This window comes from Blautia sp. MSK.20.85, from assembly GCF_013317245.1.
Taxonomy (GTDB): Bacteria; Bacillota; Clostridia; order Lachnospirales; family Lachnospiraceae; genus Blautia_A.
Genome location: NZ_JAAIUN010000009.1, coordinates 57,672 through 115,342 on the forward strand (window position 1 = coordinate 57,672; position 57,671 = coordinate 115,342).

Genomic DNA, 57,671 nt, shown 5'->3' on the forward strand with positions numbered 1-57,671 from the left:
CTTCCTGCGGAAATCCCCATGTGGAAAGCGTATTCGTAATCCTGTTTTTCCATCCAGCCTGCCATAAAGCCTGCTACCATGGAATCTCCGGCTCCTACGCCGTTTACCAGTGTTCCCTTCGGTGCCGGTTTCTCAAATACCTGTCCGTCTTCTGCTACCAGGACAGCTCCTTCACCGGCCATGGAAATCAGTACATTTCTGGCACCTTTTTCCTGGAGTTTCTTTCCGTAAGGGATCACATCCTGACGGGTCTTAAGCTCGACTCCGAAGATTTCTCCCAGTTCATGGTTGTTGGGTTTCACAAGGAACGGATGATATTTCAAAACGTTTACAAGAAGATCTCTTGTTGCATCCACAACGATCATCACGCCTCTTACGTCCAGTCTCGCCATGATCTTCTCGTACATGTCATCCGGCATGGATGATGGAATGCTTCCTGCCAGGAAAAGCACATCTCCTTCTTTCAGTGTGTCAAGTTTCTCCATCAGCTCCTGAACTTTTTCTGCGCTGATTTTAGGTCCCATTCCGTTGATCTCGGTTCCGTCAATGGATTTCAGCTTCAGGTTGATTCTGGAAACGCCTTCCGGGATCTTGATAAAATCGGATTTCACTCCCATCTCCTCAAGCTTTCTTACAATCTCATCTCCTACGAATCCTGCCATGAAACCAAGTGCTGTATTCTCAATTCCAAGGTTCATCAGCACGGTGGAAACGTTGATTCCTTTTCCGCCCGGAAGCATCAGCTCAGAACTGGTACGGTTGGTAAGTCCAAGCTTGAAGTCCTCTACGGAAACGATATAGTCCAGAGATGGATTAAAAGTAACTGTGCAGATCATTTCTTTCTCCTCCCCATATCTTTTATTCTGCGGGTTTCTGACCGCTTTTTGTTGTTTCTCATTTGTTGAACTTAGTATACTTCCAAATTCATTCAAAGTCAATCAAACTACTTCACAAAATTTATGACTGTTTTTGGTTGAGTTTGCACAAAAAAAGTGCATCAATCCTAGTTTTTCCAGGTTGATACACTTTTATCCCTGATTATCTCAGTCATTTTCATTCATTTCAGTCATGGTCATTCACAGAATCTGGCACTCCATATCGTTTCATCTGTCTTTCTTCTTATTTATCGTCTCCTGTACCATGTCCTGATATTTTCTCATCAGCTCCTTTGTCACTCGGTCTTCCTCAAACCGAATTCCCCCGATCTGACGCACTGGCATGATTCCCATCAGGGAATTGGTAACAAAACATTCCTGATACCGCTTCAGGTCCTGAACATAGATGTCTGTCTCTTCCACATCTTCTGTTTCACAGAGATACTCCCGAAGGATCCCCGGAAGAAGGCCGCAACTGACTTGTGGCGTACAGATCACGCCGTTTCTCACAAAAAATACATTACTTACCGTACCTTCAGAAACCTGTTCTTTTGTATTGAGAAACAGCCGCTCATCCATTCCTGCTGCCGTGGCGTTTCTTTTTTCCAGGATACAGTCTCCGTAATTCATGGTTTTGTGATATACCAGCGGTGAGGTTTCATTTCGTTTTACCGCACTGATATCTATGAAAAAACCTTTCTCATATTTTTCCGGTGTATAGTGATTGGCACGAAGAGAATAAACCATGTTTTCCTTGGTAAGCATGATCTTTAATGCACAGTGCTCCAGGTTTCCAAATTCCTTTTGTACTTCTGTGCGCATTTTCTGTTCTTCCAGATATTTTTCAATCTTCCGTGCAGTGATCCCCCGTTCTGACAAGCTTCCCAGTTTCAGGAAATCTGCGGCACGTTCCAGTCTTTTCAGGTGTTTATCCAGCAGTATGGGAATTCCCTGTTCGATCCCTATGGTTTCAAATGCTCCCAGGCCAAACTGAAAACATTCATCTAATGTTACGTTCATCTCCATCCTCCCTTTTGCATCAGGTCTCCCGGCCCGTCTGCAGAATCTTTCTTAGTCTTCCGTTATTCCGTATGTCCCCTATTGCAGTGCATCCAGGATTGCTTTCGCTTTCTGCAGTGTTTCCTCATACTCAAATTCCAGATCTGACTCTGCCGTGATCCCGCCACCGACACCAAGATGATATTTCCCGTTTTTATGAAGGGCTGTACGGATCACGATGTTAAAATCGCAGCTGCCATCCAGTGTCAGATAGCCGATGGAACCGGTATAGAGATTTCTTTTTCCATGCTCCAGTTCATCAATGATCTCCATAGCGCGGTATTTCGGTGCACCGGTAATAGAACCACCGGGGAACGTAGCTTCCAGAAGGTCCATCACATTTTTTCCATCTTCCAGTGTTCCCTCAATATCCGACACCAGATGAAATACTGTGGCATATGCTTCCACTGTAAAAAGTTCAGTTACTTTCACGCTTCCCGGTGTACATACCCGGTTCAGATCATTTCGTTCCAGATCTACGATCATCAGAAGCTCACTTTTATCTTTTCCGGAATCTGCAAGTTCCTGGCGGAGCATTTCATCTTCCTCAGGCGTTTCGCCACGTTTTCGTGTCCCTTTTATGGGACGGGTGTTCACATGACGGTCTTTCATTTTCAGGAACCGCTCCGGAGAGGCACAGATAATCTGATACTCTCCGAAATCCAGATATCCGCCAAAAGGAGAGGGATTGTTTTTCCGGAGATCATAAAAAACATCCAGCGGCTGTTTTTCGCTTTCAATGGTCAGCTGCTGTGTCATATTGGCAATGTAGATATCACCTTCTATAATATACCGGATCATCCGGTCCACTGCCTGCTTGTATTCCTCTTTCTCAAAATTTGGATGGACCTGAATCTTAAATTTCTCACGGTGAGAATTTTCCGTGATCATCCCATTTTCGAATTTCTTTTTTTCTCCGATTTCCGGTTCTTCCGGTTTGCCAGCCTCTGCAGATTCCAGGATTGCTTTTTCCATTGCGCCGATCTGCGCCGCGGCATTTCCGCTGATTCCATTTGACACAAGATACGTCCTTTTTTCCTGACAGTCTTCCACAACAAAACAGTCATAAAACGTCAGAACTGCTTCCGGAATCGTCACAAGATCTTTTTCCCCGGAGGGTACTCCCATCTGTTTCCTTCCGTAATCATAGGAAAAATATCCTACAGCTCCGGACACAAGGGGAAGTCTGCTGTCATTTTTGTCCTCATGGGTATTCAAATATTCCCGCATGTAGTCTTCAAAGGTTGTTTCTGTTTCCGGTTTTCCATTGATGGTAAAGGTCTTCCCGTCTTTTACCAGTTTCAGATAGGGGCACCTTCCGATCACGGAATAATGTCCCAGTTCATTCACAAGGGAGGAATCCAGAAATGCAGCTCCCGGCTCTCTCTCGTAGATCCAGAAAATCTCCACTGCCGGGATATATGGGGTCAGTTCTTTTATGATTCGCTGATTATTGTACATGTTTTTACTCCTGTGTGTTCCCGGTTTTATCTGTGCAGTGAGCGGATCAGGTATCCTCACTGCACCCTGTAATATTCTTATGAGTGCAGGCGAGCTGCATTCATCTCCGGGTTATTTTTTGATCTAAGCAGTTTTCTCTTCTGCCAGTTCTTCTTCCCTCTCCTGATGAAATTCCTCTGCGATCTTACAGAAATTCTCAAGAAGCTCATGGCCATATTCCGTAAGAACAGCTTCCGGATGGAACTGTACGCCATACAGAGGCAGTGTTTTATGGGAAATTCCCATAACTGCTCCGTCATCGGAAACAGCATCTACCTGATATTCTTCCGGGATGCTGTCTTCCCGTACGATCAGGGAATGATATCTTGTAACCTTATATTTCTCCGGCAGGCCTGCAAACACACCGGTTCCGTAATTGTGGATCTCTGTTACTTTTCCGTGCATGGGACGTGCTCCCTTTTCCACTACTGCTCCCGCGCAGTGGCCGATAACCTGATGGCCCAGACAGACACCCAGGATCGGAATCCTTCCCTGAAATTTTTTTACCGTATCTACACAGAGCTTCGCATCCCAGGGGCGCTTCGGTCCCGGCGAGAGAATAATCCCTTCCGGGTTCATCTCTTCCAGCTCCTTAAGAGTGATCTCATCACAGCGTTTAACCAGTATCTCTCTTCCCAGTTCCTGAAAATATGCCTTCAGATTATATACAAATGAATCAAAATTATCGATCATTATATACATGTTTTTTCCTCCATATAAAAGTGGATATTTATAGTCGTTTTTTTCTTCTTATTACTGCTTACACATAAAAAGAAAGGGATAACGATGGCATGCCAAAAAGACATGCACAGTCGTTATCCCTTACGGTCCGTAATCTGTACGTTATAACGTTATAAGATCAGTGATAGTACTGATTATTTCTGTTTCTTGGTTTCCTCATAATGATGGATGTCTGCCAGTACTACGTTTACGTCAAGTCCGTGTACCATACATGCCTCCTCAAGAGACTCACCGATAGAAGACGGACAGCCGATGCAGTGCATTCCTTCCTGCATAAGGATGTATGCGATCTTCTCATCGTATGCAAGCATCTCGCCCATTGTTGTTTCCTTTGTGATTTCCATGATCTATATTCTCCCTTCTGGATCTGTAATCTTACCCGGAATCCCGGTTTCCTGGTTTCCTGGTTTTTTCCGCAGTTATAATATCATTATAACTGTATCTTCCATAATTGCAAGCCTAAATTTATTCTTTTCATTTTCTGTATTATACCCACTCAGGCAGCAGTTTCCTTTTTTCCCCTGCTCCACTTTTTCATCACATAAATATAATACGGGATCAGAGGGATCAGCGCTGCGATCCATGCGGCAGGATCTGCCAGACATACACCTGCAAAACTTGTTTTTCCTGCAACAAACATAACGATCGCACTTCTTGCCGCCAGTTCAAACACACCGCCCAGCATGGGAACCAAGCCATATCCCAGTCCCTGAAGTCCGTTTCGGTAGAGGAAGATACTTCCAAGGAACGGATATGCCCAGAATACCGTATGAAAATAAGTAACAGAAACATTAATAACATCCGTCTGGGATTTGTCAATAAATAGCCAGGTCATGTACTTTCCGAAAAAGAACATAATGATCATAGTGATCACACTCCAGATCAAGACCATGATCTGGGTATATTTCATTCCTGCTTTTACACGGTCCATCTTTCCGGCGCCCCGGTTCTGTCCTACATAGGTTGCCATCGTCGCACCAAAAGCTACAAATACAGTTGCAATGATATTCTGTATTTTTCCCGCAGCGGAAAATCCTGCCATATATACAGAACCGTAAATATTTACCGCACCCTGCACAATAATGGTTCCGATCGCTGTGATGGAAAACTGAAGTCCCATGGGAATACCAAGGGCCAGCAGATAACGGAAGCTGGTAAAAGAAACTTCAAAGTTTTCTTTCTTCAGATGCAGGATCGGGAACTTTTTGATAATATAGATCAGGCAGCAGACTGCGGAAATTGCCTGCGCGATAACCGTAGCATAGGCACAGCCTTCCACTCCCATCCCGATTTTTACAATAAACAGAATATCCAGGAACACATTGATCACTGCCGAAATGATCAGAAAATACAGCGGAGATTTTGAATCTCCAAGTGCACGGAGAAACGCTGCCAGTGAATTATATGCCGCTGTTACGATCAGGCCTGCATAAATAATTCCCATATATCCCTTCACAGATCCCATCAGATCCTCCGGTGAATTCATCAGCCGCAGAATCGGTTCATTCAAAGCCTCAAAGCCAATGGTCATCACAATGGCAAAGGCTGCTGCCAGATAAATGGACATAGCTACGTAATGACGCATCTTATCATATTGCTTCGCCCCGAACCACTGGGATACCAGAATGGCAAAGCCACTGCTCAGTCCGTTAAGCCATCCGGTAACAAAAAACATCAGTGAACCGGTGCTTCCGATTGCAGCCAGCGCATCTACTCCCAGGAACTGACCCGCAACAATGGAATCCGCAATGTTATAAAACTGCTGAAAAATATTTCCAAGACACATGGGAATCATAAACCGGATGATCAGGCTCACCGGATTTCCCACAGTCATATCATTGGTCTTATCTTTTGCCATTTTTTAACTCAACTCCTTTCTCGTAAATATAAACATTTTTTATTTTTTAAAAACAATTAATTTACTGATTATATAATTCAATACGATCACAACCACCTGAGCGATCAGCTTCACTGCCATGCTGTTAAATCCAAGCCAGGTAATGAATACTGCAAGGATCGCTTCTTCCACAACCAGAGTAAAGAGTCTTCCTCCGAAAAACGAAGCCATCTGCTTTAAAAATCCGGCTGCCGAATCTACCTGACCGTCGAATACCCAGGTCCTGTTTGTAAAATACTGAAACAGTACACAGACTACCCAGCAGATCACATTGGCGATCAGCGCATTTATTCCGAGCATGCCATCCAGCCATGCATACAGTGCTATGTTCAGAAAAAATGTGATCCCGCCAAAGAACAGATACATCAGAACTTCCTTATGTTTTTTATAAAAAGGTTCAAATATGTTCAATACAGGAAGATGCATCAGTCTGTCAAAAATGTCTTTCTTTTCCTCCATATCCATATCCTTTCTTCTTTGTCATATGTAAACTTGTATACTATAGCAAAAAATATCCTGGATGTCAACGCATTCCAGGATATTTCTATAGTTTGTTTCTTTAATGTTTTTATCTATATTCTGTCATCAGTTTGTAAAGACCTTTTACAAAAATTTCGGTCATTTTCTGCAGACTCTCAATGCTTAAAAATTCATTTGCTTCATGAGCCAGTTCTTCCTCATACGGAAACAGCGGCCCAAATGCCACAGCATTAGGAAGTGCCCTTGCATAGGTAGCTCCGCCAATAGCCATTGGCTCTGTATCCATATCCCCTGTCACTTCCTGATAGGCCTCCATCAGACACCGGATCAGTGCTGAGTCCTTTTTATGGTACACCGGAGCCAGATAATCTACTTCATTATAAAAGAAGCCATATTTTTTCAGCTGTCTCTCCAGCAGCTCCCGAATATCATTATACTCCACAGATGCAGGATAACGAATATTACACTGCAGAAAAATCCTTCCATTTTCATCCATATTCACAGTTCCCACATTAAACGTCAGTGCCCCTGCGGAATCCTCCATGGCACAGCCCAGACGCTCTCCGTCATAATCCATTCCTATGGCCTGATGAAAACATTTCATATAAGAAGCATGAGAAAGTTTTTCGCCAAATTGTCCCAGCGTTTCCAGAAGACAGGAAACTGCATTAAACCCTTTTTCCGGACTCATACAATGTGTACTGATCCCTCTGACTGACAATTTCAAAAATCCATCTGTGATCTTTGCTGTAACCTGTTCCGGAAGCGCAATGCTTTTTACTGCCGCCTTCGGATCTTCACATTTCAGAAGACAGGACGCCTCGTCCGGAACAATATTTCTGCTACGTCCACCTTTTAATTCCACAATTTGTATCTCTGCTCTTTCATCCACAGATTCCACAGAAGAAAGATCAAAGTCAAGAAGTCCTTTTTCGCAGTATAAAAGTGGAAAATTAGCATCTGGTACGATAGATACCTGTGGAAGTATTTCTGCATGATCCAGATAATAACGAATACATTGCCAGCTCTCTTCCTCATCGGTTCCCACAATCATGCGAAGACAGGTATCTTTTGGAATCAACTGATTATCTGCAAGATATTTCATAGCAAAAAGTGAAGACACCAGAGGGCCTTTATCATCTGAAGTTCCTCTTCCATAAAGCTTTCCATCTTTTTCCACAGGATCAAACGGATCTGTGTTCCATCCCTCTCCTGCACTGACCACATCTGTATGGCAGAGGATTCCGATCATCCTGTTTCCCTCTCCGGCAGTGATCTCTCCGGCATAACCATCATAATTTTTTACCTGAAATCCCATTTGCTGTCCCATTCTAAGGACGTACTCCAGAGATTTTTGGATATTTTTTCCAAAAGGTGCTCCTTTAGATGGTGCATCCTCAAAAATCCCGGGAATAGCTACCAGTTCTTTTAGACATCTGACCATTTCCGCTGTATTTTTTTCTACATATTCTCTAGCCATTTATTTATCACCTTTTTTTACCAGTCTCCACACCAGATACAGGATTCCGGAAACCAGCATTCCATTGATAAAAGAAATTCCCACAGTCAAAAACGTAGCTGCAAAACCAAGAGCCCAGGTCACGATTCCAGCCACTGACCATCCTTCACGTAATGTAAAGTTCTCTGCTTTTCCTTTTCCAAGGCTCCAGTATTCCACAATAAACAGAGCAATGATCGGCATAAACGCATTTCCAAGAAGTGTAAGAAATCCCTCAAAATTTCCGGCTACACCAACAGCTGCCAGAACTGTTCCCACAGCTCCAAGTATAACCGTTGCCATAGAACGGCCGCTTTCTTTCAGATTGAATACCATAACTGCATTTAAGCCTGCACTGTAGGCATTGGTAGTATTCGTTGTCCAGGTTGCCAGGATCAGTACGACCATTCCAAGGAACGGAAGGCCAATATTAGAAAATACAAGTGAAATGTCATACTGCTGGGCAATTCTCGTCATTACCGCTCCGAGAATAAGCATAGCCATTCCTGCCGGCATCACACCGATAGCAGAAGAAAGGACTGTATCTTTTCTTGTTCTCTGATATCTGGTAAAATCAGGTGCATTCAAGGCGCCGGTGGCCATAAAACTGATAGTAAGTACAACTCCATCTGCAAAGCTCATGGCCGGATCTTCGATAGTCATACTTAAATTTCCGGTTCCGAAACGCTGGATTGCTACCACACACCCGATCACAGTTACGATCACAAGTGCAGGAATGGCAATCTTATTCAGTTTATCCAGAGCATTGATTCCATATACAGCTGTAACCAGCATGATTATTCCCCACACAACCGTTGATACCGGAATCGGGATTTTTACTCCTGTGCTTGCTTCGATCAGATTGGAAAATGCAGAGCCACAGACACCGTTCTGCACTGCAAACCAACCGATCATGGAGATCATAAATAATGCAGAGATCAGCTTTGATGATCCCTGTTTTCCAAAAACGCCAGATGCAACAACACATGTCGGTACACCAAGATCACTTCCCATGATTCCACAAAATATCATCAACGCCACGATCACTGCATATCCGATTACCCCTGACCAGATGGCCTGAGACATCGGCATAGACTCTGCCAGGATTCCTCCCAGCATCAGACTGGGCACACAGATCATAATTCCCGCCTGGATCATGGCAACATCTGCCCAGCTTTTTCTCTCTTCCATCGGAACCTGTTCCAATGTGACAGATTCCACATTTCCTGTTTTCTTTTCCTGTTCCACTCTCATACCTCTTTATTCTTTTTTATCTCCAGCATAGATTCGATCCGCACAGCCAGAGAAATGATCTCATGAAAAAGCAACGGCTGTTCTTCCACATCAAGATAATTTCTCAGACGGTTAATACGATAACGGATCGTATTCTCGTGCTGTTTCAGTTTTTTGGCAGTTTTTTTAAAATCTCCATTGCACTGTACATACGCCCTTGTTGTAAGAAGCATGTCCTCCATGCCTTCTTCCGTTGTTTTCGCCGCAATCTCTCGACAAAATTCGTCATAAAATTCCTGCATTTCCCGACTTCCCCTGATAGGCAAAAGAAGCTGCTGCGGAGACAATGGATCATAGACCTGCTGCCTCCGGTCCGATGCCTGTGCCATGTCCAGGGCGTCTCCTGCTTCAAGAAGTGTTCGTTCTACTCTGTATCTGGCATAAGGTCTGCCAATTCCAAGTCTGCGGTTATGATAGCTTCTCAAAAGCTGTTCACACACTACATTTTTATGCTGTTCCAGTTCCTTCCTGGAATCTGCACTCAAAATACAGATATCATAGTTATCCGCCGGAATAAATATATCAAAAGATGAACAGACTTCTCCTGTTTTTTTTCTTTGTGTGATCTTCCGCCGTTCATCCCGGATATAAACAGCCTGTACGTACTCCCTGATCCCCGGATTAATGCTAAAAAGGATCTTCATTCGCTCCTGGGGCAGAGTCCTCGATGCTAGGATCTTATCCAGTTTCAGCTGATTAAGCACATTTGTCTGTTCTTCCAGGATACATTGATTAATAACTCCAAGGACCTCTGCATAAGAAATATCTTCCCTCATACAGATCACAGGAAACTGCTTCTCTTCACAGAAAGCAAGCATTTCTTTCGAAAAAAGCTCTGCTCTCTCCTCCATCATCACACAGAGCCCACTGCAGTTTCCTTTTACAAGAAGCGCCAGAACCTGCATCAGTTCTTCTGATTTCGGCTGAAACTGCAAAAGAGATGTGATAAAAAAATCTCCAGGTGCCAGAATATCTTTCTCCAGCACATCCTCTTTAAATGGCGCATCAAAAACAGATGCCCGCTTTACGATCCGGCCAAGTCCGGCCCGTCCTGACAAAATTTTTACATTCTCAAACAAAGGTGCATTTAAAACCTGCAATAAAGATATGTTCATATTATTTATTCTCTGAATGCAGCCAGCTCTTTCAGATATGGATCTGTTATTCTCCCTTCATCCATGATCTGTACACCATCAAGCCATACAGAAGAATTCAGGCAAATGCCATCACAGTGGGATTTTGCATCCTGTCCGTGCGGCGGAGCGTCAAATGGGCTGACATAACCAATTCCCCACTCTGTGGATCCCCATACACGCTCATCCTCCACAATATTGCCGGTAAGAACCGCTCCTGGATTAAACCCATACGCAATATGTGCAAGCTTGAACATTCCCTCATCTTCAAAGCTTTTCAAATGCTCTTCAAAAATGGCTGCATCACGGCCTCCTTCAATTTTTACGATTTTACTGTTTTCAATTGTAAGACGGATCGGCGCATCCGGTGTGGTTCCAAAAGGTGGGGTTACAGATCCGTCAAAAACGATCACGCCATTGATACTTCCAAATCGCGGCACAACATTGATCTGTCCTGTAAGCATATGGATTCCTGGTACTGTTGCGTTTCCGCAGTCACATGCTGTATAATGGCCAGGATCGATTTCAAATGATATATCACATCCAGCCGGAGTTGTGACACGCATGTTCTTTGCATTTTTTGTTTTTTCAGTGATCGCAAGCATAAATTTTTTGAGCTGCTCTGTCTCCACATTGCCGATGGTACGGATCATGAGGTCAGGGTTAAAATCTACCAGACACATGTAACGCATTTTTTTGTTCTCTGCTTCTGCACGCTCAAATGGTGTGGAATAAAGAAGCCACTGATGATTAAATTCGATCCATACATCTGCACAGAGAAGTGCTGCACTTAACGCATCGACCGGAAGATCCGGATCTGCTGCTTTTCCTACTCCCCCTGGTGTGGGAACTGAAATTACCATTGCATGTGCTCCTGCATTTTTTGCACTGTTTTTTACTGCTTCTACAACCGATGCATCCGAATCATCATCTGCTGTGATGATCACAGTTTCTTCAGGCTTCACGCCAAAAATTTCTTTTACCAGCTTATCTGCTGCTGTTTCAAGTGTGATATCCATGTTTTTTCCTTTCCAATTCGTGGTGTCCCGAAAAATATTTATCTGATCTTTAACTTTTCCAGGTCACTGTAATTGTTTAACATGATAACACAGTGATTTTTTAATTTGTATGGAATTATTCCAAAATACAGAACAGAAATTTGTAATTTTTTCAAAAAATAAGCCATGGCTTATTTTTTGCCATGGCTTATGGAGATCATCATTTATGCTTTTATCGCCCAGCGCATCTTCGTTGATCTGGCACGTCCATTCTGAGCGCATTCCTGAGCAGACGGTCGGATCACATCTTTGGAATAATCAGAATAAATTCCTTCTTTGTATCCCTGTTTCAGTGCTTTCTTTACCAGTTTGTCTTCTCCGGAATGGAAGGTAAGGATTGCCACACGTCCGCCTGGTTTCAAAGCTCCGGGGAGTTTTTCCATAAAATCATAGAGAACCTCGAATTCCCGGTTTACATCGATACGCAACGCCTGGAAAACCCTCTGGCATGTTTTTTTGACCGTGTCTTTTTTCTCTTTTTCCGGAAGAAAATCCAGAGTCTTCTCGATCACTTCCCGAAGTTTCGTGGTGGTATCTATGCGGTTGCCCTTACGGATCTCATCGGTAATGGCTCTGGCGATTTCCTCACAGTACGGCTCATCGGAATTCTCATCCAGCATTCCGGCAAGTTCTTCTCTGGAAATGGTATCCAGACGCTCCGCCGCACTGATCCCGGACTCCTGGTTCAGTCTTAGATCCAGAGGTCCGTCCACTTTAAAAGAAAAACCTCTCTTTGGATTGTCGATCTGCATGGAAGATACCCCAAGATCCGCCAGGATAAAATCAAAGCCCCCGACTTCTTTCGCGATCTCATCAATGGTGCAGAAATTCTGGAGCTTAATTGTCAGGATATCTTCCCCGAACCCCTGCTCTGCCAGACGTTTCCGGGTCTTGGCGGATTCTTCCGGGTCCACATCCGTGGCATACATATGGCCCTGGCCTTTCAGACATTCCAGCATGGCCTTCGTATGTCCGCCATAACCTAGTGTCGCATCAAATCCGATCTGCCCCGGTTTGATCTCCAGAAAATCAATGATCTCCTTCACCATAATGGAAATGTGCATTCCCGCCGGTGTATTCCCCTTGCTAATCACATGTTCAATAGTATCTTTATATTTCTCAGGCTGAAGCTCTTTATATTTCTCTTCGAATTTCTTCGGATATTTTCCTTTATATCGTACCCGCCTCTTATGCGGTGTCTGTGATTCCTGGTTCATAAAATTCTCCTTATCCTCTGGCATGATCTGCCCTGTTTCTTTCATGATACCATGAATCCTTTTTTTCGTAAACTGCCGGAATCACCCCAGCAGAAAACTTTCAGTTATGCAGCAGAAAATTTCTCTGTATAATACTTCTCCAGATACTCATAAAAATGGTCTCTGTCTATATGATATTCCTCCGGAACGTCAAAGAGGAGTTTTTCCAGCATCTCATCCATAATCCCTCTGGCTTCTTCCTGGCTCATCCCTGCTTTCAGATGTTTTCCCAGATACATGTTGGAAATATAATCATAGATCGGATAATATTTTTCCGGGTTCTCTGCCGTCTTTTCATCGTAGTAATCATGATATTGCTCATCCATCAGCGTCAGGATCGTCGTTGCATAGTTGTCATCCTGATTATATTCATCCAGCTGTTTTGCGTAATATCCAAGACTGTGATTCACATAATCATCCAGAGAATAATTGTCCATACATTCGATCATTATTTTATGGGCATTGCTCTGCATCTGATAGGCAATATCGTTTTCCTCATAATCAAAAAGGCTGACCGCAAACAGGGAATTGATTGCCTCCGCATTGGGAACATCATAATAATTCAGTCCGGCAAATTGAATGTATACTTTGTTTCCGTCTTCATCTGTATAATGGCTGTCCCGCAGACAATGGCTCAGTTCATGGAAGATCACCTGATAATCCCAGGTTCCTTCTTCGTATTCTTTATCTTTCAGCACATAAATCTTATTCTCTGATTTCACGTAACATCCGCAGGAATAAACATCCCAGCTGACTTTTAACAGTTCATCCTCTGTACATTCCACAACTTCCAGGCTCTGAAGATTCTGATAAAAAGGACGAAGTTCCACATCCGGATATTTTTCAAACACACATTTGCAGTATTCTTCCATAAGTGGTTTGAATTTATCCGGGATTTTCGGATTCTGCCTGATCACCTCCTCAAAATCCTGAAGGCTTTTTTTCTCAAAGGAAATGGCCTTTTCAATATAATCCATGTCGTAAATATACAACCGGTGAGTCATATCTCTGTGATCCAAATACGTATCCAGCTCAAACGCTTTCTTCTCTTCTTCCTCTGAAACTTCTTCGTTCTCCGCAGCTGGCTCATCTTCAGAATCTATCCCCGCAGAATCTGCCCCGGAATTGGCGGATGCATGAAAATCTTTTTCAAATTCTTTTACTGCCTGTCTGGTTCTGATCACGGAAGGCACGATAACTATTCCTGCCAGGATACACAGAATCATTCCTGTGATAATAAAAATTTTCTTTTTCATGGTTCTTTCCCCTGTATAAAAAAAGCTCCTGACAATCTGTATTTCTACAGACTGCCAGAAGCTTTCTATGCTTGATCAGGCTGAAGTTTCAGCCTTGAAGCAATATGAAGTTCTGCTTAGGCGTTCTTCTTAGCGATTGCTGCCTGTGCTGCTGCAAGACGAGCGATCGGTACACGGAACGGTGAGCAGGATACATAGTCAAGTCCGATCTCGTTGCAGAACTCTACGGAAGACGGATCTCCGCCGTGCTCACCGCAGATACCTACGTGAAGTTTCGGGTTAACCGGTTTTCCAAGCTGGATTGCCATCTTCATAAGTTTACCAACGCCAACCTGATCAAGTTTAGCGAATGGATCGTTCTCGAAGATCTTAGCATCATAGTATGCGTTAAGGAACTTACCAGCATCATCACGGGAGAATCCGTATGTCATCTGTGTAAGGTCGTTTGTACCGAAGCAGAAGAAGTCAGCCTCTTTAGCGATATCATCAGCTGTAAGAGCTGCTCTCGGGATCTCGATCATAGTACCAACCTCGTACTCAAGGTCAGAACCAGCTGCTTTGATCTCTGCATCTGCTGTCTCTACAACGAATTTCTTAACATATTTAAGCTCTTTGATGTCACCAACAAGCGGAATCATGATCTCCGGTTTGATGTTCCAATCCGGATGATTCTTCTTAACGTTGATAGCTGCACGGATAACAGCGCTTGTCTGCATCTTAGCGATCTCTGGGTAAGTAACAGCAAGACGGCATCCACGATGTCCCATCATCGGGTTGAACTCGTGAAGGGAAGCGATGATTGTCTTGATCTGCTCAACAGTCTTGCCCTGAGCGTCAGCCAGTTTCTTGATGTCCTCTTCCTCTGTAGGAACGAACTCATGAAGTGGCGGATCAAGGAAACGGATTGTTACAGGATTTCCTTCAAGTGCCTCATAGAGTTTCTCGAAGTCTCCCTGCTGCTCCGGAAGGATCTTAGCAAGTGCTGCTTCTCTCTCCTCTACTGTCTCAGAGCAGATCATCTCACGGAATGCATCGATTCTGTTGCCCTCGAAGAACATATGCTCTGTACGGCAAAGACCGATTCCCTCTGCACCAAGCTCACGAGCTTTCTTAGCATCAGCAGGAGTATCAGCGTTTGTACGAACTTTCATTGTTCTGTACTTGTCAGCCCATCCCATGATACGTCCGAACTCACCAGCGATCTTAGCATCTACAGTCGGGATAAGTCCGTCATAGATGTTACCTGTTGTACCATCGATGGAGATTGCATCTCCCTCATGGAACTCTTTACCAGCAAGTGTAAATTTCTTGTTCTCCTCATCCATAGCGATGTCGCCACATCCGGATACACAGCAGGATCCCATACCACGAGCAACTACGGCTGCGTGAGATGTCATACCACCACGAACTGTCAGGATACCCTGAGCAGCTTTCATACCTGTGATATCCTCTGGGGATGTCTCAAGACGAACAAGAACAACTTTCTCTCCTCTTGCAGCCCACTCAACAGCGTCCTCTGCAGAGAATACGATCTTACCGCAAGCAGCTCCTGGAGAAGCACCAAGACCTTTGCCCATCGGTGTAGCAGCTTTAAGAGCAGCTGCATCGAACTGCGGATGAAGAAGTGTATCAAGGTTACGAGGATCGATCATTGCAACGGCCTCTTCCTCAGTTCTCATTCCCTCATCAACGAGGTCACAAGCGATCTTAAGGGCAGCCTGTGCAGTTCTCTTACCATTACGTGTCTGAAGCATATACAGTTTACCATGCTCTACAGTAAACTCCATATCCTGCATGTCTCTGTAATGTTTCTCAAGAGTCTCGCAAACCTGTTTGAACTGTACGAATGCTTCCGGGAACTTCTGCTCCATCTCGGAGATGTGCATAGGTGTACGAACACCTGCAACTACGTCCTCACCCTGTGCATTGGTAAGGAACTCACCGAACAGACCGTTAGCACCTGTAGCAGGGTCACGTGTGAAGGCAACACCTGTACCACAGTCGTCACCCATGTTACCGAATGCCATCATCTGTACGTTAACAGCTGTACCCCAGGAATATGGGATATCGTTGTCACGACGATATACGTTCGCACGTGGGTTGTCCCAGGAACGGAATACGGCTTTGATCGCACCTACCAGCTGCTCCTTCGGATCAGTTGGGAAATCAGAACCGATTTTGGATTTATACTCAGCTTTGAACTGGTCAGCAAGCTCATGCAGGTCAGCAGCTGTAAGCTCAACGTCCTGCTTAACACCTCTCTTAGCTTTCATCTCATCGATGAGCTCCTCGAAGTATTTCTTACCAACTTCCATAACTACGTCAGAATACATCTGGATGAATCTTCTGTAGCAGTCCCAAGCCCAACGCTCATTGCCGGATTTCTCAGCAAGAGTGTTAACAACTTCTTCATTTAAACCAAGGTTGAGGATTGTATCCATCATACCAGGCATAGATGCTCTCGCACCAGAACGAACGGATACAAGCAGAGGATTTTCTTTGTCACCGAATTTCTTACCGGTAACTCCTTCCATCTTGGTAATTGCTTCCATGATCTGAGCCATGATCTCATCGTTGATGGATCTGCCATCCTCGTAGTACTGTGTGCAGGCCTCTGTTGTGATTGTGAAGCCCTGCGGTACAGGAAGACCGAGGTTTGTCATCTCAGCAAGGTTGGCACCTTTGCCGCCCAGAAGATTTCTCATAGTAGCATTACCTTCTGTAAACATGTAAACCCATTTTGCCATTTTACATTTTCCTCCTAATTATTGTTCTTTAAAACATAAAAAATGTATGTTTTCTACGCACATAATTATTTTATAGATTTATCCTTCATTAGTCAAGGTTATTCTTCCAAAAAACAGCAATTTCTCTTGTGAAATATGACAGATTTTCCAGTTATATTTTTCACAGATTGTATTTTTCTCGTTATCATCTGAAAAATGTGCTAAAATAGAAAAAAACATGCAGCAATTCCGAGGTAATATTACCCGAATGCTGTCATACAGGAGGTTTATCATGACACGAACGATTGAAAATAGCTTTCTTAAGATTTCCGTTTCCGATCACGGTGCTGAACTCACCGGCATCTATGACAAGACTAATGACAGGGAGATCCTCTGGCAGGCAGATCCGGCTTACTGGAAACGCCATGCGCCTGTACTTTTTCCCAACGTGGGACGTAACTACAAAGATATCTGGCGTCTGAACGGAAAGGAATATCCTTCCAGCCAGCACGGCTTTGCAAGAGACAGCGATTTTATCTGCACGGATATCACCGATACTTCCCTTTCCTTTGTCCTTAAGTCCTCTGAAGAAACCCTGAATGTTTATCCGTTTGCTTTCGCTCTGAAGATCACCTACACTCTGAAGAAGCACGACCTGGAAGTATGCTGGGAAGTAGTTAATAATGATTCTGAAACTATGTATTTTACCATCGGCGGCCATCCGGCATTCCGTGTTCCGGTACGTGAAGGCGAATCCCAGAGTGATTACCGTCTTGCTTTTGAAGGCCTGGACACTCTTACCTATCTCCTTATCGATACGTCTGTAGGAACAGTCCTTGCTGACGAGCCACATACACTTTCCCTTGAAAACGGAACCTGTTCCATTGCTCCTCACATGTTTGATAAAGACGCTCTTGTTTTTGATAACGGCCAGATCCAAAAGGCCGGTATCCTCTTCCCGGACGGAACTCCATATCTGACACTTACCAGTGAGGGCTTCCCGAATTTCGGTATCTGGTCCGTACCCGGTGCTCCCTTCGTATGCCTGGAGCCGTGGATGGGACGCTGTGATGACTGTGGTTTTGAAAAGCCTCTTTCCGAAAAAGCAAATATCAATGTGCTGAAACCGGATGAGGAATTTATCAAGAGCTATCAGATCACCGTACACTGAGCTATGATAAAAAAGATCCGCCATACATCGGCTTTTTCAGCTGTCTGTATGACGGATCCTTTTATTTATCTTACTGTCTCATACGCTCTTATTCTCTCACAAAATGATACTGATAAGCTCTGTACTCCCCAAACTCTGCAGGAAGCGGCATTCCACCATGCATCAGAGCAGCTCCGGAATAGATCCTGCCGGTAGTCTGTTCCTTATAAAGTGCACTCTCATCAAGGCCGCGAAGCTGCACATAATTCACAGTCATATTTCCATGGATCTCCTCCATGACAACATTGAGCAGAACTTCTTCCTGAGAATTTCCAACGATCTCCCATGCACAGACCTCACTCTTAAACGGATCTGTCAGGCGATAGTACCGTCCGTTCTGGATCAGTGGCGCATATTTACGGAATTCCCCGATCTGGCTGCGGACCTCGTCTTTTTCTTCCTCAGTCAGCTTCAGAAGATCCAGCTCGTAGCCGAAGGTTCCGGACATGGCAACCACACCTCTGGTATGTAACGGGGTGATCCTTCCTGTCTGATGGTTCGGCACTGCAGACACATGTGCTCCCATGGCCGATACCGGATATCCGAAGGAAGTGCCATACTGGATCCGAAGCCTGTCAATAGCATCAGAGTTGTCGCTGCACCAGATCTGCGGTGTGTAATACAGCATGCCTGCGTCAAATCTTCCACCACCGCCGCTGCAGCCCTCGATCAGAAGATCCGGATAACGGTTCACCATACGGTCCAGAAAATCGTACAATCCCAGGACATAATCATACATTACACGTCCCTGATCCTTTGTCATTACGGAAAATACATCCATCAGGCTTCGATTCATGTCCCATTTAACGTACTCAATATTGGCATTATCCAATACCGCACTGATCTGTCCAAAAATTCCGTCTACAACTTCTTTTCTGGAAAAATCAAGTACCAGCTGATTTCTGGATCTCACTGGATTTCTTCCCGGAATCATAAGTGCCCAGTCCGGATGCTCACGGTAAAGATCACTGTCCTCAGAGATCATCTCAGGCTCGATCCAGATACCGAATTTCACTCCGAGGTCATTGACTCTTTTTACCAGTCCGCCGAGAGTCTCTCCAAGCTTCTTCTCATTGACATACCAGTCCCCAAGACCACTGTTGTCATCGTCACGTTTTCCAAACCAGCCGTCATCCAGAACCAGCATATCGATACCAAGGCTCCTTGCCTCTTTTGCCAGATTATATAAAGTCTCCCCTGTAAAATCAAAATATGCTGCCTCCCAGCTGTTTACCAGCACCGGACGAACCTCTGTCTTATATTTACCACGGCAGATATGATGACGGATGCAGCTATGCAGATTCTGGGAAAGACGGTTCATTCCCTGATCTGTGTAGCTTAAGATCACCTCAGGTGCATAGAAGGTCTCCCCAGCTTCCAGCGGATACCGGAAGCACTCCTCCTGTACACCAAGGAGCATTCTTGTCTGATTGTACTGATCTTTAAGAACCTCACCCTGGAAATTCCCACTGTATACAAAGGACATAGCATAGCAGCCTCCATGATCCTCTGTTGTGTCCTTCTCTGCCAGGATCATCATCGGATTATACTGATGGCTGGATGTGCCACGGACACTGCCGATCATCTGACTTCCATGAGCCACCGGTACTCTCTGCAGATTCCGCTCCATGGCATGTCTTCCGTAAAAAGTAAGCAGGTCATAATCTCCGTAAAGAAAATCCAGTTCTGCGGACATCACCTTGTTCACATAGATCTTCTCACTGCTCTGATTGCGGACATAGACGCTTCTTGTAATGATATCCAGTTCCGGAAGTACACCGTAAAGAAGCATGGCCTCCACGCCGGTAGCCGGATCCTCCAGAACGATCTCCAGTGTCTGTGCCTCCTCATTATCCGCATAAACCGCCGGAAGCCCCGGAAGGCTGTATTTACCGTCACGGATAGTATAGTTCTTGTAACGCATATCACAGCTCATGCTTCCGTCACCGTTTTCCAGCATCAGTGATGCACTGCGGAAATCTCCGTTTCCGTAGCAGGAAAGCTCCTGTGGAAGAGAGTCCATGGAATAGGTTCTGTCTGTTCCCGCATCATAGGGATTTCCGGAAAATCCTCTGTCATAGTAAGTCAGAAGATAATCCATGCAGCCTTCTGCCTTTTTACCATAATAGAGATGAAGAAGAAATCCGTACTGATCCACCTGCATCTGATATGTAGTTTCTTTTGTCTGCAGGGTAAACGTTCTGTCTTTCTCGCAGTAGATGATTCCCATATGTGAATCCTCCTTTTTCTTGTGTTTTTATTTTACGGCACCGTTTACAACACCATTTAAAATGTGCTTCTGGCAGATCAGATAAAACAGAAGGATCGGAAGCAGTGCCAGCAGATAAGAGGCAAACGCAAGGTTATAGTTTGTTCCGAACTGAGTCTGGAAATTCAGCTGTGCCAGAGGCAATGTGGTTCCACCCGTAGATCCGGACATGATAACCAATGGAGTCATAACATCATTCCAGGTTCCAAGTGCTGTCAGAACTGCCACTGTGGCATGCATCGGCTTCATGATCGGAAAGATGATCTTCCAATATGTTTTCCAGGTGCTGGCTCCATCCACACAGGCAGCCTCCTCAAGGGCCATTGGAATGTTTGTCAGATATCCGGAATAAAGAAGCACGTTCATAGGCATATAAAATACCGTATAAAGAATGATCACACCGACTTTGTTATCAAGGCCCATCTCAGCAGTCTGCTTTACAAGCGGCATCATCAGGATAGCAAACGGAACAAACATACCGCTCACTACATAGAGATAGATAAATTTATAAAATTTACTTCTCTTGTTTCTGGCTATAGCATAACCTAAAAGTGAATGAATTACAATAGCAAGAACCACTGTGATCACAGTGATCAATACACTGTTTCCAAGAGAATGCCAGAAGTCTGTTACCTCCATAGCTTCCCTGAAATTGGCAAGACTGAATTTCTCTGGCAGAGACAGGATCCCGGCTACACTGTTGGTCATCTCTGTCGGCTGCTTGAATGCGATCACAATTGTCATATAAAGCGGAAATACCACTGTGATAAGGCCAAGGATCAGAAGGATCGTTACCGGCCAGTTCGCTTTTTCTCTTATTTTCGTTTTCATTACAGCTGCTCCTCCTTTTTCCCTGTGATAGTCAACTGCACTGCAGAAATGATCACGATCACAATAAAGAATATCACTGCATTGGCACTCTGGAATCCAAACTGTCCTCCACTCATACCATTGTTATAGATCAGATAGGAAATGGATTCTGTACTCTGTGCAGGACCACCCTTTGTCAAAGCCATGATCTGATCAAATACCATCAGGAAGTTTTTCACACAGAGAACCATGTTGATGCTGAAAAACGGAACGATCAGCGGGAATGTCAGGTAACGGAACTTACTGAATCCGGTAGCACCATCAATAGCGCCTGCCTCGTATACATCCTCCGGCACTGTCTGGAGGCCCGAAATATAGATAATGGTATTCATTGCGATGGACTGCCATGCACAAACGATCACGATGGCTACCCATGCAAGGCTCGTACTGGAAAGCATGCTGGAAGACAATGTTTTATTTCCGATCATCTTTCCGAATGCAGGCAGGATATATGTAAAGAAATAATTGAAAATATATCCTACGACCAGTGCGCCAAGTACATTAGGAATAAAATAAGCTCCACGCATTGCACTCTTGAAACGGATCTTGCTGTTCAGTCCAAGTGCCAGGATCAGGCTGAGTACATTCGTTACGATAGTTGCCACGATGGCCAGCTTAAAGGTAAACAGATAGGAACCGCCAACACGGCTGTCTGTAAAAAGATCCTTATAGTTTCGAAGTCCTACCCAGTCATAGCTTCCATAGCCTTTAAAGTTCGTAAAGCTGTAGATCACACCCTTGATCAGAGGCAGTGTGTTAAAGCAGAAAAATAATGCCACGATCGGAATGGTGATCAGAAGAAAGGTCAGCTTTCTTCCACTCATAGATTTTTTTCCCATGATCAGTTCTCTCCTTCCCCGTTCTTCTCCTCATAGTCCTGTACTTTACGGATAATGTCACGGTTATATCTTGTCCAGTCTGTATCAAATTTTTTCAGGAATGCATCTTTATCCTTTTTCATCAGGAAGGTCTGGATCTGTGCATCCACAGCCATCTCTGTAGGATAATAATGATCCTGGTAGTCGGCCATCCTTCCCTCTTCTATATATTCCTTCATACCATCCAGAGTAGAGGGAAGTGTGAAATCACCCTCTTTACAGGGAACTGCCTTCTGGTCATCCAGATATGTCTGTATATTCTCATCCTCAAGAAGGAAATCCAGCACTTCATATGCAGCTTCCTTATTCTCACAGTCATCCATCACACAGAACTGAAGGTCAACTCCGGAATTCAGTTTGTTTTCTGACGGATCATTGCTTGCAGGTGTCACAAAGGAATCAATATCCATATCCGGATTTACACTCTGGATCTGCGGGATCGCATAGCTTCCGATGGGATACATGGCAGCTTCCCCTTTTGCAAAAGCGGTGCAGGCACCATTGTAATCATAGGCAAAGGGATCATCCGGTCCATACTGGATAAGCTCCAGCATACGGTCTGCTACTTCCTGATACTCTTTTTCAAAAGTAGTGTTTCCCTGGTTTACCTGACGGCATACATCAGATGGTGCAAGGTCTACCGCAATGGAATTCCACGGTGCAAGACAGGTCCAGGTATCTTTAAATCCGAAATAAAGCGGCTGGATACCTGCATCCTGAATTTCCTGGCAAAGGCTCATAAATTCATCCCATGTAGTCGGGATCTGCCAGCCATGCTCCTTGAAAAGCTCACGATTGTAAAGGATTCCGGCGGCATTGGCCACGTAAGGAACCGCATAGACTCCGTCTTCCGGAACGAATTCCAGCGCTTTATCAATTTCTTTATATGCATCTTTGATCGAATCCAGTCCCTGATAATCGGAAATATCCATCAGCATATCAGAATCAATAAAATTGGAAAAGTTAACATCGCCTCCGATTCCAATGATATCCGGATTATCCTCACGGATAAATCTTGTCTTCAATACAGTCATAGCATCGTTTGGTGATTCGATGGTAAGATGGATATCATCATGAGTGGCATTGAATTTTTCTTCCAGTTTTTCAAATGCCTTAACCGCTTCCGGTTTATACTGCACAAGTTCGATCTCTGTCTTTCCGCTGTCCTTTTTACCTGTGCCGCATCCGCTCAATGTAACGGAAGCTGCCGTGGTAAAGGCAAGTCCCATACAGAGGATCCATTTACTTCTGTTGCGCATCTTGTTATTCTCCTTCCTTTTCCCTTTATTTGATAAGTCGGATATCACCCGTTTTAGCTAAAATGGTTATTTCGGGTTCTCCAATACTTATTCTCTGGTTTCTTTTTTCTGAAAGCTATTTTAACATAGCTTTATGCTTGCATAAATAGCAGCGTTTTTCTTGTTTTATATCAAAATGCAATTTTTCTCTGTCTTCATTAAAGTCATCTAGCATTTTGATATATTCTATACCTATATCACTACTTTTATCTAAAATTAGTATATTCCTGATTCATCGAAAATCAATAGGTTTCTCGCGAAACTTAATTTTCTCACAAAGTTTTCTCGATTATTTTTCTCTTTTTTGTATATTTTACAGGCTGTTTTTGTAATTGCATTTTTATACATATATTGATGTTCCCTGATGTTTTAATATATAATGTTACTGAAACCAGACAAAATCATACGCCTAAAGGATAAAAATATGAATGACCTTCTCTTCTCCGTTTTTCCAAATGAAAACTTTGTTGATATCGGACTATACCAATATGGCTGGGAGCACTGCGCTCCGGCACATTCATTCGGCCCGGCAGCACGAAACCATTATATTTTTCATTATGTGATCTCCGGTACAGGAACTCTGATGGCAGACAATTCCGCAGGAGAGACCATCACCTATCAGGTAAAAAGCGGCCAGGGTTTCATGCTTTTTCCCGGTCAGATCAACACCTACATTGCAGATACCTACTTTCCATGGGAGTACACCTGGGTGGAATTTGACGGGCTCCGGGCAAAAGAGATCGTGGAAACTGCAGGTTTAAGTCCGGACCATCCGGTCTATCACAGCCACTCTGCAGATCTCCGCCAGAAAATGATGGAGGAAATGCTTTATATCAGCCATAATTCCCAGGAATCACCCTTTCATCTTATCGGACATACCTGGCTTTTTCTGGATTACTTTATGCGCTCTACTGAAACTGTCCGCATGAAACAGGATGGAAGTATCCGTGATTTTTATATCAAGGAGGCGCTCTCTTTTATTGAACAGAATTTCCAGAATGATATTTCCATTGAGGATATCGCAGCCTGCTGCGGCCTGAACCGAAGCTACTTCGGTAAGATCTTCCACGACACCATCGGACGTTCTCCCCAGGAATTCCTGATCAGCTATCGCATGACCAAAGCTGCAGAACTTCTTAAGATCACAGCCCTGTCTATCGCAGATATCGGAAATGCAGTCGGATATCCCAATCAGCTGCATTTTTCCCGGGCTTTCAAAAATGTATACGGAATGTCGCCAAGAAACTGGCGAATGAAAAACAGACTTATTGAAAAAAAGCCTCCGGCCAGAAAATAGCCGGAGGTTTTTTATTAAAAAATGTATTTACTTAAAATGTAAATTTATCAGCAAAGTATGCATCAAGCTCATCGATCTTCACACGTACCTGCTCCATAGTGTCACGGTCACGGACTGTAACTGCACCGTCATTCTCAGATTCGAAGTCATAAGTGATACAGAACGGAGTACCGATCTCATCCTGTCTGCGGTAACGTTTACCGATATTTCCACGGTCATCGTACTCACAGTTGTACTTCTTGGAAAGCTGCTGGTAGATCTTCTCAGCACCCTCGTTAAGCTTCTTGGAAAGCGGAAGCACACCGATCTTAACCGGTGCAAGCACCGGATGGAAATGAAGGACTGTACGGACATCGTTCTTCTCTTCATCCAGAACTTCCTCATCGTAAGCGCTGCAGAGGAAAGCAAGTACCATACGGTCTGCTCCAAGTGATGGCTCGATAACGTATGGGATATATTTCTGTTTCTTCTCATCATCAAAGTATGTGAGATCCTGGCCGGATACATTCTGATGCTGTGTCAGGTCATAATCTGTTCTGTCAGCGATTCCCCAGAGCTCACCCCATCCGAATGGGAAAAGGAATTCCACATCTGTGGTAGCCTTGCTGTAGAAGCTCAGCTCTTCCTTATCATGGTCACGGTAACGAACCTCATCATCCTTAAGTCCGAGAGCACTCAGCCAGTCAAGGCAGAACTTCTTCCAGTATGCAAACCACTCAAGATCTGTATCCGGCTCGCAGAAGAACTCAAGCTCCATCTGCTCGAACTCACGGGTACGGAATGTGAAGTTACCCGGTGTGATCTCGTTACGGAAGGATTTACCGATCTGGCCGATACCAAACGGGATCTTTTTACGGGATGTTCTCTGTACGTTCTTGAAGTTTACGAAAATACCCTGTGCAGTCTCCGGTCTTAAATATACAGTATTCTTGGCATCTTCGGTAACACCCTGGAATGTCTTGAACATCAGGTTGAACTGACGGATATCTGTGAAGTTGTGTTTACCACAGCTCGGACATCCTACCTCGTGTTCTTTGATGAAGTCCATCATCTTCTCCTGGGACCATGCATCTACGCTTCCCTCAATGGCAATGTCATGCTCTGCACAAAAGTCCTCAATGAGCTTATCTGCACGGAAACGCTCGTGGCACTCTTTACAGTCCATAAGAGGATCAGAAAATCCGCCAAGATGTCCGGAAGCGATCCATGTCTGCGGGTTCATAAGGATTGCACAGTCAACACCTACATTGTACGGAGACTCCTGAATGAATTTCTGCCACCATGCACGTTTTACGTTATTTTTAAGCTCTACACCGAGATTTCCATAATCCCATGTGTTTGCCAGGCCGCCGTAGATCTCGGAACCCGGGTAAACAAATCCTCTGGCTTTTGCAAGAGCTACGATCTTTTCCATTGTCTTTTCCATGATTTCTCTCCTCTTGACTTGCAGCTGTTCCGCCAAATGCGTCCGGAAAGCTCCGGAAAAAGCTGCTTTTTTACATTTTTGGTCTTATTATACTAGTATCCTCATGATTTTTCAAGGATATTTCCATTTGCATTGCTTCCTGTCCTGCTTTTGAAAAATAAATCGTTACGGTTATTCCGCAGCCGGCAGTGATCTATCTCATTAATTCCAGGATCTCCAGACTTTTAAACCGCTTGTCTGTATTCAGCTCCGTATACCGGTAAATGTGGCGTTCCAGTTCCCGCAGCACATCATCCCGCACTGTAAACGTATACAGCTTTGCCAGGGGGGACACGGCTATGTAGCGCATGGCATACAGGGCTGCCTCTGAGATCCGTTTCCGGTCCATGGCCATCCTGCTGCAGTCCGCACACAGGATCCCGTGCTCATCCTGGGAGAAAAAAAGCTCTCCATTTTCTTCTTCCGTAAGCTCTCTCCCGCAGCCTGCACACTGAAACAGCTGCGGCATCACGCCCTGGATCACCATGGTCCGCAGTTCATAGATACAGCGCACCAGCCGGTCTTCAATATGGGGATTCAAAATGGCTTTGATGGTCACATAGAGAAGATTCATCATCTCCTTCTCGTCTGTTCCCTCTTTACCAAAATAATCCGCCAGTTCTAGAAAATAATATCCGTAGTAAACTCCCGGCTGCTGGGTGGCCAGTTCCACAAAATGATGCTGTACGCTGACCTGGTTGAGATTATAACTTGTCCTTCCCTCATAAAGGGTAAAACTTCCGAATACAAACGGATTGGCTGCTGCCATAAACGGACTGTTCTGCCGCCTTGCTCCCTTGGCAAAGGCGGAAATCTTTCCCCTCTCTCTTGTGAGAAGGACGATCCGCTTGTCATAGTCGCCTACCGGCATGGCAGAAAGCACCACTCCCTGTACGGTAATCAGATCACTCATTTTCAGATTTCTTTCTTATCATATCCAAAGTTCTTGATCAGGAAATCACTGTCTCTCCAGTTCTTAGTCACCTTGACCCAGAGCTTTAGGTTTACCTTTGCTTCCAGCATACGCTCCAGCTCATAGCGGGCATTGCTTCCGATCTTTTTCAGCATGGCACCCTGTTTTCCGATGATGATGCCTTTGTGGGAATTACGCTCGCAGATGATGGTCGCATCAATATCTATGATGTTGCTTCTTCCCGGACGTTTCTTCATCCGGTCGATGGCAACGGCGATTCCGTGAGGGATCTCCTCATCCAGTGCATGCAGAGCCTTCTCACGGATGATCTCTGCGGCGATCTGGCGCTGAGGCTGGTCGGTAACTGTATCCTCATCATAGAACATCGGTCCGTACGGAAGATATTTGAAAATACTTGGAATGATATCCTGTGTGTTTTTTCCGCGGAGGGCAGAGCAGGGAATGATCTCTGCAAAATCACAGATCTTACGGTAGGTATCGATTGCAGGAAGAAGCTCTTCTTTTTTTACCGTATCGATCTTGTTGATGATGAGAATCACAGGAACTCCAACCTTCTGTAGCTGCTCGGCAATGTGGCGCTCTCCCGCACCTACGAATGTGGACGGCTCCACCAGCCACATAATGGCATCTACTTCCTTCAGGGTTCTCTCCGCAACCTGTACCATGTATTCTCCAAGCTTGTTTTTTGCCTTGTGGATACCTGGTGTGTCCAAAAATACGATCTGTCCCTCATCACAGGTATATACGGTCTGTATCTTGTTTCTGGTTGTCTGTGGCTTGTTTGATGTGATGGCGATCTTCTGTCCGATAAGATGGTTCATCAGCGTGGATTTTCCAACATTCGGTCTTCCGATGATCGCAACAAAGCCTGATCTAAAATTATTATCCATTCTTTATCCTCTCATAATCCTTTCACAGCCTGCTATCCCATTTAACGGACAGCAGGCTTTGTTTCTCATCAGCCGATCAGTGGCTTCACTTCCATGAATACATCTTCCGCCTTCTCTATTGCAGTCTCACTTCCTACTACGCAGATCTGATCATCGGAAAGTACTGCTTCTACAAGAGCTGCCAATTTCTGGATATCCTCCTTCTGCGCTCCGAGGATCTGATTTCTTTCCTTCTGGAGCATATCCTCTGTAACATTGGAGAAATATGCGGTTTTTGAGATACTTCCCTGCATCTGCGGAGTTCTCGGCACATCCTTGTTGCTGATCGTTCCGATGATATATTTTGTCATCTCACGCTCGTCTGCCTCAAAGGCACGGATATAATCCGGCACTCCCTGGTATACTTCCAGGGTTCTCTTTAGATGGGGATCACGGTAGGATACCAGGAAGCTCTCTCCGTTTCTCTTAAAGCCGCTCATGCAACCATACGCTCCACCCTTTACACGAAGGTTGATCCAGAGATAATCGTAGCTTAAGATCACTTTCAGGATCTCCAGTGCACCGGTATACTCCAGGCCTTTTTTGCGGAAGTTTCCGTTCTGTGCCACATACTGTACCTGACCAGATGTCTTGAAGGCTTCGTTTTTCTTTACGCACGGGGCCTGTTTCACGGGCTCCGGTTTCTGTCCATTAAACAGGACTTTCTTAATTTCGGCAGCCTGTGTTTTCACTGTATCCAGGGACTCTCTCTCTCCGGTGTAGCTTACACAGAAATTCTCCGGACGAAGAACCTCCTCCATCACTTTGCGGAGATTTTTTACGATCTCGTCCTTGCAGCTATCAAAATCTTTTTCCAGTTTTTCGATAAACTGATAATATCCGATCCCTGCCATCTCATCCTGGAAGGCAGCCATCGGGGATGCATAGGAAGCACCGCGGAGAACGGCGGTGGAATGGCCTGCACTTGCAAGGCTGGCCTGGGCTCTGGATTTCACTCTGGCAATGATCTCATAGAGACGTTTGGTGTCTGTAAGTTTGGAAGTTGTAAGAACTTCACGGATCATGGAGAACATGAAATCCATCTCCGGATACAAAGCTTTGCCTCTTACAGCAAACATGGCACGGAACGCATCGGTATCCTGCGCATCATCAAAAACTTCGATTCCATAGGAAATGCCGCCGGTTCTTGCATTCACCTCATTGAACAGTTCACCATAACTGTAGTTTTCTGTATCCACTGCTCCAAGCACAGATTTTAAAAGTCCCAGATAATGGACAGTATTTACATCAAAGTCATGGATCTCAAAAAGAAGATCTGCATAACCGATTCCATTGGTGCATACATCATGATACAGAAACAGGCTGTCATCTACGTAATGTTCCTCATTTGTCAGTCCTGTGATCTCTTTTTTGATATCTTCTCTGGAAAGCATCGGGATACAGGTCAGTGCTTCCGGATCTTCCTCGGATTCCTGATAAGCTTCCAGGGCTTTTGTATTCTCTACCATCCGGGTAAGCTCTTCATCAGAAAGGCTCTTTCTGTAATTCTCCAGTTTTTCTTCCAGTTCTTTGTCTCTCTTAGCAGCAAGGCCTTTCTCCGGTACCAGGGAAAGGATCGCGCCATGGGTATTATCCAGAAGATATTTACGGATCAGATCCTCAAAATATCCCTCTTCCAGAGCTTTTTTGAGGAACTCAAATCCCTCAAGAAGCTGTACTTCACAGAACGGCTTTGTATCGTCATAAAGCCAGCTGCTTAAAATATCCAGGCCATACATCAGTCCCTTCGGATAGGAAGAGAAATCTGCCTCACGGAAACGGAATTCGTAGTAGTTGATTCCGGCTGTTACTGCCTTCTTGTCGATACCTTCCTCCATGATCTTTGTGAGGGTGTCACGGATCACTTTGACAAATTCCTCTTTCTGGCTTAAGTTGGCTCCCTTTGCCACGATGGAGAAATAGGTCTGTTTGATTCCATCCTCAAAGGAGCCATAGATATCCTTGCCGATCTTTGCATCCAGAAGTGCCTGTTTCAGCGGTGCACCCGGTGCGCTTAAAAGTGCGTAATCCAGGACTTCGAAAGCAAGACTTAAGTTGATATCTGCTGCTTCACCCACAACCATATTGTAGGAAAGATAAGTGTTATCCTCTTCTCCTTCGTCCTCTGACACCGGATAATTTTTCTGGATATCTTTTACCTGGGCAAAAGCTTCCTGATCCCGGATCTGGGAATCAATGGCAAGGGAATCAAAGGCAGACAGATAATGGCTGTCAATAAACTCCAGTTTCTCCTCCATATCCATGTTTCCATAGAGATAGATAAAGCTGTTGGACGGATGATAGTACTGTCTGTGGAAATCCAGGAATTCCTCGTAACTGAGATCCGGGATATTTACAGGATCTCCGCCGGACTCACAGCCATAGGTGGTATCCGGGAACAGGGAATTCATGATCTCACGCTCCAGAACATCGTCCGGTGAGGAAAAAGCACCTTTCATTTCGTTGTAAACAACACCATTGTACTTCAGCGGTCCTTCTTTCTGTTCCAGATGATAGTTCCAGCCCTCCTGGCGGAAAATCTCCTCTTTTTTGTAAATGTTCGGGTAGAACACCGCATCCAGATACACATGCATCAGATTCTGGAAATCCCGGTCATTACAGCTTGCTACCGGGTAGCAGGTCTTATCCGGATAGGTCATGGCATTAAGGAAGGTATTAAGAGAACCTTTTACCAGCTCCACAAAAGGATCCTTAAGCGGAAATTCCCTGGAGCCGCACAGTACGCTGTGTTCCAGGATGTGGGCAACACCGGTGCTGTTCTTTGGCGGTGTACGGAATGCAATGTTAAAAACTTTATTCTCATCGCTGTTCTCGATGAGCATGACTCTGGCTCCTGTTTTTTTGTGTTTGAGAAGCCATCCTTTGGAATGAATATCCTGAAGATCTTCTTCCTTCAGGACTTCATATGCGTTCAGATGATTGGGATTCATAAATTAGTAACCTCCTGAATGTTTCTCTTCACACCCGACATGGATCTTCGTTCAAAAAAATCTCAGAATATTTTATCGGATGCATGGCAACAAAAGGCTGCCTGAGTAGTCAGACAGCCTGAAACGGAAGCGCTCCGGCCTCCTAAATGTTTCCTTCGTTGGGATAATACTGCCTGTAGATCTCTCTGGCAGCTCTTGTGATGATTCCAAGCTCAGCTTCCATTCCAAGATTAGCCGGAAGCTCCACAGCTGTTTCCCTGATGTCTCTCTGGACCTTGGCCTTCGCACTGTCCTCCTTGATGTGGATCAGGCCGAAAATCATTGTGTTATAGGATTTATCTGTCTGACAGAGATCCATGTAGACCAGAACCAGATGACAGCATTCCCGGTAAAGAAGCTCCTCATAAAGACCGCCCTTTTCCTGGAACTCCTGAAATTTCAGCTTCTTAAGATACTTGCCTATCTCTTTCTTCGCACTTCTTGTGCCAAAGAATCTGGAAGCGGAATTCCGGTTAAACTCCATGGTCATCCAGAGACCGAGATAACCGTCTGCCCTGGTATCACCAGTCTCAGCTTTATCGCTGTAACGGATCTCCCAGAGTTCCTTGCGGATCCTGTTTTCTTCCGGTTCTTCTCCTGCTGCAATGGACTGCTCCAGAAGCTTCAGGCGCTCCATGGGATCTTTCTCTCTATAGTATTTCGCAATTGTTGGTGTATCCATTCATTCTTCCTCCTGATATCTGAATATTATATCAGACAACCTGCCAAAAATACACCCCTATCTGTGATTTCGAAGCTTTTTCCCAGGGCTTTTCACTTTTTTTCCGCGGTTATCACATAGATATACATTGCGGATATACCACAGGGTCTTATCCTCTCCGTATTTATCCAGGATCCGGAGAAGTCCCTCCAGCTCTTTCTTTGTCTGTGGATGGATAAACCACAGCTTCTCCTTGCTTTTCAGAAAATACTGCAATGGTTCATGATAGGTATATTCCTCTCCCAGATAGTTTCTGGATGCACTGATCCGATCCATGACCATTTCCGCCACATATTTTCTGGGCATTCTGGCTCCCATGATCACATGCTCACCGTCAAGGGAATAGTCTACCCAATGTTCAAAATGGTGTCTGTTTCTTCCCTTATGGTGCAGCCAGGACATGGATACGCCGGTTGCCTCACGTTCTGCGTTGTTGGGGCTTCTTGTCCCCTGATAATATTTACAGCCTACCAGAAATTCCGTCGGGGAATATTTGGACAGGTCATGAAGCAACCCCTGCTTATATAACCCGATACGAAAACAATATTTCATCACCAGAAGCTTATGCCTCGTGATGGTCCTGAAGTGCAGCCACGGGTGCCATGATCGCATCTTTCTCCGCCTCCTGTCTGCCCAGCAATACCACAATGGCGCGGGGTCCTATTTCGATTGATTTTTTATATTCTTCTTCCTCCTCCAGACAGAATCCTGTTCCGTAAAGAGAGGTATCTGCGATTTTTTTCCAGCACATGCCTTCCGGGAGATTGGGCAGAGCAAGGCTCCGGTTTTCCCAGTGGAAATTATAGCCGATGTAAATAAAATCATCCTCTGCAGCCTCCAGATCCTCTTTTTCCCTTGCATAGGCTCCGTAGTACATCATACCAAGAAGCCTGCTGGTATTCTCATAGCTCAGATACCAGGCACGTTCCCCGTGAAGAGACACATCCGGGAACCCCTTGGTCAGATAATCTACCCCTTTCAGTTCCACCGGCATATGAAGAACGGGATGGGCCTTACGAAAAGCAATGGCATCCTTTACAAATTCCCTCAGTCCCTGGTTTCTGGAAAGGCCCTTCCAGTCTGTCCAGCCGGTAGCATTATCCTGACAGTAGGCATTATTGTTTCCGCTCTGGGAATTGCCGAATTCATCACCGTGATAGATCATGGGAACACCCTGACTCAGCAGCATCATCAGAAAGGCATTTTTGATCTGGCGTTCCCTCATCTGACGGACGGAAACCTTACGGGTAGGGCCTTCCACACCACAGTTCCAGGAATAATTATAGCTGCTTCCGTCCTGATTGCCCTCGCCATTGGCCTCGTTATGTTTATAATTGTAGCTCACCAGGTCATTCATGGTAAATCCGTCCTGGCAGACCATGTAATTGATCACTCCATGATTCTCGCTGTTATGACGGATATGCCATGCTGCAGCCTCCACCATACCTTCATCGCTTTTCAGGAAACGGCGCATATCCTGGAGAAAATTCATATTGCTCTCCGCTCCGCAGCGTCTGACCGGAAGCTTTCCTCTGTAAAAATGATCAAAATCAAAGCCCTGGAAGATCAGTTTTGCTCCGGAAAGGATTCCGTCCCGAAGAAGCATCTCCCGGTTAAAGCCCTCTCCCAGCACATGAAATCCATCTACATGGTAAAAATCTCTCCAGAACTGCAGGGCTCGAAGAGCCATCAGGCTGTCTGTTTCCTCCGGAAAATAGAATTCCATGATACAGGCAATACCGTTCTTGTGCAGCTCCCGGATCAGATACCGGAATTCCTGCTCCGGTTCTCTGGTACTGCAGTAAGCACTCTTCGGGCTGAAATAAAAGCCGGAAGCATAGCCCCAGTAATTCACTATATTTTCCTTTCGGCGGGTCTTGATGTGTTCACTGCCTTCCTTCGGTTTACTGATCGGAACCTCACAGAATTCATAGGCAGGCATCAGTTCAATGGCATTGATCCCAAGTTCTTTCCAGTAAGGGATCATCTCTGTCAGGCCAAGAAAAGTCCCCTTATGGGAAACCATCTTTCTGGCAAGCTTCGTATAACCACGGACATGAAGCTTGTACAGGATCATATTTTCATATTCTACTGCCGGTGCAGTTTCATTTTCCCAGCCGGAAACATTCTCATTAAGGAAGCGACAGCGGACCTCCTTTTCCGGATCGTAAGGTACTCCGAAATGCTCTCTCCCGTGAAGTCCGTATGCATACGGATCCTGCACGATCTCACCGTCTATTTTATAATTATATTCAAACTCCTTCAGAGAAGCACTGCACAGCTTCAGCGCCCACACACGTCCTGTATGGAAATCCTTTGGAAAAACGATCTCCACCGGTGCGGCAGCTCCTCTTTTTTTATATAAAAGCAGGGATACTTCAGAATCCTCCGATGCCTCCACTGCAAAATTATAACCGCCCTCCATTTTGTTGGCTCCAAGTATCAGCGGCTGACCTTTCTCCACTCGACCTAATCTGCGGCTTGCCAAGGCAACTCCTCCTTTTCTCTTTTTATTATTCAAATCCATAGAAATCCTTTTCGCCGGATCCGTCACAGATCAATATCCAGCTCAACCGGGCAATGATCGGATCCCATGATCTCTCCGTGGATCTTCGCATCCTGAAGCTTTTCTTTCAGGGAAGGGGAAACAAGGAAATAGTCGATACGCCAGCCGGCGTTCTTCTCTCGTGCACGGAAACGGTAGGACCACCAGGAGTAAACGCCCTCTTTATCCGGATAAAAATAGCGGAATGTATCAATAAAGCCACTCTCAAGGGCTCTGGTAAAGCAGGCTCTCTCTTCATCCGTAAAGCCTGCATTTTTGCGGTTGGTCTTCGGGTTCTTGAGATCGATCTCCTGATGTGCCACATTAAGGTCGCCACAGCAGATCACCGGTTTCTTCTCCTGCAGTTTCAGGAGATAAGCCAGGAAATCCTCTTCCCATTTCATACGATATTCCAGACGGCGGAGCTCACTCTGGGAGTTGGGAGTATATACAGTCACAAAATAATACTCATCGAATTCCAGCGTGATGACACGTCCTTCTTTATCATGCTCCTCTATCCCGATCCCGTAAGCCGCAGATAATGGCTCCCTCTTCGTAAAAATGGCTGTACCTGAATAGCCTCTGCGGTTTGCGTAGTTCCAGTACTGATGATATCCGGGAAGTTCCAGTTTCACCTGTCCCTGCTGGCATTTCGTCTCCTGCAGACAGAAAATATCTGCATCCAGCTCATGAAAGCGTTCCTCAAAGCCCTTGGTGATACAGGCCCGGATCCCATTTACATTCCAGGAAATAAATTTCATATTTTTATATTTTCTCCTCATTTTTTCGTCATATTTTTATTATATCTCACATTGTCGGATTAAGCAAAAAATATTTTGAAAGTTTTCTCAGGCTCTCAAATATTTTGTTGCTGTTCTACGTCATATCTGTTAAAATGTTCTCTATATCATGCAGAGCTGCCCTCTTATTTACAGGCAGCAGCAGAACGGAGGATTTTTTTATGAATGATGAATTTAACAAAAGCGGATGTGCACCAAGCGACTGCGCTTCCTGCACAGCTAACTGCGAAAGCAAGGTAGATGAAGCACATCATACCATCACCCTGACTATGGATGATGATACTGAGGTAGAATGTGCCATCCTTACTATTTTCCCTGTAGAGAACAAAGAATATATCGCACTTCTCCCACTGGATGAGAACGGCCAGAATGAGACCGGTGAGGTTTATCTCTACAGCTTCTCCCGCACAGCAGACGGCGATCCGATGCTGGCAAACATTGAAGATGATGAAGAGTACGACGCTGCCGCAAATGCCTTTAACGCAGTCGTGGAAAAAGCACGTGCAGACGAGGAGGCAGACGCACCTCTCAGCTAAACAGTACATTTATCGGAAAGCAGTAACTACACAAAACAAGCCCGGAAAATCGGATGTATGTGGTCTTCACACCTCCGCCTTCCGGGCTTTTGTTTTATTTTGTGGTACTTCCGAAGCCGCCGTTTCTTACTGCATCTGCATCGTCATCCACGGTGATTCCGTATTCCACAAAGATCCCCTGCATAAAACCGGTTCCTGCCGGGATCTGGATCGTTTTATCTTCTCTTGTATCGTTAGTCAGCTTGGCAAAGATATGACCTTCGTTGTCGGAAAAGAAATAATCGCTGTCAATGATTCCCACTGTGTTATTGAGCTGCAGCCGGAATTTAAATCCCAATCCGCTTCTCGGATAACATTTCAGGACCCAGCCCTCTTCCATCTCTACACGGATACCGGTCGGGATCTTTACGATCTCACCTGGCTTCATGGTCACATCCACAGGTGCATAAAAATCATATCCTGCACTTCCGGTCGTAGCTCTCTTCGGAAGCTTCAGACTGTCATAGATATTCCGGATCTCCTCTTCTGAATACTGTTCAAAGGTATCCTTCCAGTCCTTTGCAAACTGTTCAAAACTTACCTTGTGAAATTTCGCAATTCTTTTCATTTTTCGTTCCACTCCCAATAGGTAATTTCAAAAAAACCTCTGATCACTCCGTGTACAGAACCACACGGTTCTCACGAAGTGACGCCTGTACATCGATCACCCTCTGATTTGAGGAGCCTTTCCATTTCAGACGAACCTCTTTCTTGTCCACCTGAAATTCCCCGTCCACGCATACATCCAGATAATGGATGATCTCGTACTGCTGGATTTCTTCCCAGAGAGAACCCGTATACAGCCAGATGGTCTTATCCGGATACTTCTCTCTGATCTCTCTTGCAAGAGCTGTTACCTCAGCGATATTGGAAGGATGCAGGGGATCTCCTCCTGAGAATGTGATCCCGCTGATATAATCCTTGTCCAGCTCTGCAAATATCTCAGCTCGCTCGCTGTCCGTAAATGGGAGACCTCCGTTTGGATCCCAGGTAATTGGATTCTGGCACTCCCGGCAGCCGTGTGAACAGCCGGCCACCCAGAGTACTACACGAAGTCCGTCTCCGTTTAACATATCGTCCTTGGTAATATTGTGATATCTCATCATTTATGCTTCTTCCGGTACATCCTTCATGCTGAAGCTGATTCTTCCCATCTTGTCCTTGCCAAGGCAGATAACCTTAACTTTGTCGCCAAGTGTGAGAACATCCTCAACACGGTTGATCCTCTGTTTGGAGATCTTGGAAATGTGTACCATTCCCTCCTTGCCTGGTGCAAACTCAAGGAATGCGCCAAACTCTTTGATGCTGACTACGCGTCCTGTAAAGATCTGTCCTGCCTCAAACTCGGTAGTGATGATCTCGATCATACGTTTTGCTTCATCCATACCCTTCTGGTCTGTTCCGCAAATGGAAACTGCGCCGTCATCTGTGATGTCGATCTTCACACCTGTACGCTCGATGATCGTGTTGATGGTCTTTCCTCTCTGTCCGACTACATCACCGATCTTCTGCGGGTCGATCTGGATCTGAATGATCTTCGGAGCAAACTCACCAACGCTTGTACGAGGCTTGTCGATACATTTCTCCATAACTTCTGTCAGGATATATTCTCTTGCCTCTTTTGTCCTGCGGATCGCCTCCTCAACGATCGGTCTTGTAAGACCATGGATCTTGATATCCATCTGGATCGCTGTGATTCCGTCATGTGTTCCGGCTACCTTGAAATCCATATCTCCGAAGAAGTCCTCAAGGCCCTGGATATCTGTAAGAACGATGTAATCATCGTCTGTTTCACCTGTAACAAGTCCACAGGAAATACCTGCAACCGGTTTCTTGATCGGTACACCGGCAGCCATCAGTGACATGGTAGATGCACAGATACTTGCCTGGGATGTGGAACCGTTGGACTCAAATGTCTCAGATACGGTACGGATTGCATACGGGAACTCCTCTTCTGTAGGAAGTACCGGTACCAGTGCTCTCTCAGCAAGTGCTCCGTGGCCGATCTCACGGCGTCCCGGTCCTCTGGAAGGTTTTGTCTCACCTACGGAGTAGGACGGGAAGTTGTAGTGATGCATATATCTCTTGGATGTCTCAAACTCATCCAGTCCGTCAAGACGCTGTGCCTCTGTAAGAGGAGCCAGTGTGGTAACGGTACAGATCTGAGTCTGTCCTCTTGTGAACATGGCAGAACCGTGAACTCTCGGGATGATGTCTGTCTCCGCAGCCAGCGGACGGATCTGTCTGATCTCACGGCCGTCCGGACGTTTGTGATCTTTGAGGATCATCTTGCGGACAGTCTTCTTCTGGTACTGATATACAGCCTCACCGAGAACGGCAAGCCACTCTTCGTTATCTGCAAAAGCTTCTTTCAGCTTGTCTGTGATCTCGCTGATATTATTCTCACGTGTCTGTTTGTCATCGGAGAATACGGCAACCTCCATCTCTTCCGGAGGAACGATCTTCTTGATCTCATCAAAGAGTTCCTGCGGTACTGCACAGGACTCGTAGGAATGTTTCTCTTTTCCGCACTCAGCTACGATCTGGTCGATGAATTTAATGATCTCCTGGTTTACTTCGTGAGCCTTGTAGATGGCTTCGATCATCTTGTCTTCCGGAATCTCGTTGGCTCCGGCCTCGATCATGATAACTTTCTCTCTTGTGGAAGCTACGGTAAGCTGAAGGTCAGAAACTGCCTTCTGTGCAAGTGTCGGGTTGATGATGAACTCGCCGTCGATCATGCCAACCTGTGTGGTTGCACATGGGCCGTCAAATGGGATATCAGAAATACAGGTTGCAATGGAAGAACCAAGCATAGCCGGGATCTCCGGATTGCACTCCGGATCAACAGACATAACCATGTCTACCAGTGTTACGTCATTTCTGTAATCCTTCGGGAACAGTGGACGCATTGGGCGGTCGATAACACGGGATGTAAGGATCGCATGTTCGCTTGCCTTACCCTCTCTCTTGTTGAATCCTCCCGGGATCTTTCCTACTGCGTACATTTTCTCCTCATACTCAACGCTTAACGGGAAGAAATCGATCCCTTCTCTTGGCTCTTTGGATGCGGTAGCAGTAGCAAGGACCGTAGTATCACCGTAGTGCATAAGAGCAGCACCATTGGCCTGTTTCGCTACACGTCCGATATCTACAGTCAGTGTTCTTCCTGCAAGTTCCATGGAATAACTTTTGTACATATTCGTTCTCCTTTTCTTATTATATTAATATCTGACAGGAGCCCGAAACAACTGAAAAGACCACTTCCTTTGAAAAAGATCTCGACCGGAAATGGGCTTTTCAGTAGTCTCGGAAATCACTCCTGCGGTAATTCCGTCTGTGTTTATCACACATGTTAAAATGGGGCGGATGGAATCATCCGCCCCTCCCGTAGCAATTATTTTCTTAAACCTAATTTCTCAATCAGTGCACGGTATCTTTCGATGTCTGTTTTCTTAAGATAAGCAAGAAGGCCACGTCTCTGACCTACCATTTTCAGAAGACCTCTTCTGGAATGATGATCTTTGTGGTGTGTTTTAAGGTGCTCTGTGAGCTCCTGGATTCTTGCTGTAAGAACTGCAACCTGAACCTCCGGTGAACCTGTGTCACCCTCTGTTCTTGCATACTCTTTCATGATCGCTGTTTTCTTCTCTTTAGAAATCATTGTTGTTTCCTCCTTGAAATTTTAATTAAACGCCGGGTATTAAGAAGTGGTCGGAGTCTCCGGCTTCTGAATACTGGCTTTTTTCACCTCGAACAGTATAGCACACGGTTCCTGACCTGTAAACTGTTTTTTTGAAAAGTTTTTACCGGAAATTTTTACTTTTCGAAGCTTTGAAAATAAGCCTTGCCTTTTTCCGCGTCTTTCATAAGCTGTTCTTTCAGAGCTTCTATGGAAGAAAAACGTTTCTCCGGTCTGGAATAATGAAAAAATTCCACTCTGCAGGACTCTCCGTACAGGTCTTCCTCACAATCAAAGAGATAAGTCTCAACACCCAGGAATTTCTCCCCCACCGTAGGCTTGTATCCTACATTGGTGATTCCTTTAAGGCTTCTGTCCTTAAAATGGGACACTGTATCGTAGACCCCGTTTGGAGGCATCAGCTTTTCTTTCGCCGGAATAATATTGGTTGTCGGAAGAAGAAATTTATGTCCCATTCCTCTTCCATGTTCGATCACTCCATCCACAAAAAACGGAAAGCCCAGAAGATCATTGACCTTTTCCATATTACCTCTTTTCAGTTCCTCACGGATAAAGGTACTGCTGATCTTTCGTTTTCCTTCCATTTCTTTTGGAATCACATCCACCGAAAAGCCAAGCTTCTTTCCCATCTCCCGGAGAAGTTCCGGATTTCCCTTGCGTTCATATCCAAACCGGAAATCTTCTCCTACGGCAACGTGTTCTGCCTGAAGATCCCCCACCAGAATCTCTTTAATAAAAGTGTCTGCTTTCATGTGGCGGATCCTGGCATCCAGCGGGCATTCGATCAGAACATCCACACCTGCATCCTCAAGAATCCTGCATCGTTCTTCTTTTGTAAAGATCATCTGGCTTCCGATTCCCAGGGAAAAGAGAACTGTCTGAAGTCCCTTTTCTTTTTGCTCCAGAATTCTTTCCACCAGTTTCCGGTGTCCACGGTGTATGCCGTCAAATTTTCCAAGTGTTACCGCACTCCCTGACAGGCGCGGAAATTCTCCGTCAATCTTCAAGTATTCCATATCTGCTCCTGCAAGTTTTTGTAAAAAATTTATACAAAGAACATGCGGACGGGAACATATTTCTGTTTTCTTTCATCCCAGCCGTATATTCCTGTGAAGTTTCCGCTGCTTTTATACATCCGGACTTTTTCTTCCCTGCTGCCGCCCTGTACCAGTTCTTCCGGAACTGGATTTCCATTACCAAGAAGCCTGTCTCCTTCCGGTGTACAGATAAGCGCCGGATACATGGAAAGTACATCTTCAATAGAAACGATTTTTTCGCCGATGGTTCCGTTGGCAACCGCTTCTTCCACCTGGGAAAGTGTCATGCTCTCTTCCAGTGTGAAATTCCCGGACTGGGTCCGAAGAAGCTCTTCCATGGCACCGCCACAGCCTAATTTTTCTCCGATATCATTGCAAAGTGTACGGATATAAGTTCCCTTGCTGCAGGTAACGCTGATACGTACCAGCGGGAGGTCCATATCCAGTATCCTTATCTCATAAAAAACCACAGGGCGCGGTTTGCGCTCTATGGTTTTTCCTTCTCTGGCCAGCTCGTAAAGCTTCTTTCCGCCCACTTTCAGAGCGGAATACATCGGCGGAACCTGCATTTGTTCTCCCACAAAAGAAGCAACCGTTTCCCGGACTTCCTCTTCTGTAACCGTTACCGGTTTCTCGGAAAGAATGGTTCCTGTCATGTCCTGGGTGTCTGTGGAAACGCCCAGCCTTAAAACTGCCTCGTATGTTTTTTCTTTCTCTGTAAGAAGCTCTACCAGACGGGTTCCTCTTCCAAGAGCAACAGGGAGCACTCCCTCTGCTGCCGGATCCAGCGTTCCCGTATGGCCAATCTTTTTCATGTGGAGAATTCCACGCAGCTTTGCAACTACATCATGAGAGGTATAACCTTTTTCCTTTCGGATCACAAGTATTCCGTCCATGATCTGTTTCTACTCCTCTGCAAGCTGTTTTTCGATCTCAGCGGTAAGGTTGTTGATCACATCGTACATGGAACCCTGCATGTCGCAGCCGGCTGCACGCATATGTCCGCCGCCTCCGAAGAATACGGCAATTTTGCTCACATCCACCTTTCCGTTGGAACGGAGAGATACTTTAAAGAGCTGCGTCTCCATCTCATAGATAAAGATCGCAACCTCCACGCCTGCGGTCAGACGGAGCTGGCTTACGATTCCCTCCAGATCCTTTCCTTCCACACCGTAGAAATCCATCTCTCGTCTTTTCAGATATCCGACTACGCATTTGCCATCCTGAAGCAGAATGCTCTCTGCCAGCACACGGCCCATAACCTGATTCTGAAGATATGTTTTCTGGTAAAAGGACTCATCGATGATCCTGCTGAAATCAAATCCTGTTTTCATCAGCTCACCGGCAATCCTCATGGTTTCCGGTGTTGTGGAAGAATACTGGAATACGCCGGTGTCATGTGCCATTCCCGTATAAATTGGAACCGCAATGGAACGGTCAATCTTATCTGCATCCAGAAGCCCGTAAAGAACCTCACATGCGGAACCGACGTCGCCCCTTACATGATTGACATCCGCAAACCCCTTATTGCTTACATGATGGTCAATGCATGCGGTCTTTTTTGCTGTGTCAAAATACTTTCCGGCAACAGCAAGGCGATCCAGTGCGCTGACATCACAGGTGATAAAAAGATCATACTCTTTCTCTTCTTCTGCTTCTGTCTTAACCTCATCCATTCTGTCGATGTAATCAAATATAGGCTTCGGCTGTTCCAGATAGACATCTGCCTCAATATCCGGAAAATATTCCCGGATATAAAGGTACAGAGCCATACAGGAACCGATACAGTCTCCATCCGGACGGATGTGGCCGCCAATGCCTACGGTTTTTACATTTTCCAGTATTTCTGAAATGTTTTTCATTTTTTCCACCTATTCCTCTGTTTCCATCCCACTCATTACGTCATTGATCTTCTTTGACATATTTACGCCATATTCGATGGACTCATCCAGAACGAAACGGATCTCCGGCGTATTGCGGAGGTTCAGTCTTCTGGCCAGCTCTCTCCGGATATAACCCTCTGCGTTCTTTAATCCACGGATGGTGGAATCTTTGGCCTGCTTTTCGCCAAGTACACTGATGTAGGCTTTGCAGGTTTTAAGATCCGGTGCCACCTCCACGGCTGTCACAGAAGTCATCGGATGAATTCTGGGGTCCTTGATTTCGCTGTGTATGATGGTGCTGAGTTCTTTAAGAACTGCACCATTCACACGTGTATTTTTAATGCTGTTTTTTCTCATTACAAGTCACTCCTATCTTGGTACCTCTACCATGATATATGCTTCGACTTTATCTTCTTCTTTAACATCGTTGAAGTCGTTGAATACAAGACCACACTCATATCCTGCACGGACTTCCTTAACGTCATCTTTAAATCTCTTCAGGGATGCAAGCTCACCCTCAAAGATCTGGTCCTCACCTCTTGTGATACGAACCTTGCAGTTACGCTGGAATGTACCATCCAGTACATAGCTTCCTGCGATGGTTCCCACACCGGATGCCTTGAACAGCTGACGTACTTCTGCGTGGCCGATAACTTTCTCCTCGAATACCGGATCCAGCATACCTTTCATGGCTGCCTCCACATCCTCGATTGCCTGGTAGATAACCTTGTAAAGTCGAAGGTCAACGCCCTCCTGCTCAGCAAGCTGTTTTGCTGTGGTATCCGGACGTACGTTAAATCCGATGATGATGGCATTGGATGTTGCGGCAAGGCTGACATCAGACTCATTGATGGCACCTACACCTCCATGGATCACCTTAACGATAACTTCCTCGTTGGAAAGTTTGGTAAGGCTCTGTTTTACAGCCTCAACAGATCCCTGTACATCGGCTTTGACAATGATCGGAAGCTCTTTAAGGTCGCTTGCCTGGATCTGATCAAACAGGTTATCCAGAGAAAGTTTGCCCTTGGTCTCCTCAAGAAGACGGCTCTTGTTCTCTGTAACGAATGCGCCTGCAAAGTTCTTGGCTTCTTTGTCGCTCTCGAAGGACATCAGGATCTCACCTGCATTTGGAACATCTCCAAGTCCAAGGATCTCAACCGGAGTGGACGGGCCTGCTTCTTTAACACGGCGTCCCTTGTCATCCATCATTGCACGGACTTTACCGTTGCATGCACCTGCTGCAATGAAATCTCCTACATGGAGAGTACCCTTCTGAACAAGGATGGTAGCAACCGGTCCTTTACCTTTATCAAGCTGAGCCTCGATAACAAGACCTCTTGCCTCACGGTTCGGGTTTGCTTTCAGCTCGGAAACCTCAGCAGTAAGAAGGATCATCTCAAGAAGGTTCTCGATTCCCTCTCCTGTATGTGCGGATACCGGAACAAAGATGGTGCTTCCGCCCCAGTCCTCAGGGATCAGTTCATACTCGGAAAGTTCCTGTTTTACACGCTCTACATTTGCGCTTGGTTTATCGATTTTGTTGATGGCAACGATGATCTCAACGCCTGCTGCTTTTGCATGGCTGATGGCCTCTACAGTCTGCGGCATGACGCCATCGTCTGCGGCAACGACCAGAACTGCGATATCCGTAGCGTTGGCACCACGCATACGCATAGCTGTGAACGCCTCATGTCCCGGTGTATCCAGGAATGTGATCTTCTGGCCTTTGATGTTTACCACGTAAGCACCGATGTGCTGTGTGATTCCGCCGGCCTCGCCTCTGGTTACGTTTGTATTACGGATGGCATCCAGAAGAGATGTTTTACCATGGTCAACGTGACCCATGACGCAGACTACCGGAGGTCTTGGAACCATATCGTCCTCATCCTCTTCATCCTCTTTGAGGAGTTCTGCGATCACGTCTACTTTTTCTTCTTTCTCGGCAATGATATCAAAGCCAAGTGCGATCTCCTCTGCCTTGTCAAAGTCGATCTCCTGGTTTACGGTTACCATGACACCTTCCATGAAAAGTTTCTTAACGATCACAGATGGCTGCATCTTCATAGCGTCCGCAAGCTCACGGATGGTAAGCTTCTCAGGAATGGTGATCTCCTTGATCTCAGGTTTCTTCTCTTCCTGCTTCGGCTGTGGATTCGGTTTCTGAAGCGCTTTCGGGATTCTGGAATTCGGTCTGCGTCCACCCTGATTTGGTCTGCGTCCGCCCTGGCCGCCTTTCTCGAAATCTTTCTTCTTGTTCTTGTTCTCTCTGTCACGCTCACGCTTGCTGTCCTTGGATGTCTTGGTCAGCTCCGGAGTAAATACGGAATCGGAAGAACTGCTTCTTTTCTGTCCCGGACGTGCTCCGCCCTGGCCGCCGCGGTTCTGACCGCCGAAACGGTTATCTCCGCCTCTTCCGCCTTCAGAACGTCCACCCTGGCCGCCCTGGCCACGGTTTGCTCCGCCGCCGAAACGGTTTCCGCCATCTCTGCCTTCGAAGCGTCCGCCCTGACCGCCCTGGCCACGGTTTGCTCCACCGCCGAAACGGTTTCCGCCTCTTCCGTCATTCTGACGTGGTCCTCTGTTTCCTTCACCCTGTCTTGCCGGACGTCCCTCACCATTCTGGGAACGGTTTCCACCAAAACGGTTTCCACCGTCTCTTCTTCCCTCGAAGCTTCTTCCGTCACGGTTGCCGTCTCTTCTTCCTTCCGGACGATTACCCTGCGGTCTTCCGCCCTGAGTACGGTTTGCTCCGCCCTGAGAGTTTCTCTGCTCGCCGGATTCGTTATTTCTTGTACCCTGGCCTGCCGGACGCTGTCCGCCGTTCTGGGAACGTGCCGGGCCTTTTTTCTCGCCTGCTGCCGGTTTTCTTCTTCCTTTACCGCCGTCGCTGGCATTCTGTGCATGGAATACACGGATGATATTTTTTTTCTTTTTCGGTGCCTCAGACTTGTTACCCTCTGCGTTCACCGTTGTTGTCTTTTCTTCTGTTTTTGGAGTATCCAATTGTCTATATTGCTCCTTTCCCGATCTGCTGAATTTATCTTTTATCATTATTATCGTCAAACCTCCTTACAGACGCCTGTATCATGCAGGTTATCTGCCGGATTCTTTTTCCAGCTCCTTCATGATCGCCTTTGCAAAATTTTCGTCCTGCACGGCAAGGCTGGCACGGAATTCTTTGCCCATTGCTCTGCCCAGGCTCTCTTTGTCTGAAAGGAAATATAACGGAACTTCGTAATAGGTACACATATTCCGAAATTTCTTTTTTGTGTTTTCGGAGGCATCATCTGCCACCAGTGCCAGGAAACCTTTTCCTGTTTTTACGGATTTCTCTGTGGAAAATTCTCCGCTCACTGTTTTTCCTGCTTTTGTCGCAAGTCCGATGAGTGATAAAACCTTACTGTTTTTCAATTGACTCAAACTCCTTCTTGAGGTTCTGATACACTTCATCCGGAACTGCCATTTTCAAGGAACGCTCCAGGCCGTGGTTTTTGATGGCCTTTTCCAGGCATTCCTCTGAGAAACAAAGGTATGCGCCGCGTCCGTTTTTCTTACCTGTAGCGTCCAGGATGATCTCATTCTCTGATGTTTTGAGAACTCGTATCATTTCCTTTTTGCTTTTCATTTCCCTGCAGCCGGTACACTGACGCATGGGAATCTTGGTTCTCGTTTTCATTATTCTTCGGCATCTCCATCTGCTGTTTCTTCAGCTTCTGTTTCTGTCTCTTCTGTATCTTCCTCTGTTTCCGGAATTTCTTCGGAAACAGCCTCTTCTGTCATTTCGTCCTCTGCTTCTTCGTGTTCCTCATCGTAATCATCGTAGAAGTCACCGGACTCTCTTGCCTGTGTCTCGCTCTTGATGTCGATCTTGAATCCTGTAAGTCTTGCAGCAAGACGTGCGTTCTGTCCCTCTTTACCGATGGCAAGGGAAAGCTGATAATCCGGAACTACAACCAGTGCAGTCTTCTCATCCGGATCTGCCATAACTGCGATAACTTTTGCAGGGCTTAATGCGTTCTCGATAAGGATTGCCGGGTTCTCATCCCAGTTGATGATATCGATCTTCTCACCGTGAAGTTCGTTGACAACCGCACCTACACGTGCGCCGTTCATACCGACACATGCTCCCACAGCATCTACATCCGGATCGTTACTCCATACGGCGATCTTGGTACGGGAACCTGCCTCACGGGCAATGCTCTTGATCTCAACGGTACCATCTCTTACCTCTGCAACCTCGGACTCGAAAAGTCTCTTTACAAGGCCAGGATGTGTTCTGGAAACAAGGATACGTGGTCCCTTCGGTGTATCCTTTACCTCAAGGATGTAAACCTTTACTCGCTCAGTCGGCTGGAATGTCTCGCCTTTTACCTGCTCGTTCTCTGTGAGGACTGCGTCTGCCTTACCGAGGTTGATGCTGACATTTTTGCCCATTACTCTCTGAACAATACCGGTTACTACTTCTTTTTCGATTCCGTAGTACTGATCGTAGAGAACTTTGCGCTCTTCCTCACGAATCTTCTGAAGAATGACGTTCTTTGCGTTCTGGGTTGCGATACGTCCGAATTCCTTGGACTGGATCTCAACTTTCATAACATCACCGATCTCTGCGTTGGTGTTTGTTTTCTGTGCATCCACCAGAGAAATCTCAAGGGCCGGGTCCTCCACATGCTCTACAACAGTTCTGTCAGCGTAAACACTGAAATCACAGGTCTCCGGATCGATCATAACGTGAACGTTATCTGCCTTTCCGAAATGATTCTTACATGCCTGGATCAGTGACTGCTCAATTGCCTCCAGCAGTGTATCCTTACTGATGTTTTTCTCTTTTTCGAGAACGTCCAGCGCGTCTCTTAAATCTCTGCTCATTTTCCTTTTTTTCCTCCTGAATTTTTACAGATTCGATTCTCTTTTAGAATTCGATCGCAAGACGAATCAGGGCGATATCTTTTTTATCAAAAGTGCGTTCTGTGCCGTCTTCATCGATTGTCACACTGTTACTATCATATGCATTTAAAATACCGCAGAATTCTTTCTGTTTCTCGATCGGCCGGTAGGTACGGATCTCCACCAGCTTGCCAAGGCTTCTCTTAAAGTCTTTCTCTTTCTTAAGAGGCCGGTCAAGTCCCGGAGAACTGATCTCCATAATATAGCTGTCTTCGATGAAATCCTGCTCATCCAGGATATCGCTGAATGCACGGCTTACGTCTTCGCAGTCATTGACTGTGATTCCGCCCGGCTTGTCGATATAACCTCTGAGATACCAGGTTCCAGCTTCCTTGACATACTCCACATCTACCAGTTCAAAGCCCTTGGACTCTACGATCGGTGTAAGGATCGCCTCTGCTTTCTGTTCATATTCTTCCCGTCTGCTCATGCTTCCCACCTGCCTTTCTTATTTCTGCCTGTTTCTGAACAAATTCCTTCTCAGCAAATAGGAGCGGGCTCTCGCCCACTCCTATGCCAACAAGTTCTTAGTTTCGTTCATTGTAACACCAATGTCTGTTAATTGCAAGTATTAATTGCGATTTCCGGTTTTTGTGGTTTTTGTACATCCAACGTGCTATCTCTTATGATAATCTCCCGTTCTCCATCTCATACACCACATCTGCCACGTTCATGGTGGAGACTCTGTGGGATACCAGGACTACAGTGCGGCGGGTGGTGTCTTCTTTCAGGGACTTGAGGATGGTGGCTTCGTAGAGCTGACCTTTGTCTACGTATTTCAGGGAGGAGAGCCTTCCCCTCATATCTGCCCGTCAAACCGGAAATGAGCGTGCATCTCACGAATGGTCAGTTCCAGCCAGATCACCGTAGGCTGTGAGATGGATGGCGGGGTGGTGATCAGATTCTCGGCTTCACACCTTTGGTGTCTCGCTTGGCGAGTTTGACTTTGTTGAGTACGTATGGTTTGTCGTGGTAGGTAATGGCATACTCCTGCCTGCTTTCCAAAAGATACGCATGGTGGATCCGGTCTTCACCGGTAAGCTTCATGCCACGGACACCCATAGCGTTTTTCTTGGTGACGGATATCTCGGTTTTCATGATACGGAGAAAGTATCCCTTTTCAGACTGGAACACAACCTGATCCATCTCGTCCGCTGCTCCTACGAATACAAGGCGGTCATCCTCTGCAAGCTTGGTGGAAACAATGGTACGTTTGGAAGCACGGAACTCTTCTCCTTTTACCAGCTTACACATGCCATTCTCTGTAACAAAGAGCACTGTGGAGGCTGCCACCTGGCTCAGCGGTGCCACATAAAGGATCTGCTCGGAAGTACTGTCATAATTACCCAGATTATCTGCCGGAACACCTTTATCACGGAAACGTACCAGCGGGATATCCTCTGCCTTCACTGTGTGGAGCTTGCCGGTATCTGTAAAGATACAGATCTTATCCGTATTCATGCAGGTAAAGACATAGCGGCTCTCTGCATGAGCGGCATCCTTATTACGCTCGTAGGCATTCTTGTCAATGAGACGCATATATCCGAAACGATCCATCAGGAAGCAGACTTCGGTCTCTTCCATCTTCTTCTCCTCATAAACAGCTTCCTCTGCGTTTTCAATGGAAGTCTTACGCTTACTGCCGTATTCCTTCTTGATCTGATCCAGTTCACCCATGATCACTGCTGCCATGGAGTCATAATTATTCAGGATATCCTCATAAGCAGCAATGTTCTTCATGGTTTCCTCATGCTCCTTCATCAGAGCATCGATCTCCAGACCGATCAGCTTGTAAAGACGCATGTCCAGGATAGCTGCGGCCTGTTTTTCTGTGAATTTCAGGGTTTTTGCCGCTTTTTCGGAGGTCTTGGTTTTAAATCTGATCCCTTCTGTAATGCCATCTGTGAGGCATTTTTTTACCTGGTCACGGCTCTTGCTGCCGCGGAGGATCTCAATGATCAGATCAATAACATCGCAAGCCTTGATCAGACCTTCCTGGATCTCACGCTTCTCCTGTTCCTTGGCAAGAAGGGTGGTGTACTTTCTGGAATTTACTTCGAAAACAAAATCAACATGATGGGCAATGATCTGCTTCAGTCCCAGGGTCTCCGGTCTTCCGTCTGCAACTGCCAGCATATTGACACCGAAAGTATCCTCCAGTCTGGTCTTCTTGTAGAGCATATTGGTAAGGTTCTCCACGTCTGCGTCGCGCTTCAGTTCCAGAACGATACGGATTCCCTCCTTAGATGACTGGTTGGAAATGTCCACGATATCTGTAGTCTTCTTGGTTTCCACCAGAGTTGCGATATCATTGAGGAATTTTCCGATGTTGGCGCCGATCATGGTGTAGGGAATCTCTGTGATCACCAGCTGCTGACGACCACCCTTCAACTTCTCTATTTCTACCCGTCCGCGGATACGGAGCTTGCCTGTTCCGGATTCGTAGATTTTTACAAGGTCGTCCTTATTTACTACGATACCACCTGTCGGAAAATCCGGGCCCTTGAGATAACGCATCAGCCCACGGGTGCTGATATCATTGTTCTTCATGTATGCCTTCACTGCATCTACTACTTCACCCAGATTGTGAGGTGGGATGCTGGTGGCCATACCTACAGCGATTCCGTCGGCTCCGTTTACCAGAAGGTTAGGGATTCTTACCGGAAGCACTACCGGTTCTTTCTCGGTCTCGTCGAAGTTCGGCATAAAGTCCACAACGTTCTTATCAAGATCTTCCAGAAAAACCTCCTGGGTCAGCTTCTCAAGACGTGCCTCTGTGTATCGCATGGCTGCGGCTCCGTCTCCCTCAATGGAACCAAAGTTTCCATGTCCGTCAACCAGTGTACGACCTTTCTTAAATTCCTGCGCCATGACTACAAGAGCATCATAAATAGAACTGTCACCGTGAGGATGATATTTACCCATGGTATCTCCTACGATACGGGCACATTTACGGTACGGGCGGTCGTAACGGATGCCCAGCTCATACATATCGTAAAGGGTCCGGCGCTGTACCGGCTTCAGTCCGTCACGTACATCCGGCAGCGCTCTGGAAATGATAACGCTCATGGCGTAATCGATATATGATTTCTGCATGATCTCCGCATAATCGGTGCGGATGATATTGTCCTGTTTCGTATTCATAGTTTATTCTCCCAATTTTGATCCGTTGGTGCCAGTCTGCATTCGATCCATTCATGGATGCCCTGCCCTCCGGCTTCGACATTTCTCCCTGCTGTTATCAGATATCCAGCTCTGCATCCGTTGCATGCTCATAGATAAACGCCTTACGTGGCGGAACATCGCTTCCCATCAGGATTTCTGTCACATCAGAAGCCATGCGGGCATCTTCGATCTCCACACGTTTCATCATCCTGGTTTCCGGATTCAGAGTCGTCTCCCACAGCTGCTGGGCGTCCATCTCTCCCAGACCTTTATATCTCTGAAGGGTAAAACTTCCAGGTTTATGGCTCCGGCGGTATTTCTCCAGGGCCTTGTCATCGTAAAGATATTCCTCCTGTCCCTTCTTGGGCATTACTTTATAAAGAGGCGGCATGGCAATGTATACATGTCCCTCATAGATCAGTTCCGGCATAAAACGGTAGAATAATGTCAGAAGCAGCGTGGAGATATGTGCTCCGTCCACATCGGCATCGGCCATGATCACAATCTTATCGTAACGGAGTTTGGTAATATCGAAATCGTTTCCATATCCTTCGGAAAAGCCGCATCCAAAAGCGTTGATCATGGTCTTGATCTCCGCATTGGCCAGTACCTTGTCGATGGTGGCCTTCTCTACATTGAGGATCTTACCGCGGATAGGCAGGATAGCCTGATAGTTACGGTCTCTGGCAGTCTTGGCAGAACCGCCGGCGGAATCTCCCTCTACAATAAAGATCTCGCAGAGAGACGGATCTTTCTTCTCACAGTTGGCCAGCTTGCCGTTGGAATCAAAAGAGTATTTCTGCTTGGTGAGAAGATTGGTCTTGGCACGTTCTTCCGTCTTACGGATCTTGGCCGCTTTTTCCGCACAGGAAAGTACTGTCTTCAGTGTTTCCAGGTTTCGGTCAAAGAAGAGTACCAGCTGTTCCCCTGTCACTTTACCGGTGGCTCTGGACGCATCCTGGTTGTCCAGCTTGGTCTTGGTCTGGCCCTCAAAACGGGGTGCCGGATGTTTGATGGAGACAACGGCTGTCATACCATTTCGGATATCTGCGCCTGTAAAATTGGGATCTTTATCCTTCAGCACACCGATCTCACGTGCGTAAGTGTTCATTACGGTTGTAAAGGTTGTCTTAAAACCGGTCAGATGCGTTCCGCCCTCTGCATTGTAGATATTGTTACAGAATCCGAGAACATTTTCACGGAATTCATTGGTAAACTGAAAAGCTATCTCCACCTGGATTCCGTCTGCCTCTCCTTTAAAGTAGACCGGATCATGAAGTGGTTGTGCGTTCTTATTGAGATCACGGATAAATCCCACGATTCCCTCCGGCTCATGATACTGGATATCTTCGATCATATCCCCTCTTCGGTCCTCAAAATGGATCGTAAGTTCCGGGTTCAGGTAAGCAGTCTCGTGAAGACGGCTCTTTACATCGGCTGCCCCGAATCTTGTTTTCTCAAAGATCTCCGGGTCCGGAAGGAAGTTCACACAGGTTCCGGTTCCTCTGGTTTTCCCCAGCTTCGGGAGAAGTCCTGCTTCCAGTTCAATGGTAGGGATTCCTCTCTCATAGTGGTCATGATGTACATAGCCGTCACGGCTGATCTTAATATCCAGATAGGTGGACAATGCATTTACAACCGAAGAGCCCACGCCATGAAGTCCACCGCTTGTCTTATATGCGGAATTATCAAACTTACCGCCTGCATGAAGAGTTGTAAAAACAAGTCGTTCCGCTGACACGCCCTTGGCATGCATATCTACCGGGATTCCTCGTCCGTTATCTTCTACTGTACAGGAACCGTCCTTCTCAAGAACTACATGGATCAGGCTGCAATATCCTGCAAGGTGCTCGTCTACCGCATTGTCTACGATCTCATATATCAGATGGTTCAGTCCCTTTCTGGATACGCTTCCGATGTACATACCGGGGCGCTTTCGTACGGCCTCGAGGCCTTCCAGGACAGAGATACTGTCCGCATCATAAGTGTCTTTTTTTGCCATTCCACTGATTCCTTTCTTTTTCTTTTTCGAACATTTGTTTGTATTATATCAGAAATTTGCTTTTTCGTAAAGCAGACATTTATATTCCTACTATATTATATAGTTACTATATTGATTTCTGTAAAATATTCCTTTTTTCTTTTCACAGTATAGCAGCTCAGGAAATCTGTCTGTCCGTCAAACGGATATTCATAACCCCACCGGGGACTTATTTGATTTGGATCAAGCGGATATTCGCAATCCGCTTCGCTACTTGCTCATAACCAAATAACTGCTCCGCAGTTTATCAGGAGAAGCTTGCACTCCTCCTGATACAAGCAAGTCCCCACCCACTGCTTATTGCTTTTCGCAATTGAAGCAGGGGACTTACTTGATTTGGTTAAAAGACTGATTTCTTCAGCCGCCACAGCCTATCTATTCTATCAAACCCCCTTTAAAACTGCAAGTAAAATCCTGCCCCTGAAATCCCTCGAAAATTTTTTTTAAAAAATCGAAAAAAATACTTGCATTTTGAAAAAAAGTGTTATATACTAACGAAGTCGGTTGAGGGAAATAACTTAAACGACAGAAACGAATGAATATGGCCAGTTGGTCAAGGGGCTAAGACGCCGCCCTCTCACGGCGGAAACACGGGTTCGATTCCCGTACTGGCTATTCTAAAAAGCAGTTAGAATTATTCTAACTGCTTTTTTCGTTATTCTGAAAATAATAAAAAAACAGGAAGCATAAAAAAGTCCCTCATTCTTCAGATGCTCCCTATCACATTCATCTCGTATAATGATATCTGCAAGCCAGTATATAAACATTTTCATCATCTATCTGATAAATCAGCCGGTCCTTATCATTAATACGTCTTGACCAGAAACCTGCCAAATTTCCTGTCAAGGGTTCCGGTTTACCGATCCCCTGATTGCCATTCCTGCATATATCCTCTATCAACGCATTGATCTTCTTCAGTGTCTTTTTATCTTCGGTCTCCCAGTAAGCATAGTCTTCCCATCCGTTCTGCGTGAATACCTTATTCATCATTCAACCTCTTTCAACTTATGAATACCTGCTTTTCCTTCCTGTAACTGTTTCTTTGATTCCATAATCCAGTCATAATTTGCGCGATCTTCCATAAGATAAAGATTTTCCATAAGATTGTTGTAGGATTCTTCCGACATCATCACCACATTTCTGTTGTTTTTACGAGTAACGATCATGGTTTCATAGTCATCTGTAACCTTATCCATATAATTTTTCATATTTTCCCGTAAATTCGTATAATTTACCGCTAACATATACGCCCTCCTTTTCTGTACAGTATTCTGTACTTTTATTATACGTACATTATATACAGCTGTCAATAATCTATACAAAACATGGATTTTTTTGCATTTTTTTATTTTCTGTTTTATAATTTTCCCTGAAAAAATACTTATGATAAGGGGTGACTTCTCATGCATCACAAACTTTCTTTTCGCAGAAAACTGCAGGCGTTTTTTCTTTCGCTGCTGCTTGTTCTGCTGACAGCCGCAGGAGTTCCCTCTGCTGCTTATACAGCTGAGGCTGCTTCTGCTGACACGACAATGGCTGTCCATTTTCTGGATGTGGGACAGGGACTTTCGATCCTGGTACAGTCGCGGGGAGAGAATCTTCTGTATGACGGCGGTGACCGGGGACATTCCAGTTTCGTGGTTTCGTATCTGCAGAAACAGAATATTTCTACCATCGACTATATGATCTCCTCCCATTATGATGAGGATCATGTGGCTGGTCTCGTAGGATGTCTGGACAGTTTTTCCGTAAAAAATGTGATCGGCGCGGATTATGTGCAGGATACGAAGATCTATCAGTCTTTCGAGAACAGTGTTGCCTCTCAGGGACTGACTGTGCAGCATCCGGAACCAGGAACGGATTTCGCCTTCGGAAGCGGGAAATTTACGGTTCTTTCTCCCCAGTCTATCAGCAGCAATGATAACGATAATTCTGTTGCGATCCGACTGGAAAACGGAAGCAATCATTTCCTGTTTACGGGAGATGCGGAGTCTGCCGGTGAGGAAGCGATCTGTAATCTGGGACTGGATCTTTCCTGCGATGTGATCGTTCCGGGGCATCATGGTTCTGCCACTGCTACTACCTGGGATCTGCTCCAGGAGACAGTTCCGGAATATGCAGTGATCAGCTGTGGCGCCGGTAATTCCTACGGGCATCCGCATAAGGATACTATGGACAAACTTGCCGATATGGGAATCCAGGTGTTTCGTACGGATGAGCAGGGTACGGTTATCGCGGTCAGTGACGGAAATAATATTGAATGGAACCAGAGTCCGTGTAATGATTATTCTGCAGGTAATGAATCGGATACCGGTACGCAGCCTTCTTCTGCTTATGATAATTCCGGTGCATCCGGCTATGATTCTTCCGATGGGGCGGCTTCGGATTCTCAGGCTGAAGTGCAGGCTGATCCGGAACCGGTCGGGGATATGGTATGGATCTCTGCTACCGGAAGCAAGTATCACCGAATCCCCAACTGCGGAAATATGAACCCGGATAATGCTACGGAGATGACGCGCGCGCAGGCGGAAGCTGCGGGGTATGGGGCTTGTAAGAAGTGTTATTAAAAACGGCAATGTGTTTCGAACATGCTGAATGTCATGCGGCATTGATATACTATGGATAATTTTTAAGAATATTATTTAAGGACAGCTGTATCATACATTGATATGATATGGCTGTCCTTTTCTTTATGTATCTTATTATTTTCTCTTCTGTAGGGTCCTGGCTTATGCCCGGATAGATTTCGACTCTGTTGGAATTGTTCCTACATCATTTTTCAATATCCTCCGCCGGTTCGGCCGGTACGAAGACTCTCTTCTTTTCTTTCTTCTCTTTTTTTGCGGCTTTGGCCCGCTCGGTGGCTTCCAGGCAGAATTCCATCTGGGAGTTTATCAGGGTTTTTCCCCGTTTATCCTGTTTCTCATAGAGACCGGAGGGCTTAAGGATATGCGCTTTTACATTGTCACGGAATTCCAGATCCAGCACATGTTTGATCTCGTCCTTGATTCCCTCATCTTCCACAGGGAAAACGATCTCCACACGACGATCAAGATTACGTGGCATCCAGTCTGCACTTCCCATGTAGATCTCATCGGAACCACCATTATGGAAATAGAAAATCCGGCTGTGCTCCAGGAAATTGCCGACAATGGAACGCACATGGATATTTTCACTGATACCCGGAATGCCCACCTTCAGACAGCAGATACCACGAACCAGAAGATCGATCTTTACACCGCAGGAAGAAGCGTAATACAGTGCCGCCATGATTGCAGGGTCACACAGGGAATTCATCTTCGCCACAATGTGGGCCTCTTCTCCGTCTTTCGCATGCTGTGCTTCTCTCTCGATCATTTTTACAAAACGGTCTTTCATCCAGATGGGCGCAACGATCAGACGGTTCCAGCGTTTCGGCTCGGAATATCCGGAAAGCATGTTAAAGACAGCCGTTGCATCCTCACCAAACCGCTCATCACAGGTAAAAATACCGCAGTCTGTATAAAGTTTGGCTGTGGAATCGTTATAGTTTCCGGTTGCCAGATGGACATATCGGCGGATTCCGTTTTCTTCTCTTCGCACAACAAGGGTGATCTTGCTGTGTGTCTTCAGTCCTACCAGACCATAAATTACATGACAGCCTGCTTTTTCCAGCATTTTGGCCCAGACGATATTGTTTTCCTCGTCAAAACGTGCTTTCAGCTCCACAAGAACAGAAACCTGCTTGCCGTTTTCTGCTGCCTGAGCCAGCGCTGCAATGATGGGGGAATTGCCGCTGACACGATACAGTGTCTGCTTGATTGCCAGTACATCCGGATCTTTTGCCGCCTGGCGCACAAAATTCACCACCGGATCAAAACTCATATATGGATGATGCAGGAACACATCCCCTTCCCGGATCACCTGGAAAATGTCCTTATCATTCTGAAATGCCGGTACTGCTGCCGGTTTGTACTTCGGCTCCTTGAACTGATCATATCCATCGATACCATAAACCTTCATCAGCATGGTCAGATCCAGCGGTCCGTTGATAAAAAAGATGTCATCTCCGTGAACCTGAAATTCCATTTTCAAAATATCCAGAAGCCTCGGGTCCATCTTATCTTCCACTTCCAGACGGATCACTTCGCCCCACTGACGCTTTTTCAGCTGTTTCTGGATCTCCACCAGAAGATCCTCCGCCTCATCCTCATCGATGGAAAGATCTGCATTACGCATGATCCGGTACGGATGTGCACAGATCACATCGTAGCTTAAAAACAGTTTGTCAATGTTCCGCTCAATGATCTGCTCCAGAAGCGTTACGGTTGTATGACCTTTTTTTTCGGAAGGGATGATCACCACTCTCGGAAGCACGGAAGGCACCTGCACGGTGGCAAAATCTATCTCTTCTTTTCCTTTTTTGGTATCTTTTCTGGAAAGAAGTGCTCCGATGTTCAGTGTCTTGTTACGGATCAGCGGAAATGGTCTGGAAGAATCCATTGCCATGGGTGTCAGAACCGGATATACATTATCCTCAAAATACCGGTCTACAAATTCCTTCTGTTTCTCAGAAAATGCCTCATGCTCAAAGATCACATGAAGTCCTGCTTTTTCAAGGGCAGGAACCAGAGACCGGTTTAATGTACTGTACTGTACGTGAACCAGATCATGGGTCTGCTGGCTGATGGCTTTCAGCTGCTCTTTGGCTGTCATTCCCGCAATGTCCGTTTTTTTGTACCCTACATGAACCTGGTCTTTCAGGGATGCCACACGGACCATATAAAATTCATCCAGATTGGATGAGGTAATACTCAAAAATTTCAGTCTCTCAAACAGAGGCAGATTTTTGTCCCTGGCCTCACTGAGTACGCGGTCGTCAAATTTGATCCAGCTCAGCTCTCTGTTTACAAAATATTCCGGTTTGTCAAATTCCTTAAATTTCATACAAAAACCTCCTCCGTTATCTTCTTCCTTTCCGTCTCATTACAAGCCGGATGCCAAACACCTCTTCAAAAAATTCCTTTTTATCTTTCAGAAGACCCAGTTCCAGGGAAACATCTTTCGCAGAATCCACTACCAGATAAAGAATTCTGTCCTTCAATGTTACATTGAGAGCTTTTACCTTCTGGTAATGGCTTCTGTCCATGGCATTGGCCAGACGGAGAATGGCTGTCAGCTTCGCTGTCAGGAGATAATTTTCCCTGTTCATGGAAGTTTCACGGTTGATCTCTTCGTAGCAGCCGAATTCTCTGGTATTATACCGCACCGCACTTGCGATCACCTGCCGTTCCTCTGTGGAAAGGCCTATGATCTCCGTCGCCATGATGATCCGGTAGGAACATTCTGCAACATCACTC

General features: G+C 45.7%; 50 protein-coding genes and 1 tRNA gene (2 of these 51 cut by a window edge). 6 read left to right on the forward strand and 45 right to left on the reverse strand.

The annotated features are described in order from the left end of the window. From pfkB to ppdK, 14 genes are all read right to left on the reverse strand, one after another. A protein-coding gene (gene pfkB, locus G5B12_RS07200) for a 1-phosphofructokinase (RefSeq protein WP_174087982.1) crosses the window boundary here: on the reverse strand, positions 1–836 show its 5' portion. 76 nt of this gene lie to the left of the window's left edge; the window shows 836 of its 912 coding nt (coding positions 1–836); the start codon lies at positions 834–836; the stop codon falls past the left edge of the window. Positions 837–1,103: 267 nt separating this feature from the next. After that, positions 1,104–1,895, reverse strand: a complete 792-nt coding sequence (locus G5B12_RS07205) for an aminotransferase class IV (RefSeq protein WP_118064368.1) — start codon at positions 1,893–1,895, stop codon at positions 1,104–1,106. Positions 1,896–1,973: 78 nt separating this feature from the next. Further along, complete coding sequence (gene pabB, locus G5B12_RS07210) at positions 1,974–3,395, reverse strand: aminodeoxychorismate synthase component I (protein WP_174087983.1); 1,422 nt, start codon at positions 3,393–3,395, stop codon at positions 1,974–1,976. A gap of 123 nt (positions 3,396–3,518) precedes the next feature. Then, the gene (locus tag G5B12_RS07215) at positions 3,519–4,136 is read right to left on the reverse strand and encodes an anthranilate synthase component II (protein ID WP_174087984.1); all 618 of its coding nucleotides are present in this window, start codon (positions 4,134–4,136) and stop codon (positions 3,519–3,521) included. A 173-nt stretch (positions 4,137–4,309) separates the two neighbouring features. Then, positions 4,310–4,519, reverse strand: a complete 210-nt coding sequence (locus G5B12_RS07220; RefSeq protein WP_021977547.1) for a DUF1858 domain-containing protein — start codon at positions 4,517–4,519, stop codon at positions 4,310–4,312. Between the two features lie 152 nt (positions 4,520–4,671). Next, positions 4,672–6,033: an MATE family efflux transporter gene (locus tag G5B12_RS07225; RefSeq protein WP_118608273.1), complete on the reverse strand. Its 1,362-nt coding sequence runs from the start codon at positions 6,031–6,033 to the stop codon at positions 4,672–4,674. 39 nt (positions 6,034–6,072) lie between these two features. Further along, positions 6,073–6,531 (reverse strand): GtrA family protein, encoded by a 459-nt coding sequence (locus tag G5B12_RS07230; protein WP_216417785.1) that lies wholly within the window; start codon positions 6,529–6,531, stop codon positions 6,073–6,075. A 109-nt stretch (positions 6,532–6,640) separates the two neighbouring features. Continuing rightward, on the reverse strand, positions 6,641–8,032 hold the full coding sequence (pepV, locus tag G5B12_RS07235; protein ID WP_021977544.1) for a dipeptidase PepV: 1,392 nt from the start codon (positions 8,030–8,032) through the stop codon (positions 6,641–6,643). After that, complete coding sequence (locus G5B12_RS07240; RefSeq protein ID WP_059085206.1) at positions 8,033–9,298, reverse strand: cytosine permease; 1,266 nt, start codon at positions 9,296–9,298, stop codon at positions 8,033–8,035. It abuts the gene before it with no gap. 2 nt (positions 9,299–9,300) lie between these two features. After that, positions 9,301–10,458 carry a PucR family transcriptional regulator gene (locus G5B12_RS07245; protein WP_021977542.1) on the reverse strand — a complete coding sequence of 386 codons (1,158 nt, stop codon included), beginning with the start codon at positions 10,456–10,458 and terminating at the stop codon, positions 9,301–9,303. Between the two features lie 5 nt (positions 10,459–10,463). Beyond that, entirely contained in the window at positions 10,464–11,495 is a 1,032-nt protein-coding gene (locus tag G5B12_RS07250) for a hypothetical protein (protein ID WP_021977541.1), read from the reverse strand. A 203-nt stretch (positions 11,496–11,698) separates the two neighbouring features. Next, the gene (rsmH, locus tag G5B12_RS07255) at positions 11,699–12,751 is read right to left on the reverse strand and encodes a 16S rRNA (cytosine(1402)-N(4))-methyltransferase RsmH (protein ID WP_059085250.1); all 1,053 of its coding nucleotides are present in this window, start codon (positions 12,749–12,751) and stop codon (positions 11,699–11,701) included. Between the two features lie 104 nt (positions 12,752–12,855). After that, positions 12,856–14,046: a hypothetical protein gene (locus G5B12_RS07260; protein WP_021977539.1), complete on the reverse strand. Its 1,191-nt coding sequence runs from the start codon at positions 14,044–14,046 to the stop codon at positions 12,856–12,858. 116 nt (positions 14,047–14,162) lie between these two features. Then, positions 14,163–16,793 (reverse strand): pyruvate, phosphate dikinase, encoded by a 2,631-nt coding sequence (ppdK, locus tag G5B12_RS07265; protein ID WP_059085207.1) that lies wholly within the window; start codon positions 16,791–16,793, stop codon positions 14,163–14,165. 271 nt (positions 16,794–17,064) lie between these two features. Between ppdK and G5B12_RS07270 the strand changes: the two genes are divergently transcribed. Further along, positions 17,065–17,943 (forward strand): aldose 1-epimerase family protein, encoded by an 879-nt coding sequence (locus G5B12_RS07270; protein ID WP_015525818.1) that lies wholly within the window; start codon positions 17,065–17,067, stop codon positions 17,941–17,943. 88 nt (positions 17,944–18,031) lie between these two features. On the opposite strand, the gene G5B12_RS07275 is transcribed toward G5B12_RS07270, so the two are convergent. From G5B12_RS07275 to G5B12_RS07290, 4 genes are read right to left on the reverse strand one after another with little or no spacing between them, the layout of a single operon-like run. Continuing rightward, complete coding sequence (locus G5B12_RS07275) at positions 18,032–20,212, reverse strand: alpha-galactosidase (protein WP_021977262.1); 2,181 nt, start codon at positions 20,210–20,212, stop codon at positions 18,032–18,034. A 27-nt stretch (positions 20,213–20,239) separates the two neighbouring features. Next, positions 20,240–21,082, reverse strand: coding sequence for a carbohydrate ABC transporter permease (locus G5B12_RS07280; protein WP_021977263.1), 843 nt, complete (start codon positions 21,080–21,082; stop codon positions 20,240–20,242). Then, complete coding sequence (locus tag G5B12_RS07285) at positions 21,082–21,960, reverse strand: carbohydrate ABC transporter permease (protein WP_092069381.1); 879 nt, start codon at positions 21,958–21,960, stop codon at positions 21,082–21,084. The genes G5B12_RS07280 and G5B12_RS07285 overlap by 1 nt, the downstream gene beginning before the upstream one ends. A gap of 2 nt (positions 21,961–21,962) precedes the next feature. Then, the gene (locus tag G5B12_RS07290; RefSeq protein WP_174087985.1) at positions 21,963–23,258 is read right to left on the reverse strand and encodes an ABC transporter substrate-binding protein; all 1,296 of its coding nucleotides are present in this window, start codon (positions 23,256–23,258) and stop codon (positions 21,963–21,965) included. 463 nt (positions 23,259–23,721) lie between these two features. On the opposite strand from G5B12_RS07290, the gene G5B12_RS07295 reads away from it, so the two are divergent. Beyond that, on the forward strand, positions 23,722–24,594 hold the full coding sequence (locus G5B12_RS07295) for an AraC family transcriptional regulator (protein WP_174087986.1): 873 nt from the start codon (positions 23,722–23,724) through the stop codon (positions 24,592–24,594). 31 nt (positions 24,595–24,625) lie between these two features. Here G5B12_RS07295 and G5B12_RS07300 read toward each other — a convergent pair whose 3' ends face one another. The 8 genes from G5B12_RS07300 to G5B12_RS07335 form a co-directional block, all read right to left on the reverse strand. Continuing rightward, a complete protein-coding gene (locus G5B12_RS07300) occupies positions 24,626–26,020 on the reverse strand; it encodes a glycine--tRNA ligase (protein ID WP_092069375.1) in 1,395 nt (464 codons plus the stop codon). A gap of 193 nt (positions 26,021–26,213) precedes the next feature. Beyond that, positions 26,214–26,972 carry a DNA repair protein RecO gene (recO, locus tag G5B12_RS07305; protein ID WP_021977465.1) on the reverse strand — a complete coding sequence of 253 codons (759 nt, stop codon included), beginning with the start codon at positions 26,970–26,972 and terminating at the stop codon, positions 26,214–26,216. A gap of 2 nt (positions 26,973–26,974) precedes the next feature. After that, positions 26,975–27,883, reverse strand: coding sequence for a GTPase Era (gene era / locus G5B12_RS07310; RefSeq protein WP_015525809.1), 909 nt, complete (start codon positions 27,881–27,883; stop codon positions 26,975–26,977). Between the two features lie 68 nt (positions 27,884–27,951). Further along, on the reverse strand, positions 27,952–30,873 hold the full coding sequence (locus G5B12_RS07315; RefSeq protein ID WP_174087987.1) for an insulinase family protein: 2,922 nt from the start codon (positions 30,871–30,873) through the stop codon (positions 27,952–27,954). 142 nt (positions 30,874–31,015) lie between these two features. Beyond that, positions 31,016–31,594, reverse strand: coding sequence for a DUF6553 family protein (locus G5B12_RS07320; RefSeq protein ID WP_021977108.1), 579 nt, complete (start codon positions 31,592–31,594; stop codon positions 31,016–31,018). A gap of 57 nt (positions 31,595–31,651) precedes the next feature. Next, positions 31,652–32,245, reverse strand: a complete 594-nt coding sequence (locus G5B12_RS07325; RefSeq protein WP_021977109.1) for a DUF5662 family protein — start codon at positions 32,243–32,245, stop codon at positions 31,652–31,654. Next, positions 32,196–34,121, reverse strand: a complete 1,926-nt coding sequence (locus tag G5B12_RS07330) for a Type II secretory pathway, pullulanase PulA and related glycosidase (RefSeq protein WP_244096060.1) — start codon at positions 34,119–34,121, stop codon at positions 32,196–32,198. Before G5B12_RS07330 ends, G5B12_RS07325 begins: the two co-directional genes overlap by 50 nt. Positions 34,122–34,183: 62 nt before the next feature. Beyond that, on the reverse strand, positions 34,184–34,939 hold the full coding sequence (locus G5B12_RS07335) for an exodeoxyribonuclease III (RefSeq protein ID WP_015525806.1): 756 nt from the start codon (positions 34,937–34,939) through the stop codon (positions 34,184–34,186). Positions 34,940–35,139: 200 nt separating this feature from the next. Here G5B12_RS07335 and G5B12_RS07340 point away from each other — a divergent pair, with 200 nt between their 5' ends. Beyond that, on the forward strand, positions 35,140–35,514 hold the full coding sequence (locus tag G5B12_RS07340; protein WP_174087988.1) for a DUF1292 domain-containing protein: 375 nt from the start codon (positions 35,140–35,142) through the stop codon (positions 35,512–35,514). A 94-nt stretch (positions 35,515–35,608) separates the two neighbouring features. Here G5B12_RS07340 and G5B12_RS07345 read toward each other — a convergent pair whose 3' ends face one another. The 13 genes from G5B12_RS07345 to rimP form a co-directional block, all read right to left on the reverse strand. Continuing rightward, positions 35,609–36,121 (reverse strand): deoxyuridine 5'-triphosphate nucleotidohydrolase, encoded by a 513-nt coding sequence (locus tag G5B12_RS07345; RefSeq protein ID WP_015525804.1) that lies wholly within the window; start codon positions 36,119–36,121, stop codon positions 35,609–35,611. Between the two features lie 43 nt (positions 36,122–36,164). After that, positions 36,165–36,656: an anaerobic ribonucleoside-triphosphate reductase activating protein gene (gene nrdG / locus G5B12_RS07350; protein ID WP_044961222.1), complete on the reverse strand. Its 492-nt coding sequence runs from the start codon at positions 36,654–36,656 to the stop codon at positions 36,165–36,167. Between the two features lie 3 nt (positions 36,657–36,659). Continuing rightward, on the reverse strand, positions 36,660–38,753 hold the full coding sequence (locus G5B12_RS07355; RefSeq protein WP_114001447.1) for a polyribonucleotide nucleotidyltransferase: 2,094 nt from the start codon (positions 38,751–38,753) through the stop codon (positions 36,660–36,662). 197 nt (positions 38,754–38,950) lie between these two features. Beyond that, positions 38,951–39,217, reverse strand: coding sequence for a 30S ribosomal protein S15 (gene rpsO, locus G5B12_RS07360; protein WP_015525801.1), 267 nt, complete (start codon positions 39,215–39,217; stop codon positions 38,951–38,953). A gap of 155 nt (positions 39,218–39,372) precedes the next feature. Further along, positions 39,373–40,272, reverse strand: coding sequence for a bifunctional riboflavin kinase/FAD synthetase (locus tag G5B12_RS07365; protein WP_118062596.1), 900 nt, complete (start codon positions 40,270–40,272; stop codon positions 39,373–39,375). A gap of 29 nt (positions 40,273–40,301) precedes the next feature. After that, positions 40,302–41,192, reverse strand: a complete 891-nt coding sequence (truB, locus tag G5B12_RS07370) for a tRNA pseudouridine(55) synthase TruB (RefSeq protein WP_417028713.1) — start codon at positions 41,190–41,192, stop codon at positions 40,302–40,304. 6 nt (positions 41,193–41,198) lie between these two features. Beyond that, positions 41,199–42,155: a DHH family phosphoesterase gene (locus G5B12_RS07375; protein WP_161208999.1), complete on the reverse strand. Its 957-nt coding sequence runs from the start codon at positions 42,153–42,155 to the stop codon at positions 41,199–41,201. A 9-nt stretch (positions 42,156–42,164) separates the two neighbouring features. After that, positions 42,165–42,533, reverse strand: coding sequence for a 30S ribosome-binding factor RbfA (rbfA, locus tag G5B12_RS07380; RefSeq protein ID WP_021977119.1), 369 nt, complete (start codon positions 42,531–42,533; stop codon positions 42,165–42,167). Between the two features lie 12 nt (positions 42,534–42,545). After that, positions 42,546–45,230: a translation initiation factor IF-2 gene (gene infB, locus G5B12_RS07385; protein WP_174087989.1), complete on the reverse strand. Its 2,685-nt coding sequence runs from the start codon at positions 45,228–45,230 to the stop codon at positions 42,546–42,548. 42 nt (positions 45,231–45,272) lie between these two features. Continuing rightward, entirely contained in the window at positions 45,273–45,590 is a 318-nt protein-coding gene (locus G5B12_RS07390) for a L7Ae/L30e/S12e/Gadd45 family ribosomal protein (RefSeq protein ID WP_021977121.1), read from the reverse strand. After that, a complete protein-coding gene (gene rnpM / locus G5B12_RS07395) occupies positions 45,577–45,855 on the reverse strand; it encodes an RNase P modulator RnpM (protein ID WP_021977122.1) in 279 nt (92 codons plus the stop codon). The genes G5B12_RS07390 and rnpM overlap by 14 nt, the downstream gene beginning before the upstream one ends. Next, positions 45,855–47,048, reverse strand: coding sequence for a transcription termination factor NusA (gene nusA, locus G5B12_RS07400; RefSeq protein WP_118062601.1), 1,194 nt, complete (start codon positions 47,046–47,048; stop codon positions 45,855–45,857). The genes rnpM and nusA overlap by 1 nt, the downstream gene beginning before the upstream one ends. 43 nt (positions 47,049–47,091) lie before the next feature. Further along, positions 47,092–47,556, reverse strand: coding sequence for a ribosome maturation factor RimP (gene rimP / locus G5B12_RS07405; RefSeq protein ID WP_118062602.1), 465 nt, complete (start codon positions 47,554–47,556; stop codon positions 47,092–47,094). Positions 47,557–47,812: 256 nt separating this feature from the next. On the opposite strand from rimP, the gene G5B12_RS07410 reads away from it, so the two are divergent. Further along, positions 47,813–47,953, forward strand: a complete 141-nt coding sequence (locus tag G5B12_RS07410) for a hypothetical protein (protein ID WP_174087990.1) — start codon at positions 47,813–47,815, stop codon at positions 47,951–47,953. A gap of 70 nt (positions 47,954–48,023) precedes the next feature. On the opposite strand, the gene G5B12_RS07415 is transcribed toward G5B12_RS07410, so the two are convergent. Continuing rightward, positions 48,024–50,270, reverse strand: coding sequence for a DNA gyrase/topoisomerase IV subunit A (locus G5B12_RS07415; protein ID WP_174087991.1), 2,247 nt, complete (start codon positions 50,268–50,270; stop codon positions 48,024–48,026). Positions 50,271–50,367: 97 nt separating this feature from the next. Further along, on the reverse strand, positions 50,368–52,293 hold the full coding sequence (locus G5B12_RS07420; RefSeq protein ID WP_118062658.1) for a DNA gyrase/topoisomerase IV subunit B: 1,926 nt from the start codon (positions 52,291–52,293) through the stop codon (positions 50,368–50,370). A 582-nt stretch (positions 52,294–52,875) separates the two neighbouring features. Between G5B12_RS07420 and G5B12_RS07425 the strand changes: the two genes are divergently transcribed. Beyond that, positions 52,876–52,947 (forward strand) — tRNA-Glu (locus G5B12_RS07425). Between the two features lie 111 nt (positions 52,948–53,058). On the opposite strand, the gene G5B12_RS07430 is transcribed toward G5B12_RS07425, so the two are convergent. Together G5B12_RS07430 and G5B12_RS07435 are read right to left on the reverse strand one after the other, a co-directional pair. Continuing rightward, positions 53,059–53,319 carry a Txe/YoeB family addiction module toxin gene (locus G5B12_RS07430; protein ID WP_174087999.1) on the reverse strand — a complete coding sequence of 87 codons (261 nt, stop codon included), beginning with the start codon at positions 53,317–53,319 and terminating at the stop codon, positions 53,059–53,061. Beyond that, positions 53,319–53,576, reverse strand: coding sequence for a type II toxin-antitoxin system Phd/YefM family antitoxin (locus tag G5B12_RS07435; RefSeq protein ID WP_021977922.1), 258 nt, complete (start codon positions 53,574–53,576; stop codon positions 53,319–53,321). The genes G5B12_RS07430 and G5B12_RS07435 overlap by 1 nt, the downstream gene beginning before the upstream one ends. Positions 53,577–53,735: 159 nt before the next feature. On the opposite strand from G5B12_RS07435, the gene G5B12_RS07440 reads away from it, so the two are divergent. Next, on the forward strand, positions 53,736–54,899 hold the full coding sequence (locus G5B12_RS07440; protein WP_174087992.1) for a ComEC/Rec2 family competence protein: 1,164 nt from the start codon (positions 53,736–53,738) through the stop codon (positions 54,897–54,899). A 205-nt stretch (positions 54,900–55,104) separates the two neighbouring features. On the opposite strand, the gene G5B12_RS07445 is transcribed toward G5B12_RS07440, so the two are convergent. Further along, the gene (locus tag G5B12_RS07445; protein WP_021977924.1) at positions 55,105–57,258 is read right to left on the reverse strand and encodes an RNA degradosome polyphosphate kinase; all 2,154 of its coding nucleotides are present in this window, start codon (positions 57,256–57,258) and stop codon (positions 55,105–55,107) included. Between the two features lie 16 nt (positions 57,259–57,274). Then, on the reverse strand, positions 57,275–57,671 hold the 3' portion of the coding sequence (locus G5B12_RS07450) for a Ppx/GppA phosphatase family protein (RefSeq protein ID WP_021977925.1). 1,139 nt of this gene lie beyond the right edge of the window; only the last 397 of its 1,536 coding nucleotides appear in the window; its start codon lies off the right edge, out of view — the gene reads right to left on this strand; its stop codon occupies positions 57,275–57,277.

Coding starts and splice junctions, on each gene's coding strand:
- G5B12_RS07205 (WP_118064368.1), bottom strand. CDS start 1,895: ATGAACGTAACATTAGATGAATGTTTTCAGTTTGGCCTGGGAGCATTT.
- pabB (WP_174087983.1), bottom strand. CDS start 3,395: ATGTACAATAATCAGCGAATCATAAAAGAACTGACCCCATATATCCCG.
- G5B12_RS07215 (WP_174087984.1), bottom strand. CDS start 4,136: ATGTATATAATGATCGATAATTTTGATTCATTTGTATATAATCTGAAG.
- G5B12_RS07220 (WP_021977547.1), bottom strand. CDS start 4,519: ATGGAAATCACAAAGGAAACAACAATGGGCGAGATGCTTGCATACGAT.
- G5B12_RS07225 (WP_118608273.1), bottom strand. CDS start 6,033: ATGGCAAAAGATAAGACCAATGATATGACTGTGGGAAATCCGGTGAGC.
- G5B12_RS07230 (WP_216417785.1), bottom strand. CDS start 6,531: ATGGAGGAAAAGAAAGACATTTTTGACAGACTGATGCATCTTCCTGTA.
- pepV (WP_021977544.1), bottom strand. CDS start 8,032: ATGGCTAGAGAATATGTAGAAAAAAATACAGCGGAAATGGTCAGATGT.
- G5B12_RS07245 (WP_021977542.1), bottom strand. CDS start 10,458: ATGAACATATCTTTATTGCAGGTTTTAAATGCACCTTTGTTTGAGAAT.
- G5B12_RS07250 (WP_021977541.1), bottom strand. CDS start 11,495: ATGGATATCACACTTGAAACAGCAGCAGATAAGCTGGTAAAAGAAATT.
- rsmH (WP_059085250.1), bottom strand. CDS start 12,751: ATGAACCAGGAATCACAGACACCGCATAAGAGGCGGGTACGATATAAA.
- G5B12_RS07260 (WP_021977539.1), bottom strand. CDS start 14,046: ATGAAAAAGAAAATTTTTATTATCACAGGAATGATTCTGTGTATCCTG.
- ppdK (WP_059085207.1), bottom strand. CDS start 16,793: ATGGCAAAATGGGTTTACATGTTTACAGAAGGTAATGCTACTATGAGA.
- G5B12_RS07270 (WP_015525818.1), top strand. CDS start 17,065: ATGACACGAACGATTGAAAATAGCTTTCTTAAGATTTCCGTTTCCGAT.
- G5B12_RS07275 (WP_021977262.1), bottom strand. CDS start 20,212: ATGGGAATCATCTACTGCGAGAAAGACAGAACGTTTACCCTGCAGACA.
- G5B12_RS07280 (WP_021977263.1), bottom strand. CDS start 21,082: ATGAAAACGAAAATAAGAGAAAAAGCGAACTGGCCGGTAACGATCCTT.
- G5B12_RS07285 (WP_092069381.1), bottom strand. CDS start 21,960: ATGGGAAAAAAATCTATGAGTGGAAGAAAGCTGACCTTTCTTCTGATC.
- G5B12_RS07290 (WP_174087985.1), bottom strand. CDS start 23,258: ATGCGCAACAGAAGTAAATGGATCCTCTGTATGGGACTTGCCTTTACC.
- G5B12_RS07295 (WP_174087986.1), top strand. CDS start 23,722: ATGAATGACCTTCTCTTCTCCGTTTTTCCAAATGAAAACTTTGTTGAT.
- G5B12_RS07300 (WP_092069375.1), bottom strand. CDS start 26,020: ATGGAAAAGACAATGGAAAAGATCGTAGCTCTTGCAAAAGCCAGAGGA.
- recO (WP_021977465.1), bottom strand. CDS start 26,972: ATGAGTGATCTGATTACCGTACAGGGAGTGGTGCTTTCTGCCATGCCG.
- era (WP_015525809.1), bottom strand. CDS start 27,883: ATGGATAATAATTTTAGATCAGGCTTTGTTGCGATCATCGGAAGACCG.
- G5B12_RS07315 (WP_174087987.1), bottom strand. CDS start 30,873: ATGAATCCCAATCATCTGAACGCATATGAAGTCCTGAAGGAAGAAGAT.
- G5B12_RS07320 (WP_021977108.1), bottom strand. CDS start 31,594: ATGGATACACCAACAATTGCGAAATACTATAGAGAGAAAGATCCCATG.
- G5B12_RS07325 (WP_021977109.1), bottom strand. CDS start 32,245: ATGCGATCATGGCACCCGTGGCTGCACTTCAGGACCATCACGAGGCAT.
- G5B12_RS07335 (WP_015525806.1), bottom strand. CDS start 34,939: ATGAAATTTATTTCCTGGAATGTAAATGGGATCCGGGCCTGTATCACC.
- G5B12_RS07340 (WP_174087988.1), top strand. CDS start 35,140: ATGAATGATGAATTTAACAAAAGCGGATGTGCACCAAGCGACTGCGCT.
- G5B12_RS07345 (WP_015525804.1), bottom strand. CDS start 36,121: ATGAAAAGAATTGCGAAATTTCACAAGGTAAGTTTTGAACAGTTTGCA.
- nrdG (WP_044961222.1), bottom strand. CDS start 36,656: ATGAGATATCACAATATTACCAAGGACGATATGTTAAACGGAGACGGA.
- G5B12_RS07355 (WP_114001447.1), bottom strand. CDS start 38,753: ATGTACAAAAGTTATTCCATGGAACTTGCAGGAAGAACACTGACTGTA.
- rpsO (WP_015525801.1), bottom strand. CDS start 39,217: ATGATTTCTAAAGAGAAGAAAACAGCGATCATGAAAGAGTATGCAAGA.
- G5B12_RS07365 (WP_118062596.1), bottom strand. CDS start 40,272: ATGGAATACTTGAAGATTGACGGAGAATTTCCGCGCCTGTCAGGGAGT.
- G5B12_RS07375 (WP_161208999.1), bottom strand. CDS start 42,155: ATGAAAAACATTTCAGAAATACTGGAAAATGTAAAAACCGTAGGCATT.
- rbfA (WP_021977119.1), bottom strand. CDS start 42,533: ATGAGAAAAAACAGCATTAAAAATACACGTGTGAATGGTGCAGTTCTT.
- infB (WP_174087989.1), bottom strand. CDS start 45,230: ATGATAAAAGATAAATTCAGCAGATCGGGAAAGGAGCAATATAGACAA.
- rnpM (WP_021977122.1), bottom strand. CDS start 45,855: ATGAAAACGAGAACCAAGATTCCCATGCGTCAGTGTACCGGCTGCAGG.
- nusA (WP_118062601.1), bottom strand. CDS start 47,048: ATGAGCAGAGATTTAAGAGACGCGCTGGACGTTCTCGAAAAAGAGAAA.
- rimP (WP_118062602.1), bottom strand. CDS start 47,556: ATGAGCAGACGGGAAGAATATGAACAGAAAGCAGAGGCGATCCTTACA.
- G5B12_RS07415 (WP_174087991.1), bottom strand. CDS start 50,270: ATGAATACGAAACAGGACAATATCATCCGCACCGATTATGCGGAGATC.
- G5B12_RS07420 (WP_118062658.1), bottom strand. CDS start 52,293: ATGGCAAAAAAAGACACTTATGATGCGGACAGTATCTCTGTCCTGGAA.
- G5B12_RS07430 (WP_174087999.1), bottom strand. CDS start 53,319: ATGAATAAGGTATTCACGCAGAACGGATGGGAAGACTATGCTTACTGG.
- G5B12_RS07435 (WP_021977922.1), bottom strand. CDS start 53,576: ATGTTAGCGGTAAATTATACGAATTTACGGGAAAATATGAAAAATTAT.
- G5B12_RS07440 (WP_174087992.1), top strand. CDS start 53,736: ATGCATCACAAACTTTCTTTTCGCAGAAAACTGCAGGCGTTTTTTCTT.
- G5B12_RS07445 (WP_021977924.1), bottom strand. CDS start 57,258: ATGAAATTTAAGGAATTTGACAAACCGGAATATTTTGTAAACAGAGAG.